Origin of the sequence: Nocardia suismassiliense, assembly GCF_900269665.1 — a bacterium.
GTDB lineage: Bacteria > Actinomycetota > Actinomycetes > Mycobacteriales > Mycobacteriaceae > Nocardia > Nocardia suismassiliense.
Map to the genome: position 1 here is coordinate 7,014,206 of NZ_LT985361.1, position 57,390 is coordinate 7,071,595.

Below are 57,390 nucleotides of genomic sequence, written 5' to 3' on the forward strand. Positions count from 1 at the left end.
GCCTGCCGTACTTCTGCGCGACATCGACCACCTGCTGGATGCGATGCACATGGCTGGCGAAGGAGGCGACGATCACGCGGTTGCGCGCCTTGCCGATCACCGTGTCGAGCACGCCACCGATCTCGCGTTCCGGCGTGACGAAGCCGGGAACCTCGGCATTGGTGGAGTCCACCAGGAACAGGTCGACACCTTCGTCGCCGAGCCGGGAGAAACCGGCCAGGTCGGTGAGGCGGCCGTCCAGCGGCAGCTGGTCGAGCTTGATGTCGCCGGTGTGCAGCACGACGCCGGCCGGCGTGCGGATGGCGACGGCGAGCGCGTCCGGGATCGAGTGGTTGACGGCGAAGTACTCGCAGTCGAACGGGCCGTGATTGGTGTGCTGGCCCTCGATGACCTCGATCAGCTTCGGCTGCTGGCGGTGCTCGCGGCACTTCGCCGCGACCAGCGCGAGGGTGAACTTGGAGCCGACGACCGGGATGTCCGAGCGCAGCCGCAGCAGGAACGGCACCGCGCCGATGTGATCCTCGTGGCCGTGCGTGAGCACCACGGCGACGACGTCGTTGATCCGGTGCTCGATCGGCCGGAAGTCGGGCAGGATCAGGTCGACGCCGGGCTGCTGGTCCTCGGGGAACAGCACGCCGCAGTCGACGATGAGCAGTTTGCCGCCGTACTCGAAAACGGTCATGTTGCGGCCGATTTCGCCGATGCCGCCGAGGGCGAAGACGCGCAGGCCGTTCTTGGCGAGCTTCGGCGGGGCGCCCAGGCGATCGTGGGCCAGGGCGGCGGCGCGCGGATCCGGTTGCGGCGCGGACTGTTCGGCGCGACCCCGGCCGGACTGCTGGCGGCCACGACCGGATTTCCGGGCCTGCTGGTTGTTCTGCGGCGCTTCGGCGCGGGCGGGTGACTTCTTCGCCGGTGCGGACTTCTTCGCCGCGTTCGACTTCCTCGGCTGCGAGGTCTGCGCGGCCCGGTCGGATTGCGCGGTCACTTCGGTCTGCACGACGACGACCTCCGACTGCACCGCGACGTCCGGCTGGGCAGCGGTCTCGGGCTGCGCACCAGCGCTGGACGGTGCTGCGGCGGCGGGTGGGGCCGCGGCTTCGGGCTGTGCCGAAGGCTTTTCGGTGCGCGCGGGCTGCTCGATCGGAGCAGGCGGCGGCGGACCCGCGGTGCGGGTCGCGGTACGGCGGGGCCGACGGGCCACTGGTTCTGTCATGCCTGCACCTCGCTGCGGCTAGGTTCCGGCCGGACCAGGGTCGCGGTGCCGAAGATTCGGTCGCCGCGCTTGCTCATGGGCACCTCGATGACGTTCGTTGCCGTCATGCGTGAGGCGCACGCGCTGGTGATTCGTTCGCTCCGCTGTGTGGTGATTCGCTTGCTCCGCTCTCTCATTCGAGCACCCCGGCTGCCCGTAGATCGGCAGCGAGGAACTCGAGTTGTTCAGGATTAGGCATCAACTGCGGCAACCGCGGCTCGCCCGCTTCGACGCCGAGCAAGCGCAGGCCGCCCTTGCTCATCGCGACACCGCCCAGCCGGAACATCGCGGCGTTCAGCGGGACGAGGCTCGCGTTGATCTCGCGGGCGCGCGCCACCTCGCCCGCGTTGTAGGCGGTGTGCAGTTCGCGCAGACGCTCGGGCACGAGATGGCCGATGACGCTGATGAATCCGGCCGCGCCGACCGACAGCCAGGGCAGGTTCAGGGTGTCGTCGCCGGAGTAGAAGGCCAGATCGGTGTTCGCGATCAGGTCGGCGCCGGCATTGATATCGCCCTTGGCGTCCTTCACCGCGACGATGCGCGGGTGCTCGGCGAGCCGGCGAATGGTCTCGGTGGCGATCGGCACCACCGAGCGCGGCGGAATGTCGTAGAGGGTGACCGGCAGGTCGGTGGCGTCGGCGACCGCGGTGAAGTGCGCGAGCAGGCCCTCCTGCGAGGGACGCGAGTAGTACGGCGTCACCACCAGCAGGCCGTGCGCACCCGCGCGCTGGGCGTTGCGGGCCAATTCGATGGAGTGGGCGGTGTCGTAGGTGCCCGCGCCCGCGATCACGGTGGCGCGGTCGCCGACGGCATCGACGACGGCGCGCAGCAGGTCTGCCTTTTCCTGCTCGGTGGTGGTCGGTGACTCGCCGGTGGTGCCGGAGATGGCGAGCAGATCGACGCCGCGGTCGACCAGACGGGCCGCAAGCGCTACTCCGGCATCGACGTTGAGCTTGCCGTCGGTACCGAAGGGGGTCACCATCGCGACGCCTACGGTGCCGGACGCACGCAGCTGGGCCTGATCGGCGGGGCCTCCGTGGTTAGACATGCTGCCGCCTCCGAGCCGCACGCGCGCAGCGCGCGCTTGGCGCCGATTCACCGTTCGTCATGGTCAGAAAGGCTACCCGGTCGAGGGAACGCCCTCGACACCGTCGCCACCGAACGGACCGGCCGGTTGTCCGGGTCGAGGCCTACCGCGTGGCGATGATGTCATTCCCGTCCTTGCGTGACATCAAATATGGCGTCATGCTGATGTCATGGATCTGAACAAGTACACCGCCCGCCTGCGCGAGGACCTGATCGCGGCCGCCGCCCTCGGCGACGAGAAGACCCAGGCCACCGCGGCGGCGTTGGCCGCGGCGACGGAGAGTTCGGCCCGGCTGGTGCTACTTGCCGCGCTGTCCGACCTGGCCGCCGAACTCAGCGCTGAACTGGGCGATCGCACCGTGCAGCTCTCCTTCGACGGCACCGAGGCCAAGGTCGACCTGCGCAAGAAACCGTCCACCGACGACCACCCCACCTTCGAGGAGATGACCGGCGACATCAGCCGGGTCACGCTGCGCCTGGTGGAACAGATGAAATCCAAGGCCGAGGAGGCCGCCGCGCAGAGCGGGCAGTCGCTGAACTCGTGGCTGTCCAGCGCTGTTTCGGGAGCTTTGCGTGATCAGATGCGTGGCTATGGGCCTAAACGGGACATCTGACGCAGAGGCGCACCGGATCGGCTAGGTCCTGTGTCGAAGTCGGCTCCCCGGAGGGGACTTCGGCGCAGGCCTAGAGGAGTGGGGCGAGGTTGCCGCGTGAGCCGATCACTACCTTGTCGAGTTCCAGCCAGTCGGCCATATCCCGGAGCGCTTCGGTGAGGGCGTGCGCGGTGGCGGGGGTGTCGTGGCCGGGTTCGGCGAAGGCGCCCGGGACGGAGAGGCGGCCTGCCGCGCGTTCGGCGCGCAGGTCGACCCGGCCGACCAGTTCGCCGTTCAGCAGGAACGGGAAGACGTAATAGCCGTGCACCCGTTTGGGTTCCGGGGTGTAGATCTCGATGCGGTAGTGGAAGTCGAAGAGGCGTTCGGTGCGGGCGCGGAAGAAGATCAGTGGGTCGAACGGGCACAGCAGGGCCGCACCTTCCACGCGGCGCGGGATGGGGGTGCCCGCACGCAGGTAAGCCGGCTTGTCCCAGCCTTCGACCTCGACCGGGAGCAGTTCGCCCGCGTCGACCAGGTCGGCGATGGCCGGTTCGGTTTGCTTGCGGTTCAGTCGGTAGTAGTCGCGCAGATCGGTTTCGGTGCCGATGCCGTGTGCGGTGGCCGCGCGGCGCACCAGTTCGCGCATCGCGTCTTCCTCGGAAACCTTGCGCGCCAAGATATCCGGTGGGATCACGCGTTCAGTGAGGTCGTAGTGCCTGGCGAAGCTGACGCGCTTGTCCACCGACAGGGCACCGGCGGCGAAGAGTTGTTCGCAGATCATCTTGGTGTCGCTGAGGTTCCACCAGGAACCTTTAGCGCGCGGCTTGTCCAGCTCGAGATGGCGCTCGACCTCACCGGCGGTGCAGGCCCCGACCTCGGTGATCACGTCCAGAATGTCTTTGCCCAGTGTGGGATTGCGCTCCACGACCTTGCGCATCCCCGACCACCGGCCGTGCTCGAACTGCGCCATCCGCCACCCCATCAGCGGCCAGTCTTCCACTGGAATCAGCGCGGCCTCGTGCGCCCAGTACTCGACCAGCCGGCGCGGCCGCCGCGCATTGTGGCTCCACGCCGCCTCGTCGAGCAGCGCCCGATCGTAGGCCCCGATCCGGCTGAACACCGGTGCGTAATGCGCGCGCACCACCGCCGACACCGAATCCAACTGCAACAGTTGCGTTTTCTCGACAACGCCCAGCACCGACCGCCGGGTAGCCCGCACCGGTTTCCGCGCCGCAAACCCCTGCGCCGCCAGCGCCACCCGCCGCGCCACCCCCGTACTAATCTTCCGCATGATGCGAACAATGCCACGCGGGTCCGACAATCTTCCGCCGACGGGACATGGTGCAGCGATCACTCGACATTCGCCGCCACCATGTCCCGTTCGGACCTAGGTGGAGACCTTGATGCTGCCTGCGGCGTCTATCTCGGTGCGGCGGTCCTGATGGGGGGCGTTGGCGAGCACGGTGGCGAGGATGCGGCGGCCCATGGGCAGGACTCGCACGGTGACCGAGCCTGCGTTGGCGGCGTCCAATTCCTTTGTCGCGGCTTCGATCACCTGTTGGCGGACCCAGCGGGGGACGCCGGCGAAGCCGCCGTCGTCGAGCAGGACCACCTCCACGCCGCGCGAGCGGGCGCCACGGGCGGCGCTGCTGAGCTCGTCGGTGACGAGTTGGGGTGCGCGTAGTCCGTCGCGTAGCTCGGCCTCCAGCAGCCTGCACTGTTCGCGCTCGGTGGCGGTGAGCTCGACACCGTCGGCGATGCGCTCCAGGATGGGCCTGGCCACCTTGTCGAGGCGGGCCAGCTGACGGTCGCGTTCGCCGTTCTCCGCGGCCATGGTGGCCTCGGCGGCGGCGCGCATCGTCGACTCCTCGCGCAGCAACCGCAACGACCGCTGGGTAGGACGCATGATCACCGCGAAGAGCGAGACACCGGCCACCGTGGAGATCGGCACGATCGAGCCGGCCACCACGCCACCGCGCAACCCGTTCACCACGCCGACGGTCGCGATCACCGCCGCGACACCGCCGACGCCGAGCCACGCCGCGCCCAACCGCCCGCGCAGCACGAGCACGGCGAGCACATAGGACGACGCGAACGCCGTCCACACCTGCTCCGACCACCCGTTCTCGACATCGAACGAGGTGAGCGCGGTCGCCACCGGCCCGGAGGCGGCCACGAAAATCGTTGCGGGCAGCGGCAGCGGATCGATCGGGACCACCAGCACCAGCACCCCGGCCGCAGCCAGCAACACCAGCGCGGCCACCGCGGCCAGCAGCGGCGTATCGCCGAAGTTGCGCACCATGTACAGCACGATCGTCGCCTGCAGGATGAGCAGGAACAGCCCGGCTGCCGGATCCCGCAGGCCGAGTAGATCGCGCAGCCCGAATTCGGTATCCGTATCAGCCATCGCTACCCCACACCAATGTCACCGTGGTGCCCTCGCCCGGCTGCGACTCCACGAAGCCCGCGCCGCCGGCCAGCTGACGCATCCGCCCGAGAATGCTCACCGAGATGCCGAGACGATCGGCGGGCACCTGACTCAAATCGAAACCCGCACCGTCGTCCCGGAATACGACCCGGATACCGCCCGCGCTGATCGTCACCGTGACGGTGCGCTGCACCTCGCGGCCCGGCACGGTGGCGTGCCGCAAACTGTTGCGCACCGCCTCGGTGAGCGCGGCGGCGATGGTGCCCGCGGCGTCCACCGGCAGCCGGAGGTCGTCGAAACCGGACCACCGCCGCGCGGTGAAACGGATCCCGGGATTCACCTCGTGCACGGCCGAACGCAGGAAGCCGGTGGCCGACTGCGCGTCGAGCCGATTCGGCTCCACCTCGCCGACCCGGCATTCATCGAGCTGTTCGAGCGTTCGTTCGGCTTGCCTGCGCAGCACCGGCGAGTCGGTGCCCGCCCGGGACGCGTCCAGCAGCGTGGACAGCACCGCATCGTGGATCAGCGCGGCGAAACGCGCCCGTTCGCGATCGCGGGCCGCGGCACCCGCCACGGCCGCCGCGCGCCTGCTCTCGATCGCCGACTCCCGGTCCACCCGGTCCGCGGCGGCCTTGGCGTAGATGGCGCACCACAGGAACAGCGCGCACAAGCCCGCCGCCCGAACGAAGTCGCCGGCCCAGGTCACCACCGGCGTCGCGTCCGGCACCACGAGCGACTTGGCGAACGCCGACAGCGCCGCACCGATCACCAGGTAGGCGACCGCGAACAGCGGCCGCCAGGCCAGCACGGCCGCGAGCACCCCGAGTGCGAGCACGCGATACAGCCATACCGAGGCGGTGGCCGGCGCCGGATCGGGATACGCGAACGGGATCACGATCATCGCCGCGAGGAAGCTCACCGCCGCCGCACCGGAAACCAGCTGGATGAGTTGCCTGCTCGACGCGATCGACACCGCGCCGAGCACCGGGAACAACCCGAAGGCCAGCACCACCATCAAGATCGTCCAGCCGCCCGCGATGAACCGGCTCTGGTCCGCGATCTCCGGCAGTTCCACCACCGCGACGATCACCCCGGCGATGCCGATCGCCAACCCGAAGCGGCGCAGAATTCGCTCGGACGCACCCTCGTACGCACTCCGTTTCGGCACCGGAGCCGCTCCCCTGCGCCAACGACTCGGCGCGATGCGGTCGAGTGTCACAGGAGCATTCGAGGTGTCCAGCATGCTGGACGCGATCACGATTGTGCCTCGCCGGCGCTCATGCGCGTGGATGCCGCTCGGGCACCGGCAGCCAGCCGTCCTCCACTGCCCGCTTGTACAGGTCGGTCTTGGTCGGCGCCGGACGTCCCGCGTCGGCGTACTTCTGACGGATGCGGCCGAGGTAGTCGTTGACCGTCTGTTCGGACAGGCCGGTCAAACGCGCGACCCGGGAGGCTTTCTCGCCGGACGCGTAGAGCGTGAGTACCTCTTCCTGACGCGGGCTCAGGCCCACGTCGGACAACTGCGGGTCGCCGTCGATGGCTGCGGCCCAGTCGGTGGTCACCACCTGCTCGCCGGACGCCGCGCGGCGCACGGCCGCGACCACGGTCTGCACGTCCTCGGACTTGCGCACCACACCGAGCACACCGGCCCGCGCGGCGGAGCGCACGAGGAACGCGTTGTCCGCGCCGGTGAAGATCAGCACCTCGATGCCACGGTCGCGCAGTGCGCGCACGTTGTCCTCGGGTGTCGACCCATCGGCCAAGCGCAGATCGAGGACGACCAGGTCCAGTTGCGGTAGGTCCTGAGCGGCGGCCAATAATTCCGGCACCGTGCCTGCGGTCAGCACCAGGTCGAGATCGGGTTCGGGCGCGAGCATTGCGGCCAGTCCGATCGCTACTGATTCGTGGTCTTCGACCACTCCGATCCGGCGCGGTGCGTTATTGCCCCCTTCGGCCAACGTCACCTGAAATCTCCATTCCCGAGCAAACTCGTCACATCCCCACCGCAACAACGTTCTGCCAGTATGCCGGGCCGAAGCACCGAATGGTCAGACACCAGAAATCGGGGCCGTTCCACATTCGACCTCGGCAGAGATTGTCACTGCCAGCTATTTCGGGGACAAAAACTGTCAGGTACCCATCACGTGTGCGGCAATGGTCGCGCCCAGCTCCCAACATCGTTGGATGTCGTCCTTGGTCGGCGCGCCGGACACGATAACCGGTGCGGCCGCCTGCTCCCAGCCGAGGCCGGTGGTAACGCGTTCGATGCCGCGTTCAGCGCCTTCGGTGCCCTCGTTTCCGTGCAGATAGCAGCCGAACGGCCGGCCGCGGGTGGAGTCGAGGCAGGGGTAGTAGAACGTGTCGAACGCATGCTTCAGCGCACCGGACATGTAGCCCAGATTCGCCGGGGTGCCGAGCAGAAAACCATTGGCTGCCAGTACATCCGACGCGGTGACGGACAGTGCCGCGCGGCGCACGACGGTCACGCCTTCGATCTCCGGATCGGTCGCGCCGGACACCACCGCCTCGAACATCGCCTGCATGTGCGGGGACGGCGTGTGATGGATGATCAGCAACTGCGCCACACCAGGATCTTAGTGCGCGCCACGCGGTTCGCCGGTGGGCGCCGGTCGGTGCGGCCGGTCCGGGGCGGGCTGCCAATCTTTGCGCGAATCGGCGCGTCCACTGGCGCGCGGATAGCGGTCGAAGTATTCGCAATCTCGCATGTCGGCTCGGCGGTCCGTTGCACGCCTGGCATGAAACATGCTCGGGTGAGAGAAATTTCACCTGTTCACCGGTCTTGACCCGGACAATTCGGTGAGCGGTATGCCGCGCGGGTTGCGTCGAATTCCACCGGATCCGCTGGGCCCAGCATCCGCTAATGAGCCGAACACACCGTCTCGCCGGTGGAATTTCGCGAAGCGCGAGCGGTCGTGCGCACTGGAACTGGGGAGCGGTGCGGGTCTACTGCGCTTGGTCGCGTTCGAGTTTTTCCAGCGCGACGGCGCGGCGCATGGTGGCGCGGGCTCGGGTGCGGTCACCTGCGTAGTCGTAGGCGCGGGCCAGGCGATAGGAGACGCGCCAATTGTCGGGGTCGGCTTCCCATTCGGTTTTGACCTGGGCGAACAGCGCGTCGGCAGCGTCGCGTTCGATCCGGCCGGACGGGCGGCGGGGCAGGTCGCTGGTGTCCAGTTCGCGGCCCTCCGCATGGATGCGACGGGCCAGATGCTGGTGGGCCAGGGCGGCGCGCACGGTGGCCACGACCACCCAGACGCCGACGAACGGCAGGATGAGCACGCCGATGCCGATGAGGATCGCGGCGATGTCACCGGAGCCGATGAGGCTGAACGAGATTCGGCCGAGCAGCAGGAAGTAGAAGCCGAGCACCAGGACGAGCGCCGCGAGCAGCGCGACAACCTTGACGACTTCTCTGTTCTGTCCGCCGTCGGCGGCGGAGTCCGCGGCGTTCACGCGTGCACCTGGCCCGCGTTCTCGTTCACAGGTCGAGGAAGGGGTCGAGGCCGACGGTCAGGCCGGGGCGGTTGGCGATCTCGCGGACGCCGAGCAGGACGCCGGGGGCGAACGACGACCGGTCGATGGAGTCGTGCCGGATGGTGAGCGTCTCGCCTTGCGTGCCGAACAGCACCTCCTGGTGGGCGACGAGGCCGGCCAGGCGCACCGAGTGCACCCGGACGCCCTCGACGTCGGCGCCGCGGGCGCCGTCCAGCTCGGTGCTGGTGGCGTCGGGGCTGCGGCCGACGCCTGCCTGCTCGCGGGCGGCGGCGATCAGGCCCGCGGTGCGGTAAGCGGTGCCGGACGGCGCGTCGGCTTTGTTCGGATGGTGCAGCTCGATGACCTCGACCGATTCGAAGAACCGGGCGGCTTGTTCGGCGAAGCGCATGGACAGCACCGCGCCGATCGCGAAGTTCGGTGCGATCAGCACGCCGGTGTCGGGGCGGCCGGCCAGCCAGCCGCGCACCTCGTCGAGGCGGGCGGCGTCGAAGCCCGTGGTGCCGACTACCGCGTGGATGCCGTGCTGCACCAGGAACTTCAGGTTCGCCATCACCACGTCCGGGTGCGTGAAGTCGACGACCACCTGTGTGTTCGCCGCGGTGAACGCGTCGAGCGAATCGTCCTTGTCGACGGCGGCGACCAGTTCCAGATCGGCCGCCGCTTCCACGGCCGCACAGATCGCCTGTCCGACTTTGCCGCGCGCTCCGAGCACTCCGACCCGTGTGGTCACCGCACCTCCTCTTTCCGCTTTCGTCGGTGTCAGCCTATCGACCGTGCCGGGGCGGCGGTCCGCTGACCTCTGTGATTCACATTGCTATATGCGCATGTTTGCGAAGGGGTGTACCTCTGCCCTACCGTCGCGGGCGTGACTTCGATTCATCAGCGGGCAGCGGACTTTCTACGGACGCACGACAGCAAGAAGCTTGGTGTCGGGCAGCATGATTGGCGGTACTACACCGGCGGCACGGGCGATCCGGTGCTGCTGCTCAGCGGCGGGGCTGGCATCGGTATCAGCTGGCTCGATGTGGCGAGCGCGCTGATTCCGCGGTTCCGGACCATCGCTCCCGACTATCCGTCGGGTGTCGGGTCCGTTGCCGAGCTGGTCGACGGTGTAGTCGCGGTGCTCGACGCGGAGGGGGTCGATCGGGCGCATGTGGTCGGGCAGTCGGCGGGTGGCATGTTCGCAGAACTCCTATCGCGTCGAGCGCCGGATCGGGTCCGGTCACTTACCTTGTCGAGTACCGGGTTGTACGGGCCGGAGGATGTGGACCGGCTGCGCATGCGGGTCGACACCACCGTGGCGACGCCGTGGCCCGAGACGCAGGCGGCGATTCGCACCGCGTTGCGCAGCACCTGGGCGGACTCCGAGGAGGCCGAGTTCTGGATCGAGCAGGTGGTGACGGCCACCGATGCGGCGGGTAGTGCGGGTGCCGCCAATTCCTATCGGCTGTTGCTCGAACTCGCCGAGGGTGTGGACGAGCTCATGCGCGGTCCCGCTTGGTCCGGGCCCACCTTGATCTTCCGAGCGGACGACGATCCGCTGATCACCAGCACCCACACCGGACGCTTACGCGACCTGCACCCCGGCTGTGAATTCCGCACCTTTACGGAGGGTGGCCATTCCCTGCTGATCAGTCGAACCGCGGACTACGTCGCCACGGTGACCGAATTCCTCAGCCGCACCTAGGGCCTGTCGCAAAGTCCGGCCGGATGCATCCGGTGGCTGGATCGTCGCCTGGCAAGGCGGAGGAGTTGCCGATACCGGGTTTGTATCGGCGACGACGACAACGCGGCCAGGCGGCGATCCAGCCACCGGAGGCGCCGGATGGGACTTTGCGACAGGCCCTAGCTATTCCCGCCACGGACACAGCACCTGCACGCCCGTGCCGCGGAAGTCCTTCTCGTTGCGCGTGACGACGGCGAGTCCGTGGGCTTCCGCGGTCGCCGCGATGAGCGCGTCCACGGCGTCGACCCGATGCCCGACCCCTTCGGCTCTGGCACGGATGCGGCCCCAGGCCTGCGCGACACCGAGGTCGATCGGCAGTAGTCGCGCGTCGAATCGGTCGGTGACCTGGTCGGACAGCCAGGTGGTCAAGCGCGCCTTGCGCCGCCCGTTCGACATCCGGTCGACGCCTCGGCGGATCTCCCCGATCGTGATGACGCTGAGGAACATTCGTTCCTCGTCGGCGTCGTGCAGCCATTCGATCAGGCCCGGATCCGGCCGGGGCTTGATCCATTCCGAGACGGCGTTCGTGTCCAGCAGGTAGCCCATGGGCTCGTCCTCGATGGCCCTCACAGGATCACATCGCGGTGCTGCGGATCCGTCCTGTCCCGGGTCACGACCAGCTCCGGGTCGCGTAGTGGCGAGTCGGCGAAGAACTCGGCAAGACTGCCCTGGCGCGCGTTCCGGCGCCGCCATTCGTCGATCGGTACGACAACGGCGACTTCACGTCCATGCTTGCTGATCACCTGCGGTCCCTCCCGTTCCACCGTGTCGATCAACTCGGACAACCTGGCCTTCGCGTCGGCGAGAGGCCATGCGACATCTGGTCGCTCCGACCGCTTTCGTGCCATCTGATCACCCGTTTCGACCACTTTGACTATTCTGGTCAGTTCAGCGTACCTATCGGGTCGCTGTGGCGCCAGACCTGGTGGGGGTGTCTTTTACAGCACCCCGGAACGGCGCTCTCGTCAGTCGAAAACGATGACCTGTCGCAGGGCATGACCCGCGGCGAGTTCGTCCATGGCGTGGTTGATTTCGTCGAGGCCGATGTGCGCGGACACCAGACGTTCGACGGGCAATCGACCTTCGCGCCACATCCGGACATAGGCCGGAATGTCCCGTGCGGTGACGGCCGAGCCCAGATAACTGCCGACAATCGAACGCCCCTGCGCGACAAGGCCCAGCGGTGAAATGCTGGCGCGCGCGTCCGGGGCGGGCAGACCCACGGTCACCGTGGTACCACCGGGAGCCGTTGCGGCGACAGCGGTTTCGAAGGCCCGGATGTTGCCCGCGGCCTCCACCACGATCTCCGCTTGCACACCCGACTCGGCCACCTCGGCCGGCGTGTATGCCGCAGTGGCACCCAATTCCTTTGCCAGGGCCAGCTTTTCCGGAACAGTGTCCACCGCGATGACCTCGTGACCGTCGGCCGCCAACGACACCGCGACCAGCACGGCCGCCATGCCGACCCCGCCGAGCCCGACCACCATGATCCGGTCCCCCGGCCCCGGTTTCGCCGAATTCAGCAGTGCGCCACCGCCGGTCAGCACCGCACAGCCGAGCACGGCCGCCACCTCGGGCGGCACGTCGTCGTCCACCGGCACGACCGACCTGCGGTCCACCACCGCGTGCGTCGCGAAGGCGGACACCCCGAGATGATGGTGCACCTCGGCACCGTCGCGGCTCAGCCGCCGTCCGCCGCCGAGCAGTTCGCCGGCGTTGTTGGCGACACTGCCGGGTACGCACGGCGTCCGGCCGTCGGTCGCGCAGCCCGCGCATTCGCCGCAGCGCGGCAGGAAGGTCATCACCACGCGCTGCCCGATCGCGAGATCGCTGCCGCCCGGACCGATCGCCTCGACCCGCCCCGCCGCCTCGTGGCCGAGCAGCATCGGCACCGGCCGCACTCGGTTACCGTCGACCACCGACAGGTCCGAATGGCACAGCCCGGCCGCCTCGATGCGCACCAGCAGCTCCCCGGCCGCCGGCTCGCCGAGCTCCAACTCACCCACACTGATCGGCGCCGACTCGGCGAACGGCACGGGCGCCGCGATCCGCTCCAGGATCGCCCCACGAATCTTCATTCCGCCGACGCTACCGTCCGCGCTGTCCCAGGCACAGAGTTCCGATCCGAAGCCCACCCTCGCGCGCGATCTGGCCGCCGCTGCCCGAATCAGCGGGCAATCGCCTGCGCAGCGTCCACGCGGACGGCGTCGACAGGGGTCGAGTTATCGCACCCGCTCGGCGACCCTGGTGGCTCGGTAGAGCAACCATTCCAAGGGTCCGCGGTGGAAGAAGCGGGACCAGCAGTACGCGAACATCATGATGATCGCACTCAATCCGAGCAACACCGGCAGCGAACCGGCGGGTAGCTCCTCGAAGCCGAGCGCGGCGATCGCGGCGACGTGGAATACATAGGCGGTCAACGACATGCTGCCGACCGCGATCAAGGGCGTGACCATCCGCAGGAACCGCCGGGACCCGTCACACGCGGCCAGGCAGGCGATGAGCACCGTGAGCGCGACGCCGGTGTTGCCGGCGATCGACAGGGTGGTTTCGCTGTGCGGCATGGCGCTCAACTGATAACGCCAGCCTGCCGGGTCCTCGGCCATGTCGGACCACCAGGGCGCGTGCATGATTCCTGGCGCCGGCGTATCGGACGCGAAATGCAGCGCCACCGCGGAACCGCCGTAGCCGAGCGTCGCCAAACCGAGACCGGTGGCCGCGAGCCGAACGCGAATCACCTTGTCGGCCAAGTCGAGTCGAGCGACAGCCATGCCGGCGATGACGAACGGCAGCCAACTGAGCGCCGGGTAGCCGCCGGTCAGCAACAACCCGACCACCCCGTCATTGCTGCTGCCCGGATCACCGCGCCCGCTCAACCAGGCGAGCGGATCGGACCGGGTGACAGCAGCGGTCCACCCGGAGTCCGTGGCCATCACCACTGCCACAATTTGTGGCAGCACCAGCGCGCTCACCGCCGCCAGCACCGCCAGCGTGCCCGCGCGCAACCGGGCCAGCGGCAGCGCCAACAGGAAGTACAGCCCGTAGTAGGCCAGGATCACCTCGACCTTGGTCCCCGAAGCGGTCAGCGCGGTACCGAGCACCAGCAGAATCACCGCCCGGATCAGTATCTTCACCCGCGCCTGCCGGCCCGCTCGCCCCGTCTTCGGCACCCGGCGCCCGGTGATCAGCAGAATCGAGAACCCCGCCAAGAACGCGAACAACGCCGAAGACCGCCCGTGCGTCACCTCCATGGCGAACCCGAGCACACCACCCTGCCCCGGCTCCGGACCCACATGCGCGGCATACATCCCGAGCACCGCCAACCCCCGCGCGAGGTCCACCCCCACGAGCCGCACGCCGGCCCGGACGTGGTCATTCACCAGCACCGTGCCCCCGACTCCCCCTGCGCCCACCGCCCCTTCGACCGGCGGGGTATCGCCGACCCGCAATGCGTCGCCTGCCCGCGCGGTAACGCCGGCCTGCGCTGCCTCGTCCGCCCGCGCGGCGTCGCCGAGCCACACTGCGCCTTCGGTCCCCACCGCGCCGTCAGCCCGCACGGTATCGACAGCCTTGGTGTCGCCGGCCCGCACCTGCGTCATCGACCCACGCTGCGCCACGAACGCCGCGCAGCAGCACCAGCCCACGCAGCGTGCCGAACCTGCACGGCTTCACAAGCCCCCGCGGGATCACCAACCCGCACTGCGCCACCAACCCGCACCACCTCGCCGGCCCGTGCAGCATCGCCCACCCCTGCGGACCGACCAACCCACACAGCAGACTCTGCCGCAAACACGTTGTGCCCCATCGCTTCAGCGTCGGCGGCAGCGCGCCCGTGCGGTATCCGGCGAGCGTCCGGACCAGCTCCCCTGGTCGGTGACTTGCCACCCGCCGACCGGCTGGACCGCCCCCGCCGATCGGCCACCCGAACCCCTCCCGGTCGGGTGTGCCGAGCACCCGGATCTAGGCTCACGGGCAGGCGGTGACGGAGGAGGTGTGGCGGGTGATTCGGGTGGTGGTCGTGGATGACGAGGCGCTGGTGCGGTCCGGTTTCGAGCTGATCCTGAATGCGGCCGCCGACATCGAGGTGGTGGCGACGGCGACCGGGTCGGCGGCGGTGGCGGCGGTCACGGCGGCGCGTCCGGATGTCGTGCTGCTCGATATCCGGATGCCCGACGTCGACGGGCTGACGGTGCTGCGTCAGTTGCGTGCCATGTCGAATCCGCCGGCGGTCGCGATGCTGACAACCTTCGATACCGACGACTACATTCTGTCCGCATTACGTTCCGGCGCAGCGGGTTTCGTCCTCAAAGACACCGAACCCGAGCAACTGGCGCAGCTGACCCGCACCCTCGCCGCAGGCGGCGTCGTGCTGTCCCCCAAGGTCTCGGCCGCGTTGTTGCGCAACGCCGAACCCGCCACCGCCGCCGATATCGACGCGGACGCGGCGCGCGTCGAACGGCTCACCGACCGGGAACGAGCGGTGCTCGTGCTGATCGCCGAGGGGCTGTCGAATGCCGAGATCGGTCAGCGGATCCACCTGAGCGTCGGCACGATCAAGGATCACGTCAGCGCGATCTTCACCAAGTTGCGGGTGAGCAGTCGCGTGCAGGCGGCGTTGCTCGCGCAACGAGCGGGATTGCTGTCGTGAACCGGCGTCCGCCATGGCTGATCGATCTCGCGCTGGTCGCGGTGGCGGTGGCCGACGTCCTCGCCGACGGCGAAGTCACCTCGCGCGTCGAGCTGGTCGCGGCCGCTATCGCCTGCGCGGCCTTGCTGCTGCGCCGCCGCCTTCCCCTGCTCGCCTTCGCGTTGACACTGCCCGCGAGCTTGCTGCTCGCCATTCTCGCCGCACCCGCTATCGCGCTGTACTCGCTGGCCGAACGCACGACCAACCGCGCGCTGCTGCTCGGGTCCGTGCTCGCCACCTCGATTGCCGTGTCCGCGCCGTGGCCGCCCGGTGAGCCCGTCGCCCAGCGGGACATCGTCACCGCCTTCGCTTACGCGCTGGCCTGGGCGGGTGCCCCCGTGCTGCTCGGCCAACTCGTGCGGACCCGCCGCGATCTGTCCGCCCGGTTGGTCGAGATCGAGGAGGCGCGTGACCACGAACGGCGACTGCACGCCCAAGCCGTGCTGGCCCGGGAACGCGCGCAGATCGGCCGCGAAATGCACGACGTGGTCGCCCATCAGGTCAGTTTGATCGCCGTGCGCGCGGGCGCACTCCAGGTCGCGGCCACCGACGCCGACGCGGCCGAGGCGGCGCGCACCATCCGCAGACTCAGCGTCGACACACTGGACGAATTGCGCCACATGGTCACCCTGCTGCGCGCCGCCGGCGGCCAGAGCACCGAGCTCACCCCCCAGCCGACGCTCGCCGATCTGCGAAAGTTACTCGACGCCAGCGGTATTCGGGTCGACCTGCGCGGCGACCTGCCCGACGAGCTCAGCGCACCGGGCCAGCGCACCGTCTATCGCACGGTGCAGGAGGCGCTCACCAACGTCCGCAAACACGCACCGGGCGCGACCGCCACCGTGGAACTCTGGCACGACGGTGACCACTTCGGCGTCACGGTCAGCAATACCGAGCCGACCCGGCCTGCGGTGTCCCTGCCCAGCTCCCGGCACGGATTGGTCGGCCTGGCCGAGCGGGCCGAACTTCTCGGTGGCGGTTTCGAGTCCGGTCCGACCGCCGACCGTGGCTATCGCGTCGCGCTGCGTCTGCCGCGCTGACCCGAAACATGGCCTCTGTCACTGGATACTGGCGACATCCATGGGATGTTTGCTAGCGTCTTCGACCGTGACGGTGCTCCCGTTGGCCGCCTTGTACCGAGCCCGGGGTCGGGACCGTCACCGCACAAGGAGAAAATTCCACTGTCAGTACAGTTCAATCACACCATTGTCGGTTGCCACGATAGTCGAGTGACCGCTGAATTCTGGGCAGACATTCTGGGCGCGGAACTCGGGGCCGAATGGGGCCCGTTCATTCCGCTCCCGCTGGATAATTCGGTCACTTTCGATTTCGCGAATGTGCCACCGCATGTCACCGAAATTCAGCCCCAGCATTACGCATTCCTGATCTCTGAGCCCGAATTCGACGCGGCCTACGCCAAGATCCAGCGCTACAAACTGGACCACTGGGCCGACCCGCGTCAGCAGGGCGTCAACGAGATCAACCACAATGACGGCGGCCGCGGCGTCTACTTCCTGGATCCCAACGGCCACTTCATGGAGTTGATCACCGTCCCGTACGGCGGCTGGCCCAGCTGAGAGATCTAGGGGCGGCGTCCAACCGGACGCCGGCCCTACTTCTTGATCAAGTGCGCGGATGAGGATCCCTACGCGCAACCGTCACTCGCCGGGCTGCTCCGGCGGCCACGGGTTGGGTTTGATATTGGCCGGTTTGCGGGTCGGGATGTCGTCCCAGTCGAAGTGCGTGCCGACCCAGGCCTTCGGACGGTCGAAGGTGACTTCGGTGGCGGCGAAGCGGGCGTCGACGAAGGAGATGTCACCGAAGAAGTCGCCCTCGGTGAAATCGACGGAGCGGCCGGCGAACGTAGTGCCCGCGAACGTGGTGGTGCCGTGGAATTCGGCTCCGCTGAAGTCCGTTTCGCGGGTACCCCGGTTGCGCATGCGGGCCGGAGTGCCGATGCGGGTGTCATCGAAGGCGACGGCGTTCGCCTCGAACTGGGCGCCTGCGAACGTGATTCGCGGACTGGTGATATCCGCGCCGGTAAAGGCCAGGTGCTGCCCGTCCAGGGTGGCGCGTTCGAACGAGGTCAGGTCGGCGTGGAACTTCGTGTCCTGGAACGAGGTTCGAGCGCCGGTGCAGCGGATGCCGTTGAACGTCGTGCGCGGGCCGGTGAAGACGGCGTTCTCGAAAGACACCGAACCATCGAACATCGCGCCGTCGAACGTAGTGCCGTAACCAGCTCTTTCGACCTTCTCGGGCCGGGCCGGGCCGAACCGCGCGTGCTCGAACAGCACGGGACCGCCTTCGAACACCGCGTCGCGGAAGGTGACGTGCGGACCGGCGAAGAACGCGTGCTCGAACGTGGTGCGGCCGATGAAGACCGCGCGGGCGAACGAGATGTTGCGTCCGCGGAAGACCGCGTACCGGAAGTCGCCGCGTTCGATGACCGCGTTGGTGAAGGTGAACTCGCAGTCCGACCAGGAGATCTCGGCCGAGCGCTGCAGATGCGCGGCGATCACCTGCACGATGGTGCGACGCACCTCCCGGTCGTTCTGCCGGAACTGGTAGACCCGCTCCACCTTCAGACCCGACTCGTCCACCGTTTCCGCCTGCGACACAAGATGATTCGCACCGGCCACCGGATCGTAGGGCAGACGGAGGTAACCGCAGAGCACGTCGACACACTGCTGACGCCTGCTCGGCGAACGGAACTCGTCGGCGACCCCGGCCATCGCGTAGACCCCGGCGATCCGCACTGCCACGTCGGCATCGCCGAGTTGCCGCGAGGCGGCGCCGAACAGGTCGGCGAAGCGTCCGCGTTCGAGGTCGCGCTGCCGCCGATAGGCCACCACGAGCGCGACGGCGCCACCGACTCCGGCCACCACCGCCAACGCGATCTTGGTCAGCTCCAACTGATTCGGCGTCTCGGCCTCCGCGCCCATCGCCAGCCAGAGCAGCCACCAGGTGAGCACCGCGATAACGAGGCCGCAGACCACCGCCGCCAGCACCGCAAGCAGTAACGCCTGGCGGTGCAGTCGGTCGCCCAACCGCCCCCATCGCATTAGCGCATGGTAGCCGCATTGCCGCCGGTCGACTACCGGACAAGATCGGCTATCCCTGCGCCCCAAACTCTTTCAAATGTCCTCTATCCATGCGGGGCACATCGTGAAGAGCCGCACTCGACCGAGGTCACCGGACAACGGCGCACTTGCGTCGGCCGGGTCAACTCGGACAACAGGTGCGAGCCGCGTCGCTGGACTGATCGGCCGGGCTTCTCGAGTAGTCTGCGCACATGTCCGCTTCCGATTCGCTGGATCCGATCGCCGAGGTCGAGACCGTACACGCGCTGCTGTCCACCTGGCTGGGGACCGACGCCGAGCCCGATGTCCTGGAGCGTTTCGCCGCGACCCAGCACGCCACGTTCTCCATGGTGACCATGGACGGCACCCGGCTGAGTAGCTCCGAACTGCTGTCGGGGCTGCGCCGCGCCCGCAATTCCGCACCTGGGCTCGATATCGAGATCTCCGAGGCGGAGGTGCTGCTCAACGAAGGAAACGTGACAGTGGTGCGCTTCATGGAGCGCCATCATCGCGACGGAAAGCACGCCGACCGCTGGTCGACCGTGGTGCTGACCACTGAGGGCAACCCGCCCCGCTACAGCTGGCGCGTATTGCAGGAAACCGCAGCTCCCACCGACTGACGCGCCTGGACTGTCACCCCCGTCCGGTAGACATGATGTGCGGCACCCGGCGTGCCTCGGACCACCCCTCGCACCGCGACTCGGAGGCTGTCCATGAGATGTGTTGTGTTCGGCGCGACCGGCTACATCGGCGGACGACTGGTCCCGGAACTCTTGGCGGCGGGTCATTCGGTGCGGCTGATGGTGCGCACACCCGGCAAACTCGACGAGGTCCCGTGGCGCGACGACGTGGAGATCGTCACCGGTGATGTCACCGATGCGGCGTCGGTCTCCGCCGCCCTGGAGAACCAGGAGATTCTGTACTACCTGGTGCATTCGCTGATCCAGCGCGACTTCGTCGACATCGATCGGCGGGCGGCGCGCATCGTGGCGAGCGCGGCCGCCACGGCCGGGCTGTCCAGGATCGTGTACCTCGGCGGCATCATTCCGCAGGGCGAGCAGCTGTCACCGCATCTGTCCTCGCGGGCCGAGGTCGGTGAAATCCTGCTCGGCTCGGGCGTGCCCACCGTCGAGTTCCGGGCCGCGGTGATCATCGGGTCCGGGTCGGCGAGCTTCGAAATGCTGCGGTATCTGTCCGAACGGCTGCCCGCGATGATCACGCCGCGCTGGGTGCACAACCGCATCCAGCCGATCGCGATCCGCGACGTGCTCTACTACCTGACCCACGCCGGCTCCCTCGGCCCGGAGGTGAACCGCTCCTTCGACATCGGCGGACCCGACGTCCTGACCTACCTCGACATGCTGCGCAGGTACGCGGTGATCGCCAAGCTGCCGCGTCGCGCGGTGGTGCCGGTGCCGGTGCTGACACCCTGGCTGTCGGCGCAGTGGGTCAACCTGGTCACTCCGGTGCCGCGCGCGATCGCCGTGCCGTTGATCGAGTCACTGGTGCACGAGGTCGTCTGCGGCGACCACGACATCGCCGACCACATCCCGGACCCGCCGGACGGCCTGACCGGTTTCGAGCGCGCGGTGGAACTCGCACTCGCCCGGATCCGCGACTTCGATGTGCCGACCCGCTGGTCCGACGCCGCCACCCCCGGCGCGCCGTCGGACCCGCTGCCCAGCGATCCGGACTGGTCCGGCGGCAGCCTGTATCAGGATGTGCGCGAACGCCACACCGACGCTGACCCGGCCACCGTCTGGCAGGTCATCGAATCCATCGGCGGTGAGCACGGGTGGTATTCATTCCCGCTGGCCTGGTCGGTGCGCGGGTGGATCGACCGGGTCGCGGGTGGTGCCGGGCTGCGGCGCGGGCGACGCGATCCGCACCGGTTGCGGGCGGGGGAAGCGCTGGACTGGTGGCGCGTCGAGCACATCGAACGACCGCGGCTGCTCCGGCTGCGCGCCGAGATGCGGGTGCCGGGCGATGCGTGGCTGGAGCTGTCGGCGGAGCCGGATGCCGGTGGCGGGACGATGTATCGGCAGCGCGCGATCTTCGAACCGCGCGGGTTGTCCGGGCATGCGTATTGGAAGGCGATCTCTCCGTTCCATCAGATCGTGTTCGGGGGGATGGTTCGCAATATCACCGGGGCTGCCGAAACTACGGAGCGGCAAGCTGGTTCGTGAATGCCGGTCGACAAGGGCGATCAAGCGCAGAGCCGGCGCACCCTGGTGGCCGACGTGGATGTCATCAGCGGTATCGCGGAACACGCTGCTTCCCAAGGTATTTCGTCGCAACCGAGATTGTCAGTGCGAGGGCCGACACCACGGCGGTCAGCACGGTGGTCGCGAACCAGAATCGGGTCCACGTCGGCGGCACCGGCGTGAGCAGTACCAGCAACGCCGGGTAGATCACCGCACCTCTGCGCAGGCGTCGCTCGCAGCGAATCTGTTGCCGCAGTGGAGTTGCGCCTGTCCATGCTCGCGGGCCCACCACGCCACGCCAGGTGTGCAGTGTCAAGAACCACATCGTGATCAGCAATCCCAAGCCGAGCAGCTGAATCCAGTCCGGGAGCTCGACGTCGGGCCCGCTGAGCGGCAACGCGACCCATGCGAAGGCAACGCCGCCTGCGGCCTCGATCAGGATGAGCCGCCGCACCGGCCCGATCGTCGTCTCGCGCAGCAACCTTGTCTCCGTATCGTTCATGTTACCGTCGATCGTAGACGCAATGAACGATATTGCGTAGTCGAAGGAGGATGGCATGCGGGTTCTGGCATTGGGCGGCGCGGGCGCGATGGGGTCGGTGGCGGTGCGCACTGCGGCAGGCCTACCCGGCGTGCGGGAGATCATCGTGGCCGACCGCGATGTGGTCGCGGCTCGAAAGGTCGTCGACAGGTTGTCCGGCTCGGGTGCTGAACTGCGGGCCTGCCGAGTCGACGTGACCGATCGCGCAGCGCTCTACGGCGCACTCGGCGAAGTCGATGTCGTGCTCAATACCGTTGGCCCGTATTACCGTTTCGGCCTGACGGTGCTGCGGGCGGCGATCGATACCGGGACGCACTACCTCGACATCTGCGACGACTGGGAACCCACGATGCAGATGCTCGAATACGACGGCGACGCGCGCGCCGCAGGCGTCTGCGCGATTGTCGGGATCGGCGCGAGTCCCGGAGTGAGCAATCTGCTGGCGGCCCGTGCCGCTCGCGAACTCGACCGGGTCGAGGACATCTACACCGCCTGGCCGGTGGATGTGCCCGGCGCAGGCACTTCGGACGGCCTCGAGCTCACGGGCCCGAACGGGTTACCGAGCGCGGCGGCCGTGCACTGGATGCAGCAGATCAGCGGGGCAATCACGGTGGTCCGCGCGGGACAGCTGGTGCAGGAACCGCCGTTGCGGCCGGTGCCGTTGACGCTGCCCGGTGGGCGGAGCGGCACGGCGTACACCGTCGGCCATCCCGAACCGGTCACTCTGCACTGGACTCTGCAACCGGCCGGACGCGTGGCGAATCTGATGGTCGTCACGCCGGGCACCGCAGCCTTCCTGGACGTGCTGCGTACCGATATCGACAAGGGCGCGCTCACCAACGAAACAGCGGCCGCCGAACTGGCCGCGCCCACCCTGTGGCGTGGCCTGCGCTCGATGGCACGGTCCTGGCGCTTCGCCGCACCGGGGAATCTGCCGCCGTTCTTCGCGGTCGCCACCGGCAGCAAAGACGGTGTGCCGCTGTCGATTGTGGCCCATGTGGGCGCCGCGTTGATCGACGACATGGCGGAAGCCACCGGAATTCCATTGGCGCTCGGGCTTTCTCAGCTGGTCGACGGTGTGGCGACACGTCCGGGGGTGCATCCGCCCGAGGCGATCCTCGACGCAGACCGGTTCTTCGACGACCTCGCCGGACATGCCTGCGACGTCGTCATCGAACAGGCACCGCTCGGCTCGGCCACAGTCGCTTCGAACGGGTGACGACCCATCGACGCCGCTTAGCCGAATACCGCACGGGCACCTGCACGTTCCTGCTTTCCGAGCCGCAAGCCCTGGTTCGTGAGTACGGTCGCGATCATGGCAAATGATGTGTTGGTACTGGGGGCCGGAGTCATCGGACTGACCACCGCGGTGTGCCTGGTGGAGGAGGGACATCGGGTTCGGGTGTGGGCGGAACTGCCGCCGGAGCGAACGACCTCGGCCGTGGCGAGCGGGCTCTGGGGTCCTGGGGCCACGGCACGGGATCTGGCGTGGAGCCGCGTCACTTTCACCGAGTTCTCCCTGCTGGCCGACGATCCGGCGTCCGGCCTGCATTTCGAACGGGGACTTCAGGTTTCGCGGTTCTGGTCCGAACCGCCCGCCTGGATCGGCGAGCTGGCCGACCTGGAAATGTGCGCCCCCGACGAACTGCCCGACGGCATGCTGATCGGCTTCCGGAGCACCGCGCCGCTGATCGATCTGCCGCGCTACCTGCGCTATCTGACCGGTCGGCTGGCGGCGCAGAACGTCACGATCGAGCAGCGGACGGTGCGCGATCTCACCGAGGCCGCGGCCGCGTCGCCCATCGTGGTGAACTGCACCGGCGTGGCAGCAGGCGTACTCGCCGGCGACGACGCCGTGCAACCGGTCCGCGGACAGCACGTGATCGTCCGCAACCCCGGCATCACCGACTTCTACGTCGAACTCGGTGCTCCCACCGAATGGGCCGGATTCTTTCCGCACGGTGACCGTTTGATCCTCGGCGGCGTGCGCCAACGCGGCGAGTGGAGCCTCGACCCGGACCCCGAGGTGGCCGACCAGATCCTGCGCCGCTGCATCGCGGTCGAACCCAAACTCGCCGACGCGGAAGTGATCGGCCACGAGGTCGGCCTCCGCCCCGGTCGCGCCGAAGCCAGGCTCGATGAGGAACGCATCGGTGCGTCCAGGATCGTGCACAACTACGGCCACGACGGATGGGGTGTCAGCCTCTCGTGGGGCAGCGCCCGCGAGGTCGCGAGGATGCTCGCCGATTGACCCAGCTGACAGGCCCGCAAGCCTCTCAGGAATGTAGAAAGCCCCGGTCAGCTGAGTAACCGGGGCTTCGACAAGAGCGGATGACGGGATTTGAACCCGCGACCCTCACCTTGGCAAGGTGATGCGCTACCACTGCGCTACATCCGCGTTCGCATCTCGAATACTCGGTGATGCGAGATGGAACTTTAGCCGATGCGCGGCGGAAAATGCCAATCCGCGATCATGCGGCCTGTTCGGCGGCCGCGGGGTTGCGGCGCAGGCCGAGTCCGGCGGCGGTCAGGCAGGCCAGCGACACGACCACGACGAACCAGGGGAACACCGCGCTCAGGCTCCAGGTGGTGGCGGCCCAGCCGGCCAGGATGGTCGGCAACGCCATGGCGGTGTAGGCGAGCAGGTAGTACGCCGACATGGTTTCGCCCCGCTTGTGTTGCGGCACAACCTCGGACAGGTGGCGCAGCGATCCGCCGAAGCCGAGTCCGAAGGTGGCGCCGAGCAAGACACCGGCCAGCAGCACCACGACCCAGTTGCCGGTGTGCAGTGCGGGCACGGTGAGCAGCAGCGCCACCGCCATGCCCGTGTCGCCGCCGATCGCCGCGCGGCGGGCCGGAATCTTGGTCGCGAACAGCTGCGAGGTGGCGCCGGCCAGTGCGGTCGACGCGACCACCGCGCCGCCGAAAACCAAGTTGTGGATGCCGGTTTCGGCCGAGGCGAGCGACGGGTACAGCGACAGCAGCACGCCGAGCACCGACCAGGCCGCCATCACGCCGAGCGCGGAGAACCAGAAGTCGCCGCGAATCTCCGGCGGCACAGAGGGTTTCGCGATCCGGATCCGGCCCGGGATGCGGCCGGTGTGTGGTTCCTCCAGCGCGATGACGCCGATGCCGATGAGCAGACAGATGACCGTGATGACCACGTACGGCAGGCGCAGCGGGTGCGGCGCGTACTGCGCGAGCAGGGCCGAGCCCAGAATCGCCACGGCCATACCGACATTGAACGCCACACCGGTGAGCTGACCGGATCGCGCGCCGTGTTTGGGCCGCAGATCCAGCAGGGCCGCCGCACCGGCGACCACCGTCGCGCCTACCGCGAAGCCGTGCAATGCGCGCGCCACCAACAGCATCGCGACGTTGTCAGCCAGCAGGAAGACCGCGAGTCCGGCGATCATCGTCACGAAAGCACCGAGCAGTACCGGCTTGCGGCCGACCACGTCGGAGATCTTGCCGGACACCAGCACCGCGCCCAGGGCCGCGAACGCGTAAACGGCGAAGACGAAGGTCGTCGTCAGCGGCGAGAAATGCCACTCCTGCTGGTACATGCCGTACAGCGGGGCCGGTACCCCGGAGACGCCGAGCGCCACCCCGCCCGCGGCCAGCACCAGGCCGTAGGCCCAGCGCTGTGAGGTCTGCTCGGCGGCGGCGGGCAGCACTGTCGCTGTCATCGAAACTCCGATCCGGTAGGTTTGATGATGATCGAACCGCGTACGACACTACAGCTGGTATGACGATCATCAAACCATGGAGTGAGGTAGATCATGACCGAAGCTAAGGAAGCGGCAGCCGAGGCCCCACCGGTGGCTGCGCTGTCCACCGTGCTCGGCGCGATACAGGACCCCATCCGCCTCGAAATGGTGCGGCGGCTCAGCAATGCCGGCACCGCGGTCCGCTGCAACGAGCTCTACGACGTGATCAACAAGTCGACCGCGACCCACCACTTCAAAATCCTGCGCGAGGCCGGGGTGATCGAACGGGTGATCGTCGACGGCCAGATCTGGCAACGGCTACGCGCTCGCGACCTGGAAACCGCCCTGCCCGGCGTGGTGTCCGCGGTCGTTGAAGCCGCCAATCGCGCAACTACGGACTGACTCCCGCTTCGAAGGGTCAGCCTTCGACCAATCTCCGCACAGCAGCAGGCAATTCGCGGGTCCGCTTGTACGGCCCCGCAACCGAGGCGGCGAACGGCCGTCCAAGCAGCGTGCTGGCGATAGCCGACACCTCGTCGGTGGTCACCGCGTCGATCCGCGCCAACGTCTCCGACACGCTCCGATGGTTGCCGTAACTGAGTTCACTGCGCCCGATGCGGTTCATCCGGGACGCGGAGTCCTCCAGCCCCAGCACGAGCCCACCACGCAGCGAACCCTTGGCCCGGGCACATTCAGCATCCGTAATGCCATTGGCAGCAACCTCTTCGAGCACCCCGCGCGCCAAAGTGGCGACCTTGCCGAGGTTCTCCGGCTGACAGCCGATGTACACCGAGAACGCACCGGTATCGGCGAAGGTGTCCACGCTGGAGTACACCGAGTACGCCAGCCCGCGTTCCTCCCGGATCCGCTGGAACAGCCGGGAACTCAGCCCGCCACCGACCACCGTGTTGAGCACCGAGAGCGGCCAGCGCCGCTCCCCCTCGTGCCGCCCGAAGGCGCGCACCCCGAACGCCAGGTGCGCCTGCTCGCTGTCGCGGTGGCTCCAGTGCAGTTCGGGATCGCTGGCCGGTCGAAACCGGCCCTCACGACGTTTGGCGGGCGTGGCCGCCGGGTCGAGCCGATTCTCGAACGCGCGGTGCACCAACTCCACCGTGTGCTCGTGTTCGACATTGCCCGCGACCGCGACGACCATCCGGTCCGGCCGATAGCGTCGCAGGTGGAAGCCGCGCAACTGCCCGGCGTGCATCGATTCGATGGATTCGATGGAACCGATCACCGGCCGCCCGATCGGATGGTCACCGAACAGCGCGGACAGGAACGCGTCGCCGACCAGGTCTTCCGGGTCGTCGTCGCGCATGGCGATCTCTTCGAGCACCACCTGCCGTTCCAGGTCGACGTCCTCGGCGCGGCACAGCCCGTTGAGCACCACGTCGGAGACCATGTCCACGGCCAGCGGCAGGTCCTCGTCGAGCACGTGCGCGTAGTAGCAGGTCTGCTCTTTCGCGGTGAACGCGTTGAGCTCGCCGCCGACGGCGTCCATCGCCTGCGCGATGTCCAGCGCCGTGCGCGTCGGTGTCGCCTTGAACAGCAGGTGTTCGAGAAAGTGGGCCGCACCGGCGACGGTGGGGCCTTCGTCGCGCGAGCCGACGCCCACCCAGACGCCGATCGAGGCCGAGCGCACGCCCGGCACATGTTCGGTCACCACGCGCAGCCCGCCGGGTAGCACGGTGCGCTGTACGCCGGGGTCGGTCATGTTGGCTCGCAGCTCCAGTGACGAACCCCCCTGCTCGCGTCGGAGCAGAGGGGCTGTCGTCTTCTTCGTCGTCACAAAGACAAGTACTACTCGGTCGCTGCCGCGCCCGCATCAACGGTGTCGGCTTCGGCCGGCTCTTCGGCGTTCTCCTCGACCGGGACCAGCGAAATCTTGCCGCGGTTGTCGATATCGGCGATCTCGACGCGCAGCTTGTCGCCGACGTTCACCACATCTTCGACCTTGGCGACGCGCTTGCCGTTGCCCAGCTTCGAGATGTGCACCAGGCCGTCGCGGCCGGGCAGCAGCGACACGAACGCGCCGAAGGCAGTGGTCTTGACGACCGTGCCCAGGAAGCGCTCGCCGACCTTCGGCAGCTGCGGGTTCGCGATGGCGTTGATCTGGTCGATCGCCGCCTGCGCCGCAGGGCCGCTGGTCGCACCGACGTAGACCGTGCCGTCATCCTCGATGGAGATGTTGGCGCCGGTCTCCTCGGTGATCTGGTTGATCACCTTGCCCTTGGGCCCGATCACCTCGCCGATCTTGTCGACCGGGATCTTGATCGCGGTGACGCGCGGGGCGTACTGGCTCATCTCGTCCGGGGTGTCGATGGCCTCGGCCATGACCTCCAGGATGGCGGTGCGCGCGTCGTGCGCCTGGCTCAGCGCACCGGCGAGCACCTGCGAGGGGATGCCGTCGAGTTTGGTGTCGAGCTGCAGCGCGGTGACGAAGTCACGGGTGCCCGCGACCTTGAAGTCCATGTCGCCGAAGGCATCCTCGGCGCCGAGGATGTCGGTCAGTGCGACGTAGCGCACCTCGTCCTCGCCCTTGTCGTTCTTGACCGTGTCCGACACCAGGCCCATGGCGATACCGGCGACCGGCGCCTTCAGCGGCACACCGGCGTTCAGCAGCGACAGGGTCGAGGCGCAGACCGAGCCCATCGAGGTGGAACCGTTGGAGGACAACGCCTCCGACACCTGACGGATGGCGTACGGGAACTCTTCCTGGCTCGGCAGCACCGGCATCAGGGCCCGCTCCGCGAGCGCGCCGTGGCCGATCTCGCGACGCTTCGGCGAGCCGACGCGACCGGTCTCACCGGTCGAGTACGGCGGGAAGTTGTAGTGGTGCATGTAGCGCTTGCTGGTTTCCGGGCCGAGCGAGTCGACCTGCTGGGCCATCTTCACCATGTCGAGGGTGGTGACGCCGAGGATCTGCGTCTCGCCACGCTCGAACAGCGCCGAACCGTGCGCCCGCGGCACCACGGCGACCTCGGCCGACAGCGCGCGGATGTCCGCGAGACCGCGGCCATCGATGCGGAAGCCGTCGGTCAGGATGCGCTGGCGCACCAGCTTCTTGGTGACCGAGCGGAACGCGGCACCCAGCTCCTTCTCGCGACCGGCGAAGTCGTCGCCGAGGCGAGACAGCACGTCGAGCTTGATCTCGTCGATCTTCGCTTCGCGCTCCTGCTTGTCGGCGATCGACAGCGCCTCGCTCAGCTCACGCTTGGCGGTGCCCTCGACGGCCTCGTAGACGTCGGTCTCGTACGGCGGGAACAGCGGGAACTCGCCGGTCGGCTTGGCGGCCAGCTCGGCGAGGTCGGCCTGCGCCTTGCAGAGGCGGGCGATGAACGGCTTGGCGGCCTCGAGGCCTTCGGCCACCACGGCCTCGGTCGGCGCCTGCGCGCCACCCTCGATCAGCGCGATGACCTTGTCGGTGGCCTCGGCCTCGACCATCATGATCGCGACGTCACCGGACTCGACCACACGACCCGCGACGACCATGTCGAACACGGCGCCCTCGAGCTGCTCCACGGTCGGGAACGCGACCCACTGGCCGTCGATCAGCGCGACGCGCACGCCGCCGACCGGGCCGGAGAACGGCAGACCGGCGATCTGGGTGGACGCGGACGCGGCGTTGATCGCCACCACGTCGTACAGGTCGTTGGGGTCCAGGCTCATGATCGTGACGACGACCTGGATCTCGTTACGCAGGCCGTCGACGAACGACGGGCGCAGCGGGCGGTCGATCAGGCGGCAGGTCAGGATCGCGTCGGTGGACGGACGGCCCTCACGACGGAAGAACGAGCCCGGGATGCGGCCCGCGGCGTACATGCGCTCTTCGACGTCGACCGTCAGCGGGAAGAAGTCGAACTGGTCTTTCGGGTGCTTGCCCGCGGCGGTGGCGGACAGCAGCATGGTCTCGTCGTCCAGGTAGGCGACGACCGAGCCAGCGGCCTGACGGGCCAGCCGGCCGGTCTCGAAGCGGATGGTGCGGGTGCCGTAGCTGCCGTTGTCGATCAGCGCGACGGACTCGAACACACCGGGCTCGACCTCTACGGCCGAGGACTTGCGTTCAGTTGTTTCGGACATTCTCTTCTCTCAACCTCTCGTCTTCGCCGGATCGAGCGCCCAACGGCGCGATCCGGCTCTTCGTCAGCCATACCTGGTACGGACGCGCGGCAACCATCCTGGCCGCGGCGCGCACACCCGGCCGAATCCCCTTGGATCACGGCGACGCGGAGGCGGTCATCGATCGAAGCCCGCCGGCGGTATATCCCCTGCCGGGAGGCCACTACCGAAGACCGACGCCACGCAGGCGGGTGCATACGGCTGTGCAATGTTGTCGTGTATCGGACCGCCGATGACAAAGCGGTCGCCCACATACACGAATAGCCAACGGGGAGATTGTACGTCTCCCCGCTGGCCGGGTCTCCGGCTACCTCGGGTAGCCGGCGTGTGGAGCGATCAGCGGCGCAGGCCGAGACGCTCGATCAGCGAACGGTAGCGCTGGATGTCGTTGGCGGCCAGGTACTTCGAGAGCCGACGACGACGACCGATCAGCGCGAGCAGACCGTGCCGGGTGTGGTGATCGTGCTTGTGCACCTTCAGGTGCTCGGTGAGATCGGAGATCCGCTTGGACAGCAGCGCGATCTGGGCCTCCGGCGAGCCGGTGTCCTTCTCGTGCAGGCCGTATTCCTTGAGAATCGCCGACTTCTGTTCAGTGGTCAGAGCCATGAGGCATCCACTCCCTATTTCAGTCCCGCGCTCGAATGTCCGGTTACCCGGGATGGGTGCCACCGCGGACCGCAGCAAACCCGAGGATCTACCTTACCGGATCGGGTTCGCTGGGCCGAAATCGGCTAGGTGATCGCCGGTCACGGAGGCAGGGCCGGTCGGATTCGCACCGGCTACGGGGCCTGCGTTGCTCAACCGCGGCGCCCAGCGGCTCGGCCTGGCCGGCGCGCGACGGTCGCAGCGACTGAGCGATCGCCGACCCGAGGGCTGGGCCGGTCGGATTCAGTAGGCCGGAATCGGTTACCGATCGTCCACGGCGGCGAGGATCTTGCGGGCCTTCTCCACGTCACGCTGCATATGTTCGATGAGCTCGTCCACCGAGTTGAACTTGCGCTGACCCCGCACATGGTCGACGAAGTCGACCGCGACGTGCTGGCCGTACAGGTCGGCCTCGCCGTCGAGCACGTAGGCCTCGACGGTGCGGGCGCGGCCGGAGAAGGTGGGGTTGGTGCCGACCGAGATGGCGGCCATCGCCCGCTCACCCGGGGTGACGGTGCCGATGGTCGGGCCGGGGCCGAGCACGGTGAACCAGCCCGCGTACACGCCGTCGGCCGGGATCGCGGCGTGCATCGGCGGCGCGACATTCGCGGTCGGGAAGCCGAGCTGGCGGCCGCGGCCGTCACCGTGCACCACCACCCCCTCGACCCGATGCGGACGGCCGAGCGCCTCGGCCGCGGCGGCCATGTCGCCCGCGTCGACGCAGGCGCGAATGTAGGTGGAGGAGAAGGTGACCGCGTGCTCGCCGAGCAGCTTGACGCCGTCGACCTCGAAGCCCCAGCGACCACCGAGCTCACGCATGGTCTCGATGGTGCCCGCGGCTTTCTTGCCGAAGGTGAAGTTGTCGCCGACCACGACCTCCGCCACATGCAGCCGCTCGACCAGCAGGTCGTGCACGTAGCGCGCCGGGGTCAACTTCATGAACGTTTGCGTGAAAGGCATCACGCAGAACACGTCGATGCCCAGTTCCTCGGCCAACTCCGCCCGGCGGGTCAGCGTGGTGAGCTGCGCCGGGTGCGAGCCGGGGCGCACCACTTCCATCGGGTGCGGATCGAACGTCATCAGCACCGCCGGGACCCCGCGCGCCGCCGCCGATTTCACAGCTCGGCTGATCAGCTGTGCGTGACCGCGGTGCACACCGTCGAACACACCGATCGTGAGCACACACCGACCCCAGTCCGCGGGCACGTCGTCCAGACCTCGCCATCGTTGCACAGTCGGCAGCTTATATCGCGCAGCTGAACGGGGTTCGACCGAAGCCCGAGTGCTTGCACTAGGCCCTGTGTCGAAGTCCGGCCGGATGCATCCGGGGGCTGGGTCGTCGCCTGGCAAGGCGGAGGAGTTGCCGATACGGGTTTGTATCGGCGGCGACGACAACGCGGCCAGGCGGCGATCCAGACCCCGGAGGCGCCGGATCGGATTTCGATGCAGGGCCTAGGTCACGCGGCGCTTCCCGTGGTGTGTACGCGTGGTGAATCCGGAGTTTCCCCGTGCGGCGAGCTGTGTCAATCGGCGGGCATGTGCTTAAGCTCGGGTATGTGCCCGGTAAACGAGACATCGCCACCCGCCGTGAGCTAACCGACGCTGCCGCGCCGACCCCGGCCACCGGCGGCACCGCGACGATCGCGCCGGTGCTCTCCTCGGTCGCCCAGGACTATCTCAAGGTGATCTGGACCGCACAGGAGTGGTCCCAGGAGAAGGTGTCGACCAAGCTGCTCGCCGAGCGCATCGGGGTGTCCGCGTCCACCGTCTCCGAGGCTGTGCGCAAGCTCGCCGACCAAGGGCTGGTCGAGCACGCCCGCTACGGTTCGATCACCCTCACCGAGGGCGGGCGCCGGGCCGCGATCGCCATGGTGCGCAGGCATCGGCTGATCGAGACGTTCCTGGTCAACGAGCTCGGCTACGGCTGGGACGAGGTGCACGACGAAGCCGAGGTGCTCGAGCACGCCGTCTCCGAACTGCTCATGGCCCGCATAGACGCCAAACTCGGCTACCCCGACCGTGATCCGCACGGCGACCCCATCCCCTCCGTCGACGGCGCCGTCCCCACCCCACCGGCCCGCCAGCTCAGCGACTTCCGCGCGGGCGAATCCGGCCGAGTAGCCCGCATCTCCGACTCGGACCCCGACATGCTCCGCTATTTCGACTCCGTCGGCATCGCACTGGACACCGCCATCACCGTGCTGGAACGCCGAGACTTCGCCGGCACCATGGCAATCCAGATCGGCACCACCGAAACCCCCACCGACCTCGGCAGTCCCGCAGCCGAAGCCATCTGGCTCACGACCTAGTAGCCCGACGGGGGACGAGGACACGGTCACTCACACGTTCGCGCCGTCATGTCCCGTCAGCTCACCACTTAGTCACCCAACGGAACACGAGGGCGCAGCTACTCGCACGTTCGCGCCGCCACGTCCCGTCGGCACACCACTTAAGCGCCCGACGGGACACGAGGGCGCGGTTCACTCACACGTTCGCGCCGCCATGTCCGCAGGCTCACCGCCTAGTCACCCAACAGGACACGAGCGAGCGGTTGCTCACACCTTCACGCCGCCATCTCCCGCCGGCCCACCACTTAGTCGCCCAACGGGACACCAGGCCGCGGTCACTCACACGTCCGCGCGGCCACGTCCCGCTGGCTCACCACTTAGTCCGCTGACGGGACACGAGGGCACGGCTACTCACAAGTCCGCGCCGCCATCTCCCGCCGGCTCACCACTCAGTCGCCCAACGGGACACGGGCGCGGCTACTCATACTTCCCCGCCGTCACGTCCCGTTCGACTGACGGCACACGAGGGCGCAGAAACTCGCACGTTCGCGCCGCCATCTCCCGCCGGCTCACCACTCAGTCGCCCAACGGGACACGAGGGCACGGTCACTCACACTTTCCCGCCGCCATCTCCCACAGGCTCACCGCCTAGTCATCTGACGGGACGCGAGGGCAGCGCTACTCGCACCTTCACGCCGCCATGTCCCACTAGCTCACCACTTAGTCGCCCAACGGGAGACGAGGGCAGCGCCACTCGCACCTTCGCGCCGACATGTCCCGCTGGCTCACCGCCTAGGCGCCTGACGGGACACGAGGGCGCGGTTACCCGCACTTTCGCGCCGCCATGTCCCGCAGGCTCACCGCTCAGCCGCCTGACGGGACACGAGGGCGGGCTACTCGTACTTTCGCGCCGCCATGACCCGTTCGATGGGGTGGTCAGCAGTTGAAGTACTTCTGTAGGCGGGTGGGGACGCCGTCGGCGGAAGCTTTTGTCCAGCAGATGTTGTGGGGGAAGTAGGCGTAGGTGGCCCAGCCTTCGGGGGTGCGGCGGACGATGCGCTGGGTGTCGCCGGGGGCGTCCCAGGCGATGATCGCCCAGGTGCCGTCGCATTCGGTGACGGTGGCGTTGTGGCTGCCGAGTTCGCCGATGTCGTCAAGGTCGTGCACGATCGTTTGCGCGGCGCAGGGGGCGGGCAGGTCGGGTTCCTGGAAGCGCAGTTCGCCTGCGGCGAGCTCGCCGTCGCGGACGAGGAAGAGGCTGTGCATGCCCTCGGGGACCGGGGTCGTGCCGGGCGGTGGGGTGCCCATGCCGAAGTGGTAGCAGCCGATCGGGACCGAGAAGGTGGCGGCGCCGTTGCCGTCTGTGGCGGCGTCTCGGCGGAGTACTTCGGTGCTGCCCAGCGGGATGTCGCGCTTCGCCGGGTCGCAAGGCTGAATCAAGCTGAGATTGACCGGCACGTTCGGGACCGGCGTGCCCGAGAGGGGTCGCGTCCGGATCCCCACGGTGCCGGTGCCCTGCTGTGGATTGCCGGGTGGCGGCGGCACGATTTGAGTGGGTGCGGCGGTGGGTACGTTCGGCGCCGACGTCGGAGTCGGCACGGTCGTCGACCGATCGCGCGACGGTGTCGACGCCTCGTCACCATTCCCACCGCAAGCCGCCGCCAGCACCGCCACCGCGATGACCGCTAACCCCTGCTGCACCATTCTGCGGACAACCATCGCCCTCACCTCCCGATCAGGCCATCAGATACTCGACCTATCGCCGTAACCCACGCCATGGTTACCCCAGGTAAATCCCCATACCCCGGAATGGACTCGAAATCGTTCCCGCTCGCGTCGAGTGGCACATGGTGGAGAGCCGTTCTCGCACTTTGCCGCAGCCATGTGCCACTCGCCGCCACGAGTGCGGGTGGCCAGCTGTGAGGTCGCGCGGCGCCCGCGCCCCTGGACTCGATCCGGCGAATCAGGCCGACAACAACGTTGAGTCCACAGTCCGCCTGGCGGCGTCGGGCGCCGTCGATGTGGGCCGCTGGCCTGTGGTGAGTTGCTTTGAGCAAACGTGGAATTCGCGCAACGGCCGAAGCTTCGAGAGGGCGCACGACCGGCCAGGCGCCACGAGCGGGGCTCCAGTCCAGTCCGGCCGAGAGTAGCGAAGCTATCCGGTTCGATCAGGCGCTGGTGGGGGCGGACAACGTTGCGGGAGTGCGCTTTTCGTCGGCAGTGGCCAGCCACCAAAAGACTGGCGGCAGGACTACTTCGATGACAGTAAGGACGATCTGGAACCAGTGCGGCCAGCCGTAGACGGCCACGGAGACGGCGCGGCCGACGGCGCCGAGCAGGAAGATGCCTGCCAGCCAGCGGGTCACGGTCGAGGGGATCGGGGATTCGCGGGCTGCCCAGATCCAGGCCGCGCCGTAGCCGACAAAGATCGCGCCGAAGAAGCGGCTCTGACTGTCGGCGGTGGCGCCCAGATCGCCCATGTCGGGGACGGCGTCGTTGCCGAGTGCGATGTGCAGGAAGCCGATCGCCACGCAGGCGACTCCCATCACCATGGATAGCCATTTGAGTGTTGCAGCCATGTGTTTCTCCCCGGAGGTGTGCGAATACCGCTGGTGCGCAGTGTGTTCCGCCAACCACCCACTAGTAGATGGTTGTCTACTAAGAGACCCTACGACGGTTAGTAGACAAACGTCAACTAAGCTTTTCCGGATGAGTACTCGCCGCCGCCTCTCCCCCGACGAGCGCCGCAAGGTGCTGCTCGAAGCCGGTGCGCGGTTGTTCGCCGAACGCGCCTACGACGCGGTGCTGATGGAGGACGTCGCCGCGGCCGCCGGAGTATCCCGCGCACTGCTCTACCGCCACTTCCCCAGCAAGCGGGACCTTTTCGCGGGCGTCTACGAAGAGGCGGCCGATCAGCTGCTGGTCGCGACAACGTTCGACACTGAAAGGCCCCTCGCCGAGCAACTCGCCGCGGGGCTCGACACGCACTTCGACTACTTCGAAGCCAATGCCCACAGCGTGCTCGCGGCCAATCGTGTACTCGCCGGCGATCCCACGATTCAGGCGATCATCGCGGGCGAACTCGGCGAACTACGTCACCGACTCCTGGACGTCATGGGGGTCGTAGGCACCACCCGCACTCAGGTGTCCTCAATCCTGATGAGCTGGCTGACCTTCGTCCGCATACTCACCGTCGAATGGCTGGAGAACAAGCACTTCTCCCGCGCGGAGCTGCTCGACATCAGCGTCGGCGCACTCCTCGGTGCCCTGCGCCCGATCCTGGGGGACGATGCGGAGAACCCGGCCTGAGCCCCCACTTTTCGTTCACGAAGCCCCGAATTCGACTGGATCACGAGAGAAGTGTCCGCTCAGACCGGGAGCCGCGACTACCGGCAACCCCGCGGTCTGCGGCCTAAAGGTTGGACGGGCGGACGACCATGACGGAGGCCGCGCGCTTGCCGCTCTCCTGGAGGAGAGCGATCGCGCGACCCTCCTGATCGATGGCGGCGTAGACGCCGGGCAGGCCGATGGGGTCCAGCCAGCGGCCGTTGCGGAGGTCGTTGGCTTGGGTTTCGTCGATCTCCCGGTGTGGGAAGGCGGTTCGGACCGCTTCGTCCATGTCGAGGCTGAGCAGGGAGGCCTCGGATTCGGCGGCGGTGGCCAATTCGTCGAGGGTGCGGGCGTGTTCGAGGGTGAACGGGCCGACTCTGGTGCGGCGCAACGCCGTCAGGTGGCCGCCGACGCCGAGCGCGGCGCCGAGGTCCCGGGCGAGGGCGCGCACGTAGGTGCCGGAGGAGCATTCGACGAGCACGTCCAGGTCGACGAACGCGCCGTCCTGGATGTCGCGGCGAGCGAGAAGGTCGAAGCGCGACACGGTGACCGGGCGGGCGGCCAACTGCACGTCTTCGCCTGCGCGGTGCCGGGCGTAGGCGCGTTCGCCGTCCACTTTGATCGCGCTGACGGTGGCGGGCACCTGTTCGATGTCGCCGGTGAGTTTCGCTGTGTGCGCGGCGATGTCGGTGTCGGCGAGGTGCAACGCCGGGGTGGTCGACAGCACCTCACCCTCGGCGTCGTCGGTGGTGGTGGCCTGACCGAGGCGGATGGTCGCGGTGTACGCCTTGGTGGTCAGCGTGAGCAGGCCGAGCAGTTTGGTGGCGCGTTCCACGCCGAGCACCAGGACACCGGTCGCCATCGGGTCCAGGGTGCCCGCGTGGCCGATCTTCTTGGTACGCAGCAGCTTCCGGCACTTCGCGACGACGTCGTGGCTGGTCCAGCCGCCATCCTTGTCGACGATCAGCAGTCCGCCGAGACCGTTCATCAGTCGAGCACGATCGCGGTGAGGATGAACCCGTCGGTGATCAGCCAGCGGCCGTCGAACGAAAGCAACGGCACCCCACCGTCGTTCGTCTGCCCGGGCACCAGCAGCTTGCTGTGGAAGGTACCCCGACCGGAAGTGCCTGAGCTGTCCTGGATCTCGAAGGTGATGTGCGCTTCCTCGAAGCCGAGCCAGCGTGCGGTCAGCGGCCACCACGCCTTGAAAGTCGCTTCTTTCGCGCAGAACAGCAGCCGGTCCAGGTGCAGCGCGGAACCGGTGGACCGCAACCACTCCCGCTCCGGCGGCAGACTCACCGAATCCAGCACGCCCTCGGGCAGCGCCGCATGCGGCTCGGCATCGATCCCGATCGAACGGAAACGCATCTTGTGCGCCAACGCGGCGGCCCGATACCCGTCGCAATGGGTGAGACTGCCGACGACGCCACGCGGCCACACCGGCGCGCCCCGCTCACCCTTGCCGATCGCCACCTGCGGCTCACCGAGCTCCGCCAGCGCCAACCGCGCGCAATACCTGGCCCCGATGAAGTCCCGCCGCCGCTTCTCCACCGCCTTCGCGATGAGATGCTCCTCGGCCGGATGCGCCTTCAGGTCCTCCGGATACTCCAGCAGCTCAGCCGACGCCACACCGGCGGGCAAAATGTTCTCGATCAGTTCCGCCACCCCGAAACTTCAGGCCAGACTCGCGAGCCACTTCCGTATGGCTGGCGCCCGGCGGTCAACGGATGGGCGAGTTTGCCCGTACCCGACGAGTTACCCATGTACACACCAAATCAGTAGTCGCGTTGGGAATCAAATTGCTGGCGCGGCATCAGACGCCGCGGCGGCGTTGTGCTTTGGCGCGCATTTCCGCGGCTGCGGCTTCCATTTCGGGGGTGACCTTGAAGTGTCCGCCCCAGTCGTTCAGGGAGCCGGGCGGGTACTCCGGGGCCGGGAGGATTTGGCGAAGTAGGCGTTCTGGGAGGCCGCGGCGTTGCCATTCGCGGGGGTAGCCGAGGGACACCTCCTCGAAGCGGACGCCGTCGTAATGCGAGGTGCGCGGGATGTGCAGGTGGCCGTAGACCGAGCAGACCACGTTGTAGCGGGTGTGCCAGTCGGCGGTCAGTTCAGTGCCGCACCAGAGCGCGAACTCGGGATAGAACAGCACGTCGGTGGGCTGACGAACCATCGGGAAGTGGTTGATCAGGACCAGCGGCGTGCCCTCGGGCAGCGCGTCCAGCTTGCGTTTGGTGAACTGCACGCGGGCGTGGCACCACGCGTCGCGCGTCAGGTACGGGTCCGGGGAGAGCAGGTATTCGTCGGTGGCCACCACATTGCGGTCTCGCGCAATGGCGAGCCCTTCGGCCTTTGTGGTGGCGCCTTCCGGCAGGAACGAGTAGTCGTACAGCAGGAACAGCGGCGCCAGCGTCACCGGCCCGCCGTACTGCTCCGCGCCCGCACCCTCCCACACCGGGAACGGGTCCTCCGGGGTCAGCACGTCGAGGTCGCGGCAGATCGAGACGAGGTAGTCGTAGCGGGCGACGCCGGTCATCTGCACCGGATCCTTCGCCGTCGTCCACAGCTCGTGGTTGCCGGGCACCCAGATAACCTTGGCGAACCGGCCACGCAGCAACTCCAGTGCCCACCGGAAATCGTCGGTCTTCTCCCCCACGTCCCCGGCCACGATCAGCCAGTCCTCCGGTGAGTCGGCGTGGATCTGCTCGACTACCGGCCGATTCCCCTGGTGTCCGACATGAATGTCGCTCACCGCCATCAACTTGGGTATCACCACACCTACCTTGGCACACTCCCACCACCCCGCGCCCGTCACCCCGCGCTCTCCCTGTCACGCGCCACAAGGCGAGCACTCCTCGAGACCCGCCCGAGATCAAGGTATGGCCGGGACCATGATCGACGGAACACTGTGGCGGCAAAGCGCAAGGGGGCCGCCGGCATGTCCCGTTCGTCATGAGTGGTGCCCTGCTACCGGTGCGGGCTGTGATTGCCGCGCTGGCTGTGATTGCGGCGCTGGCTGTGATTGTGTCGCCGGGTGCTCGCGGTGCTTTTGGTGGGCGCTGTTATCGAGATCGAGGCGCTGGTTGCCGCAGGCGCGGTTGCGCTGGCGGCGTCGGCGCGGTCCAGGTCGCGGCAGCCCGCCTATACCTGTTGCCGGGGGATTTCAGCGCCGATCTGCGCCCACCGTCCGGACCAGGCTCGCCAGGAAACCGCGACCAGCCGCAGCATCATGAAAGCGACCAGCCCGGACCAGATTCCGGCGATACCCCAGTCGAAGACCAGGGAAAGCCAGATGGCGGGGAGGAAGCCGAGGATGGCGGCGGCGAGGGTGCTGGTGCGCAGGTAGGCCGCGTCGCCCGCGCCGAGCAGGACGCCGTCGAGGGCGAAGACGATGCCTGCCACGGGGATGATGCAGACGAAGAACCACCAGGCGACATGGGTGCGGTTCAGGACGTCGGGATCGTCGGTGAACAGTTTCGGGATAAGCATGGCACCCGCGGCGAAGCACGCGGCCAGGGCGAGGGCGAAGATCTCCGACCACCGGGTGACCCGGGCGGCCAGTCCGCGGGCACCACGCGCGTCACCGGCACCGAGGGCCGCGCCGACCAGGGTTTGGGCGGCGATGGCGAGCGAATCCAGCGTCAGGGCAAGGAAGTTCCACAGCTGTAGGACCAACTGGTGGGCGGCGACAGAGGCCGCACCGAAGCGCGCCGCGACGGCGGCGGCGGAGACGAAGCACGCTTGGAAGGCGAGACTGCGGGCGATCAGGTCACGACCGAGCACCAGCTGCGCGCGCATCACCGACCAGTGCGGCACGAGGGAAACACGCTCCCTGACAAGGGCATTCAGAAACAGCCCGGCCATCACCAGCTGACCGGCAACATTCGCGACGGCGGACCCGGGCAACTCCCACCGCGGCGCCCCGAACCATCCGTGCACCAGCACCGGACACAACACCGCCGAAACACCCAGCCCGGCAACAACATAGACGAGCGGCCGCCGAGTCTCCCGCCCCCCGCCCAACCCCCCGTTCCCCGCCATGGAGATCAAAATCAGCGGCACCCCGAACAGCGCGACCCGCACCCAAACCAACGCCTCGTCCGCGATGTCCCCACCACCGGAGATCGCATTGATCAGCGGTACCGCGAAAACCTGGACCAGCAGCAGAATCAGCGCACCGGCTACGATCGCCAACCACGTCGCCTGCACCCCCTCGGCCACCGCACCCCGCTCATCCCCCGCACCGTGCCGACGCGCCGCCCGCGCCGTCGTCCCGTACGACAGGAACGTCAACTGCGAACTCACCTGCGCCAGAATCAATCCCCCGACCGCGAGCCCGGCCAACGCCAGCGCCCCGAGCCGTCCGACCACAGCGAGATCGAACAGCAGATACAGCGGCTCGGCCACCAACACCCCCAGCGTCGGCAGCGCAAGCCCGAGAATGCGTCGCGGCCCCACCCCGGCCGCCGAATCCGACGCTGTAGCAACACGAGAAACGTCCCCGGCTCCCCCGGAAACATCCGACGCCGTGCCAACGAGCGCAGGATCCTCGGTTCCGCCGGAGACCTCCGCACCGCCCGAGCTCATCGAACCCACGAAACCTCCCCGTCGCCGCCTACGATCCTGCCCACGCGAGACTCTGCCACGAGCCACCGACAAACAGCCGCGGCAGCCTCACCCGAGCGCAGCCAGCAACCCGGCAACCAGATCGTCCGGATTCCCATAAGCCGTGTACCCAGCGGCAAATCGATGGCCACCCCCACCGAGCGCGGTCGCTATCTCCGCAACATCCACCCCGTCGTCCGCCCCGGGCCGACTGTCCCTGGCCCGCAACGACACCGTCCACCGATCGGCGACGCTACTGGACTGCTTGAACACCGCGGCGATCCCCGCCTCCGAGGTGGTGCGCACGATGTCGATGACACTCTCCGCCTCCTCGGAACTCACCCCGGCGATGTCCTCACGCCGCACGACCGCATAAACCAGCCCGATGCCGCCGTGCACCCCAGGCTCGAGCTGCGCGGTACTCAGTACCCGGGACAGCATGGTCAACCACCCGAACGGATGCGTGTCCAGCAAGGCCCTGGCGATCTCGGCACTATCGATACCGGTGGCGAGCAGCCGCTCGGCCAACTCGTGCGTACCGGGACGAACCCACCGAAACGAGCCGGTATCGGTGACCAGCCCGGCGTAAAGGCAGTGCGCCACTTCGGCATCGATCGGCACACCCCACGCGTCGAGCAGCCGCACAATCAAACTGGTCGTCGATTCCGCGCCCGCATCGATCACATTGATCGATCCGAACCGGGTATTGGACCGATGATGGTCGAGCACCAAAGTCTTTGCGGCCCCGGACATTCGATCGGCCAGCGCACCGAGCCGCCCGGCACTGCCGCAGTCGACCGCGACCAGCAGATCGACCTCGGCAGGCACGTCGCCGGGCGCCACCAGGTGGTGCACCCCGGGCAGCGACCGCATCGACTCCGGCAGTTCGGCCGGTTCGGCGAACGACACCCATACCGGTATCCCGCGCCGATGCAGGACCAGCGCCAGCGCGAGACCGCTGCCGACGGTGTCGGCGTCCGGTTGCACATGGCAGAGGATGGTGACCGAGCGGGCGGCGTTCAACGCCTCGACGGCAGATTCGAGGTCGACCGCGTCCCGCATCGTCGTCATCGTCTACCGCATGTCACTCTGCGTCGTCGCGTTCGACCTTGTACGGGTCGGCGTCGCCGGCGTGCCTGGCGTTGGCCGCCACTTTCGCCACCTCTTCGTCCGCGGCCTTGGCCCTGGCCAGCAGTTCTTCCATGTCCTTCGCGACCTCGGGCACTTTGTCGAGCACGAACGCCAGGGTCGGCGTGAACTTCACGCCGGTGCCCGCGCCCACCTTCGAGCGCAGCACCCCCTTGGCTTTTTCCAGGCCCGCCGCGGCGCCCTGGTAGTCCGGTTCGGTGTCCAAGGTTTCGCCGAGGACCGTGTAGTACACCGTCGCCTCACGCAGATCGCCGGTGACCTTGGCATCGGTAATGGTCACGAAACCCAGCCGCGGATCCTTGATCTCATATTCGATCGCGGTCGCCACGATCGAGGAAATCCGCTTGGCGAGTCGGCGTGCCCTGGCTTGATCCACCATGGCTGAACCTTCCTCACTCTGTCTATTGTCGGTGGAACCAACGGTCCACCGTTATCAGTCTTCGGGCCCGAAGATCCTGCGGCGTACTGCCAGCAACTGTAACTCCGGACGTGCCGCGACATGCCGCTCACAACGGTCGAGTACCTCGGTCAGGTGATCCATACCGGAACTGACCAGGGCAACCCCCAGCAATGATCGGCGGTAGCGGTCTTGCTCCCCGCCCTCGGCGGCACTCACGCCGAAGCGCTGCAACTCGGCCAGGATCGGCCGGATCACGGAACGCTTCTCTTTCAGTGAATGCACGTCACCGAGCAGAAGATCGAACTCGAGTGCCCCCAGGAACACCTGCACACCTCTTTGTGTCGAAAAGGCACGAGCTCCGAGCAGCTCGCCGCGCACGTCACGCCGAGCGGGTAGCCCGGCGTGACGTGCGGTCGAGAACTCAGTCGCGCGGCTTCTCGCGCAGCTCGTAGGCCTGGATGATGTCGCCTTCCTTGATGTCGTTGTAGGTCAACGTCAAACCGCATTCGAAGCCCTCACGGACCTCGGTGACGTCGTCCTTTTCCCGCTTCAAGGAGGAGATCGTGACCGTTTCGGCGATCACGACGTTGTCCCGGAGCAAGCGCGCCTTGGCGTTGCGCTTGACCGAACCCTCGAGCACCATACAGCCGGCGATGTTGCCGACCTTCGACGAACGGAAGATCGCGCGGATCTCGGCGCGGCCCAGGTCGACCTCTTCGTAGATCGGCTTGAGCATGCCCTTGAGGGCCTTCTCGATCTCGTCGATGGCCTGGTAGATCACCGAGTAGTACCGGATGTCCACGCCTTCGCGGTTCGCCAGCTCGGTCGCCTTGCCCTCGGCCCGGACGTTGAACCCGATGATGATCGCGTTCGACGCCGACGCCAGGTTGACGTTGGTCTCGGTGACACCACCGACACCGCGGTCGATGACCCGCAGGCGAACCTCGTCGTCGATCTGGATACCGAGCAGCGCCTCTTCGAGGGCCTCGACGGTACCGGAGTTGTCGCCCTTGAGGATCAGGTTGAGCTCCGAAGTCTCCTTCAGTGCGGCATCCAGATCTTCCAGGCTGATCCGCTTGCGGCTGCGTGCGGCCAGCGCGTTGCGCTTGCGCGCATTGCGGCGGTCGGCGATCTGGCGAGCGATCCGGTCCTCGTCGACCACGAGCAGGTTGTCACCGGCGCCCGGCACCGACGTGAAGCCGATGACCTGGACCGGCCGCGACGGCAGCGCCGCGGTGACATCCTCGCCGTGCTCGTCGACCATGCGACGGACGCGACCGTAGGCGTCGCCCGCCACGATCGAGTCGCCGACGTGCAGCGTGCCGCGCTGGATGAGCACGGTCGCCACCGGGCCACGGCCGCGGTCGAGGTGCGCCTCGATGGCGACACCCTGCGCGTCCATGTCCGGGTTGGCCCGCAGGTCCAGTGCCGCGTCCGCGGTCAGCAGCACCGCTTCGAGCAGCGCGTCGATGTTGGTGCCCTGCTTGGCGGAGATGTCGACGAACATGGTGTCGCCACCGTATTCCTCGGCAACCAGGTTGTATTCGGTCAGCTGCTGCCGGATCTTGTCCGGGTTCGCGCCTTCCTTGTCAATCTTGTTGACCGCCACCACGATCGGCACGTCGGCCGCCTGCGCGTGGTTGATCGCCTCCACCGTCTGCGGCATGACACCGTCGTCGGCGGCGACCACCAGGATCGCGATATCGGTGGCCTTCGCACCACGGGCACGCATGGCGGTGAACGCCTCGTGACCCGGGGTGTCGATGAAGGTGATGAGGCGGTCGTTCTCGCCCAGATGGGTCAGCACCTGGTAGGCGCCGATGTGCTGGGTGATGCCACCGGCCTCGCCCTCACGGACGTTGGCCTTACGGATCGTGTCGAGCAGTCGAGTCTTACCGTGGTCGACGTGACCCATGACGGTCACCACCGGCGGACGCTGTTCGAGATCGTCTTCGCCGCCCGCGTCTTCGCCGTAGGTCAGGTCGAACGACTCCAGCAGCTCGCGGTCCTCGTCCTCCGGGCTGACCACGTGCACGACGTAGTTCATCTCGCTGCCGAGCAGCTCGAGGGTCTCGTCGTTCACCGACTGGGTCGCGGTGACCATTTCGCCGAGGTTGAACAAGGCTTGGACCAAAGCAGCGGGGTTCGCGTCGATCTTCTCCGCGAAGTCCGAGAGCGAGGCGCCACGGGCGAGCCGGATGATCTCGCCGTTGCCGCGAGGCAGGCGAACGCCGCCGATGGCGGGCGCTTGCATGCTCTCGTACTCGGCGCGCTTCGCCCGCTTCGACTTACGGCCACGACGCGGCGCGCCACCGGGACGACCGAACGCACCGGCCGCACCGCCACGACCACCGGGACCACCCGGACGACCGCCACCGCCGCCACCGGGACGACCACGGAAACCACCGGGAGCGCCACCGGCACCGGGCGCACCCGTGCCGGCGCCTGCGCCACCACCGGGAGCGCCGCCGCCGCGGTAGCCACCGCCACCGCCGCCGCCACCGGGACGACCTGCGCCGCCACCGCCGCCGGGACGACCACCGGGACCACCCGGACGACCGCCGCCGGGACCACCGGCACCGCCCGGACGTGCCGCACGAGACGGCATCGCACCGGGGTTAGGACGAGGAGGCATCGAGCCGGGGCTCGGACGCGGGCCACCGGGACGGGGACCACCCTGGCCGGGAGCCGGACGGGCGCCGCCCTGCGCCGGTGTGCCGGGCCGCGGGCTGCCCTGGGCCGGACCGGGACGGGGACCGCCCTGAGCCGGACCCGGACGCGGGCCACCCTGGCCGGGAGCCGGACGCGGCGCGGGCCGCTCGGGAGCCGACGAATACGGATTGTTGCCGACGCGCGGGGTCTTCGGACCCGGACGCGGACCCGAGCCACCGGGGCGCGGGGCACCCTGTGCCGGAGCACCGGGACGTTGCTGCTGCTGACCCGGGCGCGCCGCGTTCGGCGTCGGGCGCGGCCCGGCCGGTGCGGGCGCCGAGCTCGCGGTTGCCTCGGTGGACGCCGCGGCGGCGGGTGCCGCCGGTGCGGATTCCTGAGCGGCGGCGGGCTTGGCCGCCGGGGGCGTCGGACGGGCCGCGGGTCCCGGCTTCACGGCCGGTCCCTCGCTGGTCCGCGGGGCGCTGGCCTCACGGACGGTTTCCTGAGCCGCTGCGGCCGGGGCGGGCGCGGGAGCCGGCGGACGGGGACCCGGACGCGGGCCGCCTCCTGCGGGCTTCGCGGCCGGACGGGCCGAAGAGGACGACGGGCCGGGGCGTGATCCCGACTTGTTGCCGTTCGCGGGGGCTGATTTCGTTGCGAACGACTCACGCAGCCGACGTGCGACGGGAGCTTCCACCGTCGAGGACGCCGACTTCACAAACTCGCCCTGCTCCTTGAGCGTTGCGAGTAGTTCCTTGCTTGTGACACCGAGCTCTTTAGCCAACTCGTGCACGCGGGCCTTGCCTGCCACTGCTCTCCTCACTGAGAGGTCGAGCAGGTGCTCCCGTTGTTCAGGGACGGGGCCCGCACGACCTCGGGTTATCTCCGATGGACGTTCATCGTTGGTGCTTCACGGTGTGCTCATGAGTGCTCGTGCCTGTTCTCGAGGTACTGCTCCAGGGCTGAGATATCCAGATTTCCGGACACTCTTAGTGCTCTGCCGAATGCTCGGCGCCGTTCTGCCGCGGTCAGACAAGCCGAGACGGGGTGCAACCAGGCACCCCGTCCGGGAAGTCTGCGCCGCGGATCAGGAACAATCGCGACGGAGTGGGCACCGTTTCCGGTATCCGATTCCCGTGCCACGATCCGCAACAGATCGGCGGCCAACTCGCGCTTCCGGCATCCGATACAGGTCCGAATCGGTTGCGCGTGCTGAACCTGTGTCCACTCTACCGCCGACCCGGTCGGATCAACGAACCGCTCCCCCGCGGAAGTTACCAACATGTCATCCCGACGGTTCGATTCCCGACCCGTCCCGTCCAACGGACGGTGCGCCGCGTCGGTTCCGGTCAACTGCGGTGGGCCTCGGTCCGCACCGAGCCGCCGCCCATGTCAGGGGCGGCGTCGCTGCGGATATCGATGCGCCAGCCGGTCAGCCGGGCGGCCAGGCGGGCGTTCTGCCCCTCCTTGCCGATGGCCAGCGAGAGCTGGAAATCGGGCACCACGACTCGCGCGGCGCGCGCCTCCGGATCGACAATGGTGACCGACACCACTTTCGACGGCGAGAGCGCATTGCCGACGAAGGTCGCCGGATCCTCGGCGTAATCGATGATGTCGATCTTCTCGCCGGCCAGCTCGCTCATCACGTTGCGCACACGCTGCCCCATCGGCCCGATGCAGGCGCCCTTGGCGTTCACGCCGGACACGGTGCTGCGCACCGCGATCTTGGAGCGGTGCCCGGCCTCGCGCGCCACCGCGACGATTTCGACGGAGCCATCGGCGATTTCGGGGACCTCGAGCGCGAACAGCCGCCGCACCAGATTCGGATGCGTGCGCGACAGGGTGATCTGCGGGCCGCGCGGACCGCGCGAGACACCGACGACGTAACACTTGATCCGGTCGCCGTGCTCGTAGGTCTCCCCCGGCACCTGCTCGGCGGGCGGGATCAGGCCCTCCGCGCCGTGCAATTCACTGCCGATGCGCACCACGATGGTGCCGCGGGCGTTGGCTCTCGCGTCGCGCTGCACCACGCCGCCGACGATGTCACCCTCGTGCGTGGAGAACTCGCCGAAGGACTTCTCGTTCTCGGCGTCCCGCAGCCGCTGCAGCACCACCTGACGCGCGGTGGTCGCCGCGATCCGGCCGAAACCCTCTGGGGTGTCGTCCCATTCGGAGACCATGTTGCCGTCGGCGTCCAGTTCGCGCGCCATCACCCGGACCGTTCCGGTCTTCTGGTTGATGTCGATGCGCGCGTTGGGCTGATGGCCCTCGGTGTGCCGGTAAGCGGTGAGCAGCGCCGACTCGATCGCGGAGATCACGGTCTCGATCGAGATCCCCTTGTCGGCGACGATCGCACGCAGGGCTTCGATTTCGATGTTCATTCCACGATCCCTTCGGTCGGCGAATCGGACGCTGGTACTGATTCGGGTAGTAATGGTGTTGATCCTCGAACATCCGCGGCGTCGACCGCCGGCACATCATCTTCTTGACCAGGGACCGGGCGACCGGGGACCACGCCGCCGGCCAGCTCCAATTCCCTGGCGCCCGGCTTGGCGAACTCGACCTGCACCACCGCCTCGGCGATGTCGGCCACCGGAATCCGCACCCGGTGCGGCTTGTGTTTGCCGCCGAGTACCAGGGCCACTGTATCGCCGCTGAGCTCGCCGACCCTGGCCTCGAATTTCGCCGAGCCACCCGGCTCGGGGGCCTGCGCGGCCTCGCGCAGGTGGACGCGCACCTTGCGCCCGCGCGCGCGACGCCAGTGCCGGTCCGCGGTGAGCGGACGGTCCACGCCCGGTGTGGTGACTTCCAACAGGTACGGGGTTTCCCCGAAATCGCCTGCCTCGTCCAGCAACTCCGAGAGTTCGGTGCTGAGAGCGGCGATGGTGTCCAGATCGGAAGGGCCGTCGCTGTCGACGATCACCTTCAGTCGAGCCTGCGCGTCCGCATGCTTGCCGGTCGTCGAAATATCGACGCCCTCGAGGTCGAATCCTCGGCGTTCGACGAGTCCAGCTATCAGCTGGCTCAGCCTTTCCTCGGTCGGCATCGGCATATGGGGCGGCTCCTGGTTCAGTTGTGACGGCGGTCGGAATTTCTTCTACCGAGGGTCTAGCGTAACGCGCCCAGAGAGTGTAAAGGACCATCGGGCAGGCACTACGCACGCCACGACGCGGGTGCGCGACGGCGGCAGCGCAGCGTAACCCCGATGCCTGGTCCGGTGGCCCCTCGCGAATCTGGCACGATGGTGCCGTGCCTATCCGCCTTCCCGCGCAGCCGAGCGCTGCGCGCACTTCCGGCATCCCGTCCGACCGGCACGATTCCCGGTTCACCATGGGTCGCCGCAGCATGTTACGGCTCGCCGGTGGCGGCACGGCCGGCGTGCTCGCGCTCGGCGCGGCCGCGGGCTGCGGCACCGAGGACAAGGTGTACGAACCGGATCCGCTTGCCGCCCAAGAGGTTCTGGCCCGCGCCGATGCAGCCGCGGCGACCGCGGCCATCGCGCTGGCGCCGCAGCGGCACGCTGCGCTGACCGCGATCGCGGCCGAAAGGATCGAGCACGCAGCCGCTTTGAAGGCCGAGATCGATCGGGTCATCGGCGTCTACGGCGACGGCACCAAGCCGGTCCACCGCACCCGAACGAACGGTCCCGGGCAGCCTGCGGACCCGGCCGCGGTGGGCTCCGGTACGGCCGTGCCGCCGACCACGCCGCCGACGGTGGACGCGCTACGCGCTCAGCTCACCAAGTCACGGCAGTCGGCCGCCGAACTGGCGCGCACCCAGTCGGGGTACCGGGCCGGGCTGCTCGCCTCGATCAGCGCGGCTTGCGCGGCGCAGGCGGGGGTGTTGCTCGCATGACCGAAGCCGAACGCCGAGCTCTGCTCGACGCGCTGAACGCCGAATACGGCGCGGTGTACGCCTACGGCGTGATCGCCGCGTACGCCTCCGCCGAACGCGGCCGACTGGTCGCCGAGACCACCGCTGCCCACCGTGCGCGACGGGACAGCACCATCGACGCCCTGAAGGCGGGCGGTGCCACCGTGCCACCGCCGAGCGCCGCCTATACGGTTCCGTTCGCCGTCAACGACCCGATTCCGGCCGCCCGGCTGGCGGCGACGGTCGAAACCGACACCGCCGTCGCCTGGCGCTCGGTGGTCGAGCGCGCCGACTCCGAGCCCGTGCGCCGCATAGGCATTGATGCGCTCACCGAATGCGCTGTGCGCCTTGCCACTTGGCAGGCGATCCTGGGTACCAACCCGCCGACGGTGGCCTTCCCCGGCAAAGTCTGACGCGGCAAAAGGCCGGTCCCGCAGTGTTTCGCGGGCCCGGCCTTTACCGAATCGTCAGCTTACGGGCGCATCTCGTACGCACCGTCGTACGAGGCCACCTCGGCCCAGACGCGGTCGAAGCGGGCCCGATCGGCGACCGGCGGACGCAAAGCCGAAGCGGCCCAGCCCTGTTGGTCGGGGGTGGCGGACGGCTTGCCGTAGAGCGTGGTGGCGTAGGTGTTGAAGTCGCGGATCTGGAAGTCGAAGATCTGGTCGAGCAGATCGCGATCCAGGCCCGTGATGGCCGCCTGCTCCAGGATCAGCTGGCCGTAGACCACCAGGGAGAACAGGTGGCCGATGGTCAGCATGAAGTCCAGGTCCTTCTGCTGGTCGCCGCTCGGCGCCGCGGTGGTCAGCAGCGTGCGCAGCGCCTGGGCCTGCTCGAAGAAACGGCCGACGTTGGGGATGTCCGCGTGCTTGGCATAGGCGGGCGTCCAGTCGGCGAACTGCACCTTGCCCGCGCCGCGAGCCGGGCCCTGATGCCAGAAGAACTCGTCGTCGGCGGCGTCCTGGCGGGTGCTGATCTCCGGGTATTCCTTCGGGTTGAACAGGTAGTTCGGCATGAACTTCAGGATCTGCCCGACGTTCACGTGCACGGTGCCCTCGAGCCGGGGCAGCGTATTGATCAGCCGCGCCACCTCGGCGAAGTAAGTGTTCTTCTCGAATCCCTTGGCCGCCAGCACATCCAGCAGCAGCGTCATCACGGTCTCGCCCTCGGAGGTCACCTTGGACTTCGTCATCGGGTTGAACAGCAGGTAGCGCCGGTCCTCCAGGCTCGCGCTGCGGAAGTAGTCGACGGCGCGGTCGCTGAACAGCTTCATCGCCACGATGCGGGCGTAGGCGTCCACGAAATTCGTTCGCACATGCGGGAACTCGGTGACCGGGTTGCCGTAGAGGATGCGGTTGTTGGCGTGCGTGATCGCCTCGTAGAAGGAGTGCTCGACCATGCCGATGCCGCCGTGGCAGAGGTTGAACTTGCCCACGTTGACCGTGTTCAGCGCCGCCGAGAACGCCTCGGGTCCGGTGTGCAGGATGTCCTGCGCACGCACCGGGTAGTTCTCCAGACGGAAGGTGCTGACATACATCTGCTGGTGCACGACATTGCCGAGCAGCCGGTAGTTCTCGTGCCGACTGTCCGCGGCGAACCACACGTAGCCGTCCGCGCCTTCGACGTCCTCGCGACGCGAGAACACCGAAACCATGCTCGCCACATTGCCGTTGCCGATGTAGTACTTCTCACCGTTGGCGCGGAACAGGATGCCCGCCTCGGCGTCGTCGCTGCCCGGCGCGCTCGGGGTCAGCACCAGGTCGGTGTTGTAGATGTCGGCGCCGTGCTCGCGCTCGGACAGCCCGAACGCCATCACCTGGCCCTCGGCCAGGTCGGCGGCCGCCCGCTTCTTGGCTTCCTCGTTGTCGCTCTGCCAGATCGGGCCGAGTCCGAGGATGGTCACCTGCTCGGCGTACCAGTACGCCAAACCGTAGAAGCCGAAGATCTCCGACAGCGCCGCGTTGCGCGCCGCATCCCAGCGCCGGTTCTCGTCGCCGTCGGCGTAGGCGGCCGGCGTCAGGAAGGTCGCGAACAGCTTCTCCTTCGCGACGAAGTCCAGGAACTCCGCCGTCCACACCGCGTCCGCGTCGTCGGCGAGCAGCTGGCGCTTACCCCGCCCCTCGAACCACTCGATCGTCGCCCGCAGCAGCCGCCGGGTCTCGGCATCGAACTGCTTCGGGTCGTAAGTGGCCGGGTTGAACAACAACGGATCGGTGCTCGTCATGCCGTTAACTTACCAGCGGGTAACAGCACGCCGGAGCAGGTCTGCCCAACGTCACACCGCAAATCCCGCCTACGCTCCCGTAGGTCGCCGCCGCAACGCGCCGCGAGCCGTCCGGCACCGCGGCGGCAAAGCAAAAAGCGCGGCCCCGATGGGTATCCATCGGGGCCGCGCTGGTCGAGGTGGTGGGTCAGCCGCGGACCCTGGCGACTACCGCAGCGACGGCGGAGTCGGCGGGGAGGTCTTCGGCTTCGCCGGTGAAGCGGTCGCGGAGTTCGACCTTGCCTTCGGCCCAGCCGCGGCCGACGACGAGGACCAACGGCATGCCGAGCAGTTCGGCGTCCTTGAACTTGACGCCGGGAGAAGCGGTGCGGTCGTCGAAGAGGACATCGAGGCCCTGGGCGTTGAGGCCGGCCACGACTTCTTCGGCGCCGGCGCGGGCCGCCTCGTCCTTGTTCGCGATGACGACGTGCACGTCGTAGGGCGCGATCTCGGCGGGCCAGCGCAGGCCCTTCTCGTCGTGCTGCTGCTCGGCGATCACCGCGACCATGCGCGAGACGCCGACGCCGTAGGAGCCCATGGTCAGGCGCACCGGCTTGCCGTTCTCGCCGAGCACGTCGACGTCGAAGGCGTTGGTGTACTTCTGGCCGAGCTGGAAGATGTGGCCGATCTCGATGCCGCGCGACGCGACCAGCGGGCCGCGGCCGTCGGGCGACGGATCGCCGTCGCGGACCTCGGCGGCCTCGATGGTGCCGTCCGGGGTGAAGTCCCGGCCTGCGACGAGGCCGACGACGTGCTTGCCCGGCGCGTCCGCACCGGTGATCCAGGCGGTGCCGGTCACCACGCGGGGATCGACCAGGTAACGAACACCGTTGGCCTGCAACGCCTTCGGCCCGATGTACCCCTTCACCAGGAACGGGTTGGCGGTGAAGTCGGCCTCGGTGAGCAACTCGACCTCGGCGGGCTCGACCGACGCACCTAGGCGCTTGTCGTCGACCTCGCGGTCGCCGGGGATGCCGACGCCGACGATCTCGGACTTGCCGTCCGGGTGGCGCAGCTTCACCATGATGTTCTTCAGGGTGTCGGCCGCGGTCACCGGGCGACCGAACTGCTCGGCGATCCCGGCGCCGTTGGCCCAGTCGACGAGCGTCGCGATAGTGGGGGTATCCGGGGTGTCGTGCACGACCGCCGCGGGCTGTCCCTCGATCGGCAGCGGCTCGGGCGCGGGCGTGATCACAGCCTCCACGTTCGCCGCGTAGCCGGATTCGACGCAGCGCACATACGTGTCCTCGCCGACCGGGCTGTCGGCCAGGAACTCCTCGGACGCACTGCCGCCCATCGCGCCGGAGGTGGCCGCCACGATGACGTACTTCACCTGCAACCGGTCGAAGATCCGCTGGTACGTCTCGCGATGCGCGTCGTAGCTCGCCTTCAGGCCGTCCTCGTTCAGGTCGAACGAGTACGAGTCCTTCATGATGAACTCGCGCCCGCGCAGGATGCCGGCACGCGGCCGTTCTTCGTCGCGGTACTTGTTCTGGATCTGGTACAGGGTGACCGGCAGGTCCTTGTACGAGTTGTATTCGCCCTTCACGGTGAGCGCGAACAGTTCCTCGTGCGTCGGGCCGAGCAGGTAGTCCGCGCCCTTGCGGTCTTGCAGACGGAACAGGCTGTCGCCGTACTCGGTCCACCGGTTGGTGGTCTCGTACGGGTCGCGCGGCAGCAGCGCGGGCAGCGAGATCTCCTGGGCGCCCATCGCGTCCATCTCCTCGCGCACCACGTTCTCGACCCGGCGCAGCACTCGCAGGCCCAGCGGCAGCCAGGAGTAGACGCCCGGCGCGATGCGCCGCACGTATCCGGCGCGGACGAGCAGTTTGTGGCTGGGCACCTCGGCGTCGGCGGGATCGTCGCGCAGGGTACGCAGGAAAAGGCGAGAGAGGCGGGTGATCACGGATGCACAGGGTAGTCGCTGGCGCGACGCTGCTCGCAACGCATTACCGTAATCGCTCGTGCTGGTGCTGCTGCCTCCCTCCGAAACCAAGTCCGACGGTGGTACCGACGTGCCCCTCGACCTGGCCGCGCTGTCGATGCCGCAGCTCACAGCGGTGCGCGAGCGGCTCGTCGACGCGGTGACGAAGCTGGCCACCGACCCGGACGCTTCGCGCACCGTGCTCGGTCTCGGCAAGGGGGCTGACAGCGAGATCGCCCGCAATGCGGCATTGCGCACCTCCCCCACCCGTCCCGCGCTGGAGCGCTACACCGGCGTGCTCTACGACGCGCTCGACGCCCGCTCGTTCAGCAAACCGCAGCGGGCCAAGGCGTACGCGCGGCTCGGCATCGGCTCCGCACTGTTCGGCGCGGTACGCGCGAGCGACCCGATCCCCGCCTACCGGCTCTCCGGCGGCTCGAAACTGCCCGGCCTGCCGACCCTTTCCGCGGTGTGGCGCGATTCTCTCGCCGACGCCCTGCTCGCCGAGGCCAACGGTGACCTGGTCGTCGACCTGCGCTCCGGCACCTACCAGCAGCTCGGCCGCGTCCCGGGCGCCGTCACCGCCAACGTGCTCACCGAGCATCCCGACGGCAGCCGCACCGTGGTGAGCCACTTCAACAAGCATCACAAGGGCCTGCTCGCCCGCGCCCTCGTGCTGACCCGCGCCGAACCCACCGACGTGCGCGGTCTCGCCCGGGTGGCGAGCAAAGCGGGGCTGCGCACCGAAATCGCCTCGCCGACAGAGCTTCTGATCATCACCTGAGAAGCCCTGCGCTGCTCAGCCCGTCGTTGTCAACGCGACCAGCTCGCGGTCGAGATTGTCCCGCGCGGCAGCCTCGAATCGTGCTCGCGCCGTAGGTGTTCGGAACAACCGCGGCTGCCCGGCGAGCCCCTGGAGCACCGCAGCGCGCCCGGCCCGGAACAGCTCGTCGGGCACGTGCCGGTACTCCGCCCGCACCGCCGCCGTGTACGCGGCATACCCCTGTTCGTCGGCCGCCAGCACCGCCAGGTCCGCGTCGCAGAGCACGCCACCGTTCCGGTCGTCGTCGGCCGGATCGTGGGTCGCGGTGAGCCGCACCAACCTGGCCACCTCGCGGACGAGTTCCGCTGCCGCACCGAGGGATTCGAGACCTTTCTCGGCCAGCGCCGCACTCTGTTCTTCATTGTCCGAACGATCGACCGCGTAGATCGCGTCGTGAAAGAACGCCGCGTACCGGACCGCGTCGGCATCGTCGGCATCATCGGCCAGCTCATCGATGACCCCGAGCATCGCGGCCAGGTGATCAACGGTGTGATACCGCCGATGAGCTTCCTGATAACGGCCGATCAGCGCGACCCCCACCGCCTCGGCCTCCGGTCCCGCCAGCTCTACCCACCGCGCGAGCAGGTCCGTCTCCGTCGATGTCCCCATCCGCACAGTCTGACCAACCCGGCAGCTGCGGACAATGCCGGACCCTGTGGTTTACGGCACGTCACCGAACGCCCGGGAAAATCAGATGCGCCGACCCGCAACGTATCCGTACCGTGGCACAGGAGCTCGGGGTTTCCGAAACGGGAGGATTCGGTTACCCCGGGCCGAATGTCGGTGCACCGCGCGGGATTGCGCGGCGGGGAGGTAGAGATGACGAAGCTGAATCAGATCATTGCGGTCGAGAAGGGCATCAAGAGCGGCGCGCTGCGCGAGCTGGCCGAGGCGCACGGGTCACTGCAGAAGGCACCGCTGCTGGCCGGCATCGCGCGCACCTATCAGCCGAAAGACGAAGAGGGCGAGCAGATCCCGTCCGAGTCTACCCGGGTGCAGGTGAAGTCCGAGGAGGTGCTGCGCCAGACCGCGGCCACCCTGACCCGCCTGTTCGACGTCACCGCGACCAAGGACTGGGCGAACACCGAGGCCAAGGCCGATGTGACGGTCGAGGGTGAGGTGCTGCTGCGCGACGTGCCGGTCTCCTACCTGCTCTTCCTGGAGAAGCAGCTGGCCGAGCTGCACACCTTCGTGCGCAAGCTGCCGGTGCTCGACGCCGCCGAGGTGTGGTCGTTCGACGACTCCTCCGACACCTGGCGCACCGACCCGGTGCGCACCATGCGCACCAAGAAGGTGCCGCGTAACCACGTGAAGGCCGAGGCGACCGAGAAGCACCCGGCCCAGGTGGAGGTGTACTACGAGGACATCACCGTCGGCTACTGGACGATGGTGCGCTTCTCCGGCGCCCTCCCGGCCCGCCGGGTCAACGAACTGGCCGTGCGGGTCGAAAAGCTCCAGCGGGCAGTGCAGTTCGCCCGCGAGGCGGCCAACGGGACCGAGGTCACCGATCGCAAGACCGGTGACGCGATCTTCGGCTACCTCTTCCGCTGAACCCGCTCGGGGCCGCTGCGGCCCCGAGCCCACAGACTCCCCCGCCGCGTGCGGGGGAAGCGCAAGGAGCGCAAACTCAATCTGAAGCTAAAGCTGAATTACACGGCGTCAGTGGGGGTTCGAGTCCCCTCCCGGGCATCCAGGTCCGGGTAGCCCAACTGGTAGAGGCAACCGTGCTCAATCTCAGACTCTCGCTCCAGCACGAGTATTCGCTGCCGAACACCGCGAGACGAGGAAAGGACACGTACGCGACGAGGTGCCGGTTCAACTCCGGCCTTCCGCGCCCATGCGGAGGTGGTCCAACCGTAGGACACGTCGTGAATCTCAGTCTCATCCGATCCCAATACCGCGGTGTGCGAATTTGGGCGGCATTGAATGGAACCCGGGAGCAGGCTACGCTCCCGGGTTCCCCAATATCCGGCATCTGCTCCTCACCCGGCCGGCCGGCGTTTCGCCAGCTCGACCACGTTGTCCGGCGCTACCTCGGGTACCGGCACGTCGAGCGACTCCCGTCGATCGATGGCGTACTGCAACGCCAGCGCGCCGAATACCACTGCCGCGCCCAGGATCTGGTGCAGGTAGAGCACGTCACCGCGCACCCCGATGCCGAGCGCCACCGCCACCAGCGGCATCAGATAGAAGGCCAGCCCGGCCTGCAACGGCCCCACCGCGCCGATCAACCAGTAGTTGAGCAGAAACGCCACCGCCGTCCCGACACCCATCGCGATCAGCGAACCAACCACCGCGGCACTGGGATTCATCGGCTCCACCAACTGCGGCGCGGTGACCACCAGCATCAGCACACCCGCGACGATCGCCTGACTCGCCGCCAGCGCAACCTTCGAGTAGCCGAGCGTACTGATCAGATGCTTCGCGTACGCATAGGCGATGGCGTAACAGAGGGCACCGCCCAGGCACGCGAGCTGCCCGGTCAACGACGAGCGCGACTCCTCGCCCCACGGCGCCATCAGCACGATGATCCCACCGAACCCCAGCACCGAGGCGACCACCTCGCCGCGACTCCCCTGCTGCCGCAACAGGAGCCAAACCACCGGCAGGGACGCCAAGGGTGTCACGCTGTTGTAGATGCCCGCCATGCTGACCGACACGTTCTGCTGACCCCACGCGAACAGCATCCACGGCAGCGCCTGCCCCAGAATCCCCATCAACAGCAGCCGCGCCCAGATACTCCAGCCGCGCGGCAGGTGCCGCCGCATCGCCACACACACCCCGAGCAGGATGGCCCCACCCAGCCACAGTCGTGCCGCCACGATCTGTGCCGGGTTCGAGCCACCCAACGCCACATCGACCAACAGGAAGTTGGAACCCCAGATAGCCGCCAGTGCGATCAGTGCAAGGCGGCTAGCGGCGAGCACGTCATCGCCCTTCCCGTCGCCACTGGATAGTTGTCGGTGAATATCCGCAGCCCGCCGTCGGCGTACCAGGTCATGATCTGACTATCCAGCCGGGCGCGCAGCTCGATGATGTCGACGACCGCCTTGGCGCATTCGTTGAGTTCCTCGTTGCCGACGAAGGAGAATTCGGCGAGCAGATCGAGGGTGACGGCCTCGTGCTCCTCGTCCTCGTTCACGCCGGAGTGCGCGGCGATCGGCTTGGAGAATTCCTCCGACAGATCGTGTTCCCGGCAACGCGCGAGGAACAGTTCGAGGAAGTCCGGTTCCGGCTCCTCCATCGGGAACAGCGTGCTGATGATGCCGAGCGGGAACTGGTAGGCGTGCACGCCCATGGTCGCCATGATGGCCATGGTCGCGGGCAGCGGCTGCATCCGCAGCAGCTGATCGCGGGTGATGCCCACCGCTTTCAACGACCGTTCCAGCATGCGGTCGTGGTTGCGTTCGGCTTGATAGAAGGCCATGAACTGTTGCCAGACCTCGATGCCGATATCGTCGCGCGCCAGCAGCGGGGCGAGCGCGCGCGGGCACAAATGCGTGACATGCCAGTATTCGATGGCATAGCCGATGATCTGTTCTCTGGACAGCTTCCCGGAAACCAGCGCGTCGCTGAACGGGCTGTTGATGGTTGCCCGTGCCGCATCGGCCGCCCGCTTCAGATGCGCGTAAGCACCGACACCGGTGGTGCCGGTGGACGGATCGACCACGTCGGAGTCGGCCAGCATGCCCTGTTCGTCGAGCGCTTCGAGGACCGCGTCGAACTCTTCCCGGCTGCCGGGGAATTCGGCGGCCAGATCGTCGGCCGACCGGGCGCCGGACGCCAAGGCCAGGAAGAACTTTCGCGATTCGTCGGCGCGACCTTCCAGATATTCGAGCTCGATCCAATGCTTGTCGTCCAGGTAGGACAGACGGATGCCATCGGCGGTCTCGGTGCGCTCGACCTCGCGGCGCAAGGTCGGCCGCCGCAGCATTTCATGACCGGCCATTTTCGACTCCTGCGGTGGTAGTGACGGGTGACGAGCCGATCGTGCGCACCAGCGGCCGACCGGGATCGCCGTAATATTCGAGAATTCCGTTGAAGAACTCGGCATAGGACTCGACGAACAGGTGCGCCTTGCCGATCAGGCGGGCTTCGGTGCCGACCGGAAGGGGCGGCAGCGCCGCGAAGAACTCCCGGCTCACACTGCCGTGATCGTGGCCGGCGTTCACCTTCGCGTGCTGACGCAGCGGTTCCACGAAGTGCGTGGCGATGCCCGCGGCGGCAGCGGCGCGCAGGAACGAGTCGTAATACGCCCCTTCGCTTTCGGCCTTCTCCAGGCGTCCTTCCAGGATGCCGATGGTGGCGATGAAGAACAGCGGATCGGTGCGCGCCCACCAGGACAGCAATTTGATCAAGGCCGAGGTGGTGGACAACGGCCGCGCCGACACCAGGTCCTGGCGACTGATCCCCAAGCCCTCGAAGGCGCGCACCACGATGTCGTCGTGGCGGTGCCCCTCGTGATAGAAGTCGTTGGCCATGGGGCGGATCGCGTCACTGCT

Annotated in this window: 55 protein-coding genes and 1 tRNA gene (2 of these 56 only partly in view); 16 read left to right on the plus strand and 40 right to left on the minus strand. The window is 68.0% G+C overall.

Annotated features, from left to right (window positions below; genetic code table 11):
- Positions 1–1,213: the 5' portion of a ribonuclease J gene (locus tag DBO33_RS31235; RefSeq protein WP_107658251.1), read on the minus strand. It extends 908 nt beyond the left edge of the window; the window shows 1,213 of its 2,121 coding nt (coding positions 1–1,213); the start codon lies at positions 1,211–1,213; its stop codon lies off the left edge, out of view.
- Between the two features lie 172 nt (positions 1,214–1,385).
- Entirely contained in the window at positions 1,386–2,300 is a 915-nt protein-coding gene (dapA, locus tag DBO33_RS31240; RefSeq protein WP_107660745.1) for a 4-hydroxy-tetrahydrodipicolinate synthase, read from the minus strand.
- Between the two features lie 208 nt (positions 2,301–2,508).
- On the opposite strand from dapA, the gene DBO33_RS31245 reads away from it, so the two are divergent.
- The gene (locus tag DBO33_RS31245) at positions 2,509–2,952 is read left to right on the plus strand and encodes a hypothetical protein (RefSeq protein ID WP_107658252.1); all 444 of its coding nucleotides are present in this window, start codon (positions 2,509–2,511) and stop codon (positions 2,950–2,952) included.
- Positions 2,953–3,022: 70 nt separating this feature from the next.
- Here the strand turns inward: DBO33_RS31245 and DBO33_RS31250 are convergent, their stop codons facing one another.
- The 7 genes from DBO33_RS31250 to dapB form a co-directional block, all read right to left on the minus strand.
- On the minus strand, positions 3,023–4,222 hold the full coding sequence (locus DBO33_RS31250; RefSeq protein WP_107658253.1) for a winged helix-turn-helix domain-containing protein: 1,200 nt from the start codon (positions 4,220–4,222) through the stop codon (positions 3,023–3,025).
- 96 nt (positions 4,223–4,318) lie between these two features.
- Positions 4,319–5,338, minus strand: a complete 1,020-nt coding sequence (locus DBO33_RS31255) for a hypothetical protein (protein ID WP_107658254.1) — start codon at positions 5,336–5,338, stop codon at positions 4,319–4,321.
- The gene (locus DBO33_RS31260; protein WP_234391136.1) at positions 5,331–6,527 is read right to left on the minus strand and encodes a sensor histidine kinase; all 1,197 of its coding nucleotides are present in this window, start codon (positions 6,525–6,527) and stop codon (positions 5,331–5,333) included. The genes DBO33_RS31255 and DBO33_RS31260 overlap by 8 nt, the downstream gene beginning before the upstream one ends.
- Positions 6,528–6,636: 109 nt before the next feature.
- Entirely contained in the window at positions 6,637–7,323 is a 687-nt protein-coding gene (locus DBO33_RS31265) for a response regulator transcription factor (protein ID WP_107658256.1), read from the minus strand.
- A 165-nt stretch (positions 7,324–7,488) separates the two neighbouring features.
- Positions 7,489–7,944 carry a flavodoxin family protein gene (locus tag DBO33_RS31270; RefSeq protein ID WP_194834844.1) on the minus strand — a complete coding sequence of 152 codons (456 nt, stop codon included), beginning with the start codon at positions 7,942–7,944 and terminating at the stop codon, positions 7,489–7,491.
- Between the two features lie 379 nt (positions 7,945–8,323).
- A complete protein-coding gene (locus DBO33_RS31275; RefSeq protein WP_107658257.1) occupies positions 8,324–8,830 on the minus strand; it encodes a hypothetical protein in 507 nt (168 codons plus the stop codon).
- A 25-nt stretch (positions 8,831–8,855) separates the two neighbouring features.
- Positions 8,856–9,602 carry a 4-hydroxy-tetrahydrodipicolinate reductase gene (gene dapB, locus DBO33_RS31280; protein WP_107658258.1) on the minus strand — a complete coding sequence of 249 codons (747 nt, stop codon included), beginning with the start codon at positions 9,600–9,602 and terminating at the stop codon, positions 8,856–8,858.
- A 135-nt stretch (positions 9,603–9,737) separates the two neighbouring features.
- On the opposite strand from dapB, the gene DBO33_RS31285 reads away from it, so the two are divergent.
- A complete protein-coding gene (locus tag DBO33_RS31285; RefSeq protein WP_159080626.1) occupies positions 9,738–10,559 on the plus strand; it encodes an alpha/beta fold hydrolase in 822 nt (273 codons plus the stop codon).
- Positions 10,560–10,721: 162 nt separating this feature from the next.
- Here DBO33_RS31285 and DBO33_RS31290 read toward each other — a convergent pair whose 3' ends face one another.
- The 4 genes from DBO33_RS31290 to DBO33_RS31305 all read right to left on the minus strand — a co-directional run bounded on the left by DBO33_RS31290 (position 10,722) and on the right by DBO33_RS31305 (position 14,197).
- On the minus strand, positions 10,722–11,168 hold the full coding sequence (locus tag DBO33_RS31290) for a type II toxin-antitoxin system VapC family toxin (protein ID WP_234391137.1): 447 nt from the start codon (positions 11,166–11,168) through the stop codon (positions 10,722–10,724).
- Positions 11,165–11,446: a type II toxin-antitoxin system Phd/YefM family antitoxin gene (locus DBO33_RS31295; protein WP_107658261.1), complete on the minus strand. Its 282-nt coding sequence runs from the start codon at positions 11,444–11,446 to the stop codon at positions 11,165–11,167. The genes DBO33_RS31290 and DBO33_RS31295 overlap by 4 nt, the downstream gene beginning before the upstream one ends.
- 117 nt (positions 11,447–11,563) lie before the next feature.
- A complete protein-coding gene (locus tag DBO33_RS31300; RefSeq protein WP_107660747.1) occupies positions 11,564–12,676 on the minus strand; it encodes an alcohol dehydrogenase catalytic domain-containing protein in 1,113 nt (370 codons plus the stop codon).
- 144 nt (positions 12,677–12,820) lie between these two features.
- A complete protein-coding gene (locus tag DBO33_RS31305; RefSeq protein WP_107658262.1) occupies positions 12,821–14,197 on the minus strand; it encodes a DUF418 domain-containing protein in 1,377 nt (458 codons plus the stop codon).
- A 380-nt stretch (positions 14,198–14,577) separates the two neighbouring features.
- Between DBO33_RS31305 and DBO33_RS31310 the strand changes: the two genes are divergently transcribed.
- From DBO33_RS31310 to DBO33_RS31320, 3 genes are all read left to right on the plus strand, one after another.
- Positions 14,578–15,246 (plus strand): response regulator, encoded by a 669-nt coding sequence (locus DBO33_RS31310; RefSeq protein WP_107658263.1) that lies wholly within the window; start codon positions 14,578–14,580, stop codon positions 15,244–15,246.
- On the plus strand, positions 15,243–16,325 hold the full coding sequence (locus DBO33_RS31315) for a sensor histidine kinase (RefSeq protein WP_107658264.1): 1,083 nt from the start codon (positions 15,243–15,245) through the stop codon (positions 16,323–16,325). Before DBO33_RS31310 ends, DBO33_RS31315 begins: the two co-directional genes overlap by 4 nt.
- A 141-nt stretch (positions 16,326–16,466) precedes the next feature.
- Positions 16,467–16,862 carry a VOC family protein gene (locus tag DBO33_RS31320; RefSeq protein ID WP_107660748.1) on the plus strand — a complete coding sequence of 132 codons (396 nt, stop codon included), beginning with the start codon at positions 16,467–16,469 and terminating at the stop codon, positions 16,860–16,862.
- Between the two features lie 81 nt (positions 16,863–16,943).
- On the opposite strand, the gene DBO33_RS31325 is transcribed toward DBO33_RS31320, so the two are convergent.
- Positions 16,944–18,347: a pentapeptide repeat-containing protein gene (locus DBO33_RS31325; RefSeq protein WP_234391138.1), complete on the minus strand. Its 1,404-nt coding sequence runs from the start codon at positions 18,345–18,347 to the stop codon at positions 16,944–16,946.
- Between the two features lie 230 nt (positions 18,348–18,577).
- Here DBO33_RS31325 and DBO33_RS31330 point away from each other — a divergent pair, with 230 nt between their 5' ends.
- On the plus strand, positions 18,578–18,985 hold the full coding sequence (locus DBO33_RS31330; RefSeq protein WP_107658265.1) for a hypothetical protein: 408 nt from the start codon (positions 18,578–18,580) through the stop codon (positions 18,983–18,985).
- 93 nt (positions 18,986–19,078) lie between these two features.
- A complete protein-coding gene (locus DBO33_RS31335; protein ID WP_107658266.1) occupies positions 19,079–20,551 on the plus strand; it encodes an SDR family oxidoreductase in 1,473 nt (490 codons plus the stop codon).
- A 64-nt stretch (positions 20,552–20,615) separates the two neighbouring features.
- Here the strand turns inward: DBO33_RS31335 and DBO33_RS31340 are convergent, their stop codons facing one another.
- Positions 20,616–21,071, minus strand: a complete 456-nt coding sequence (locus DBO33_RS31340) for a hypothetical protein (RefSeq protein WP_159080627.1) — start codon at positions 21,069–21,071, stop codon at positions 20,616–20,618.
- A 55-nt stretch (positions 21,072–21,126) separates the two neighbouring features.
- Between DBO33_RS31340 and DBO33_RS31345 the strand changes: the two genes are divergently transcribed.
- On the plus strand, positions 21,127–22,329 hold the full coding sequence (locus DBO33_RS31345) for a saccharopine dehydrogenase family protein (protein ID WP_107658268.1): 1,203 nt from the start codon (positions 21,127–21,129) through the stop codon (positions 22,327–22,329).
- 96 nt (positions 22,330–22,425) lie between these two features.
- The gene (locus DBO33_RS31350) at positions 22,426–23,361 is read left to right on the plus strand and encodes an FAD-dependent oxidoreductase (protein WP_107658269.1); all 936 of its coding nucleotides are present in this window, start codon (positions 22,426–22,428) and stop codon (positions 23,359–23,361) included.
- A gap of 75 nt (positions 23,362–23,436) precedes the next feature.
- Here the strand turns inward: DBO33_RS31350 and DBO33_RS31355 are convergent.
- Together DBO33_RS31355 and DBO33_RS31360 are read right to left on the minus strand one after the other, a co-directional pair.
- Positions 23,437–23,508, minus strand: a tRNA-Gly gene (locus DBO33_RS31355).
- Positions 23,509–23,581: 73 nt separating this feature from the next.
- The gene (locus DBO33_RS31360; RefSeq protein ID WP_107658270.1) at positions 23,582–24,799 is read right to left on the minus strand and encodes an MFS transporter; all 1,218 of its coding nucleotides are present in this window, start codon (positions 24,797–24,799) and stop codon (positions 23,582–23,584) included.
- Positions 24,800–24,892: 93 nt separating this feature from the next.
- On the opposite strand from DBO33_RS31360, the gene DBO33_RS31365 reads away from it, so the two are divergent.
- Complete coding sequence (locus tag DBO33_RS31365) at positions 24,893–25,222, plus strand: ArsR/SmtB family transcription factor (protein ID WP_107658271.1); 330 nt, start codon at positions 24,893–24,895, stop codon at positions 25,220–25,222.
- A 16-nt stretch (positions 25,223–25,238) separates the two neighbouring features.
- Here DBO33_RS31365 and DBO33_RS31370 read toward each other — a convergent pair whose 3' ends face one another.
- The 4 genes from DBO33_RS31370 to DBO33_RS31385 all read right to left on the minus strand — a co-directional run bounded on the left by DBO33_RS31370 (position 25,239) and on the right by DBO33_RS31385 (position 30,817).
- Complete coding sequence (locus DBO33_RS31370; protein WP_234391139.1) at positions 25,239–26,534, minus strand: M16 family metallopeptidase; 1,296 nt, start codon at positions 26,532–26,534, stop codon at positions 25,239–25,241.
- Positions 26,535–26,620: 86 nt separating this feature from the next.
- Positions 26,621–28,900: a polyribonucleotide nucleotidyltransferase gene (locus tag DBO33_RS31375; RefSeq protein WP_107658272.1), complete on the minus strand. Its 2,280-nt coding sequence runs from the start codon at positions 28,898–28,900 to the stop codon at positions 26,621–26,623.
- Positions 28,901–29,275: 375 nt separating this feature from the next.
- Positions 29,276–29,545, minus strand: coding sequence for a 30S ribosomal protein S15 (gene rpsO / locus DBO33_RS31380; protein ID WP_014986888.1), 270 nt, complete (start codon positions 29,543–29,545; stop codon positions 29,276–29,278).
- A gap of 300 nt (positions 29,546–29,845) precedes the next feature.
- Positions 29,846–30,817: a bifunctional riboflavin kinase/FAD synthetase gene (locus tag DBO33_RS31385; protein WP_107658273.1), complete on the minus strand. Its 972-nt coding sequence runs from the start codon at positions 30,815–30,817 to the stop codon at positions 29,846–29,848.
- A gap of 407 nt (positions 30,818–31,224) precedes the next feature.
- Here DBO33_RS31385 and DBO33_RS31390 point away from each other — a divergent pair, with 407 nt between their 5' ends.
- Positions 31,225–31,893 carry a metal-dependent transcriptional regulator gene (locus tag DBO33_RS31390; protein WP_107660751.1) on the plus strand — a complete coding sequence of 223 codons (669 nt, stop codon included), beginning with the start codon at positions 31,225–31,227 and terminating at the stop codon, positions 31,891–31,893.
- A 915-nt stretch (positions 31,894–32,808) separates the two neighbouring features.
- Here the strand turns inward: DBO33_RS31390 and DBO33_RS31395 are convergent.
- Both DBO33_RS31395 and DBO33_RS31400 read right to left on the minus strand, forming a co-directional pair.
- Positions 32,809–33,591: a hypothetical protein gene (locus DBO33_RS31395; RefSeq protein ID WP_234391140.1), complete on the minus strand. Its 783-nt coding sequence runs from the start codon at positions 33,589–33,591 to the stop codon at positions 32,809–32,811.
- Positions 33,592–34,040: 449 nt separating this feature from the next.
- Complete coding sequence (locus DBO33_RS31400; protein WP_107658274.1) at positions 34,041–34,451, minus strand: DUF4345 domain-containing protein; 411 nt, start codon at positions 34,449–34,451, stop codon at positions 34,041–34,043.
- 130 nt (positions 34,452–34,581) lie between these two features.
- Between DBO33_RS31400 and DBO33_RS31405 the strand changes: the two genes are divergently transcribed.
- Entirely contained in the window at positions 34,582–35,181 is a 600-nt protein-coding gene (locus tag DBO33_RS31405; protein WP_107658275.1) for a TetR/AcrR family transcriptional regulator, read from the plus strand.
- Positions 35,182–35,284: 103 nt separating this feature from the next.
- On the opposite strand, the gene truB is transcribed toward DBO33_RS31405, so the two are convergent.
- The 11 genes from truB to rimP all read right to left on the minus strand — a co-directional run bounded on the left by truB (position 35,285) and on the right by rimP (position 47,057).
- Positions 35,285–36,190 carry a tRNA pseudouridine(55) synthase TruB gene (gene truB, locus DBO33_RS31410; RefSeq protein WP_107658276.1) on the minus strand — a complete coding sequence of 302 codons (906 nt, stop codon included), beginning with the start codon at positions 36,188–36,190 and terminating at the stop codon, positions 35,285–35,287.
- Complete coding sequence (gene npt / locus DBO33_RS31415) at positions 36,190–36,858, minus strand: 4'-phosphopantetheinyl transferase Npt (RefSeq protein WP_107660753.1); 669 nt, start codon at positions 36,856–36,858, stop codon at positions 36,190–36,192. The genes truB and npt overlap by 1 nt, the downstream gene beginning before the upstream one ends.
- Positions 36,859–37,015: 157 nt before the next feature.
- Positions 37,016–37,972, minus strand: coding sequence for a metallophosphoesterase family protein (locus DBO33_RS31420; protein ID WP_107660754.1), 957 nt, complete (start codon positions 37,970–37,972; stop codon positions 37,016–37,018).
- Between the two features lie 368 nt (positions 37,973–38,340).
- Complete coding sequence (locus DBO33_RS31425) at positions 38,341–39,786, minus strand: MATE family efflux transporter (protein ID WP_107658277.1); 1,446 nt, start codon at positions 39,784–39,786, stop codon at positions 38,341–38,343.
- An 87-nt stretch (positions 39,787–39,873) separates the two neighbouring features.
- Complete coding sequence (locus DBO33_RS31430; RefSeq protein ID WP_107658278.1) at positions 39,874–40,875, minus strand: DHH family phosphoesterase; 1,002 nt, start codon at positions 40,873–40,875, stop codon at positions 39,874–39,876.
- A gap of 13 nt (positions 40,876–40,888) precedes the next feature.
- Positions 40,889–41,332 (minus strand): 30S ribosome-binding factor RbfA, encoded by a 444-nt coding sequence (rbfA, locus tag DBO33_RS31435; RefSeq protein ID WP_107658279.1) that lies wholly within the window; start codon positions 41,330–41,332, stop codon positions 40,889–40,891.
- A gap of 54 nt (positions 41,333–41,386) precedes the next feature.
- Positions 41,387–41,677, minus strand: a complete 291-nt coding sequence (locus tag DBO33_RS31440; protein WP_107660755.1) for a DUF503 domain-containing protein — start codon at positions 41,675–41,677, stop codon at positions 41,387–41,389.
- A gap of 97 nt (positions 41,678–41,774) precedes the next feature.
- On the minus strand, positions 41,775–44,816 hold the full coding sequence (gene infB, locus DBO33_RS31445) for a translation initiation factor IF-2 (RefSeq protein WP_107658280.1): 3,042 nt from the start codon (positions 44,814–44,816) through the stop codon (positions 41,775–41,777).
- 110 nt (positions 44,817–44,926) lie between these two features.
- On the minus strand, positions 44,927–45,286 hold the full coding sequence (locus DBO33_RS31450) for a YlxR family protein (protein WP_228541408.1): 360 nt from the start codon (positions 45,284–45,286) through the stop codon (positions 44,927–44,929).
- Between the two features lie 68 nt (positions 45,287–45,354).
- A complete protein-coding gene (gene nusA, locus DBO33_RS31455) occupies positions 45,355–46,386 on the minus strand; it encodes a transcription termination factor NusA (protein WP_107658281.1) in 1,032 nt (343 codons plus the stop codon).
- Positions 46,383–47,057 (minus strand): ribosome maturation factor RimP, encoded by a 675-nt coding sequence (gene rimP / locus DBO33_RS31460; protein WP_107658282.1) that lies wholly within the window; start codon positions 47,055–47,057, stop codon positions 46,383–46,385. Before rimP ends, nusA begins: the two co-directional genes overlap by 4 nt.
- A 197-nt stretch (positions 47,058–47,254) precedes the next feature.
- On the opposite strand from rimP, the gene DBO33_RS31465 reads away from it, so the two are divergent.
- Both DBO33_RS31465 and DBO33_RS31470 read left to right on the plus strand, forming a co-directional pair.
- The gene (locus DBO33_RS31465) at positions 47,255–47,860 is read left to right on the plus strand and encodes a hypothetical protein (protein ID WP_234391141.1); all 606 of its coding nucleotides are present in this window, start codon (positions 47,255–47,257) and stop codon (positions 47,858–47,860) included.
- Positions 47,857–48,291: a ferritin-like domain-containing protein gene (locus DBO33_RS31470; RefSeq protein ID WP_107658283.1), complete on the plus strand. Its 435-nt coding sequence runs from the start codon at positions 47,857–47,859 to the stop codon at positions 48,289–48,291. Before DBO33_RS31465 ends, DBO33_RS31470 begins: the two co-directional genes overlap by 4 nt.
- Positions 48,292–48,350: 59 nt before the next feature.
- On the opposite strand, the gene DBO33_RS31475 is transcribed toward DBO33_RS31470, so the two are convergent.
- Both DBO33_RS31475 and DBO33_RS31480 read right to left on the minus strand, forming a co-directional pair.
- Positions 48,351–50,102 (minus strand): acyl-CoA dehydrogenase family protein, encoded by a 1,752-nt coding sequence (locus tag DBO33_RS31475; RefSeq protein ID WP_107658284.1) that lies wholly within the window; start codon positions 50,100–50,102, stop codon positions 48,351–48,353.
- A 187-nt stretch (positions 50,103–50,289) separates the two neighbouring features.
- Positions 50,290–52,047, minus strand: a complete 1,758-nt coding sequence (locus DBO33_RS31480) for a proline--tRNA ligase (protein ID WP_107658285.1) — start codon at positions 52,045–52,047, stop codon at positions 50,290–50,292.
- Positions 52,048–52,105: 58 nt separating this feature from the next.
- Here DBO33_RS31480 and yaaA point away from each other — a divergent pair, with 58 nt between their 5' ends.
- Positions 52,106–52,849, plus strand: a complete 744-nt coding sequence (gene yaaA, locus DBO33_RS31485; RefSeq protein ID WP_107658286.1) for a peroxide stress protein YaaA — start codon at positions 52,106–52,108, stop codon at positions 52,847–52,849.
- 15 nt (positions 52,850–52,864) lie between these two features.
- Here the strand turns inward: yaaA and DBO33_RS31490 are convergent, their stop codons facing one another.
- Positions 52,865–53,497, minus strand: a complete 633-nt coding sequence (locus tag DBO33_RS31490; RefSeq protein ID WP_107658287.1) for an HD domain-containing protein — start codon at positions 53,495–53,497, stop codon at positions 52,865–52,867.
- Between the two features lie 210 nt (positions 53,498–53,707).
- Here DBO33_RS31490 and DBO33_RS31495 point away from each other — a divergent pair, with 210 nt between their 5' ends.
- Entirely contained in the window at positions 53,708–54,439 is a 732-nt protein-coding gene (locus DBO33_RS31495) for a DUF7873 family protein (RefSeq protein ID WP_107660758.1), read from the plus strand.
- Positions 54,440–54,870: 431 nt separating this feature from the next.
- Here the strand turns inward: DBO33_RS31495 and DBO33_RS31500 are convergent, their stop codons facing one another.
- The 3 genes in view from DBO33_RS31500 to DBO33_RS43165 are tightly spaced (each overlapping or abutting the next) and all read right to left on the minus strand, a layout consistent with a single transcriptional unit that may run on beyond the window.
- On the minus strand, positions 54,871–55,815 hold the full coding sequence (locus DBO33_RS31500; protein WP_107658288.1) for a DMT family transporter: 945 nt from the start codon (positions 55,813–55,815) through the stop codon (positions 54,871–54,873).
- Positions 55,788–56,837 (minus strand): iron-containing redox enzyme family protein, encoded by a 1,050-nt coding sequence (locus tag DBO33_RS31505; RefSeq protein WP_159080628.1) that lies wholly within the window; start codon positions 56,835–56,837, stop codon positions 55,788–55,790. Before DBO33_RS31505 ends, DBO33_RS31500 begins: the two co-directional genes overlap by 28 nt.
- On the minus strand, positions 56,824–57,390 hold the 3' portion of the coding sequence (locus DBO33_RS43165) for a hypothetical protein (RefSeq protein WP_159080629.1). The gene runs 483 nt beyond the window's last position; the window shows 567 of its 1,050 coding nt (coding positions 484–1,050); the start codon falls outside the window, past its right edge; it ends in the stop codon at positions 56,824–56,826. Before DBO33_RS43165 ends, DBO33_RS31505 begins: the two co-directional genes overlap by 14 nt.

Bases quoted from the DNA above. Each gene is read 5' to 3' on its own strand.
- nusA (WP_107658281.1), bottom strand. From the start codon at position 46,386: ATGAACATCGAAATCGAAGCCCTGCGTGCGATCGTCGCCGACAAGGGG.
- DBO33_RS31375 (WP_107658272.1), bottom strand. From the start codon at position 28,900: ATGTCCGAAACAACTGAACGCAAGTCCTCGGCCGTAGAGGTCGAGCCC.
- DBO33_RS31400 (WP_107658274.1), bottom strand. From the start codon at position 34,451: ATGGCTGCAACACTCAAATGGCTATCCATGGTGATGGGAGTCGCCTGC.
- DBO33_RS31405 (WP_107658275.1), top strand. From the start codon at position 34,582: ATGAGTACTCGCCGCCGCCTCTCCCCCGACGAGCGCCGCAAGGTGCTG.
- DBO33_RS31255 (WP_107658254.1), bottom strand. From the start codon at position 5,338: ATGGCTGATACGGATACCGAATTCGGGCTGCGCGATCTACTCGGCCTG.
- DBO33_RS31425 (WP_107658277.1), bottom strand. From the start codon at position 39,786: ATGAGCTCGGGCGGTGCGGAGGTCTCCGGCGGAACCGAGGATCCTGCG.
- DBO33_RS31470 (WP_107658283.1), top strand. From the start codon at position 47,857: ATGACCGAAGCCGAACGCCGAGCTCTGCTCGACGCGCTGAACGCCGAA.
- DBO33_RS31505 (WP_159080628.1), bottom strand. From the start codon at position 56,837: ATGGCCGGTCATGAAATGCTGCGGCGGCCGACCTTGCGCCGCGAGGTC.
- DBO33_RS31305 (WP_107658262.1), bottom strand. From the start codon at position 14,197: ATGACGCAGGTGCGGGCCGGCGACACCAAGGCTGTCGATACCGTGCGG.
- DBO33_RS31475 (WP_107658284.1), bottom strand. From the start codon at position 50,102: ATGACGAGCACCGATCCGTTGTTGTTCAACCCGGCCACTTACGACCCG.
- DBO33_RS31295 (WP_107658261.1), bottom strand. From the start codon at position 11,446: ATGGCACGAAAGCGGTCGGAGCGACCAGATGTCGCATGGCCTCTCGCC.
- DBO33_RS31335 (WP_107658266.1), top strand. From the start codon at position 19,079: ATGAGATGTGTTGTGTTCGGCGCGACCGGCTACATCGGCGGACGACTG.
- DBO33_RS31250 (WP_107658253.1), bottom strand. From the start codon at position 4,222: ATGCGGAAGATTAGTACGGGGGTGGCGCGGCGGGTGGCGCTGGCGGCG.
- DBO33_RS31430 (WP_107658278.1), bottom strand. From the start codon at position 40,875: ATGACGACGATGCGGGACGCGGTCGACCTCGAATCTGCCGTCGAGGCG.
- DBO33_RS31350 (WP_107658269.1), top strand. From the start codon at position 22,426: ATGGCAAATGATGTGTTGGTACTGGGGGCCGGAGTCATCGGACTGACC.
- DBO33_RS31325 (WP_234391138.1), bottom strand. From the start codon at position 18,347: ATGCGATGGGGGCGGTTGGGCGACCGACTGCACCGCCAGGCGTTACTG.
- rbfA (WP_107658279.1), bottom strand. From the start codon at position 41,332: ATGGTGGATCAAGCCAGGGCACGCCGACTCGCCAAGCGGATTTCCTCG.
- rimP (WP_107658282.1), bottom strand. From the start codon at position 47,057: ATGCCGATGCCGACCGAGGAAAGGCTGAGCCAGCTGATAGCTGGACTC.
- dapA (WP_107660745.1), bottom strand. From the start codon at position 2,300: ATGTCTAACCACGGAGGCCCCGCCGATCAGGCCCAGCTGCGTGCGTCC.
- DBO33_RS31340 (WP_159080627.1), bottom strand. From the start codon at position 21,071: ATGAACGATACGGAGACAAGGTTGCTGCGCGAGACGACGATCGGGCCG.
- DBO33_RS31495 (WP_107660758.1), top strand. From the start codon at position 53,708: ATGACGAAGCTGAATCAGATCATTGCGGTCGAGAAGGGCATCAAGAGC.
- DBO33_RS31245 (WP_107658252.1), top strand. From the start codon at position 2,509: ATGGATCTGAACAAGTACACCGCCCGCCTGCGCGAGGACCTGATCGCG.
- DBO33_RS31395 (WP_234391140.1), bottom strand. From the start codon at position 33,591: ATGGTTGTCCGCAGAATGGTGCAGCAGGGGTTAGCGGTCATCGCGGTG.
- truB (WP_107658276.1), bottom strand. From the start codon at position 36,190: ATGAACGGTCTCGGCGGACTGCTGATCGTCGACAAGGATGGCGGCTGG.
- DBO33_RS31360 (WP_107658270.1), bottom strand. From the start codon at position 24,799: ATGACAGCGACAGTGCTGCCCGCCGCCGCCGAGCAGACCTCACAGCGC.
- DBO33_RS31490 (WP_107658287.1), bottom strand. From the start codon at position 53,497: ATGGGGACATCGACGGAGACGGACCTGCTCGCGCGGTGGGTAGAGCTG.
- DBO33_RS31330 (WP_107658265.1), top strand. From the start codon at position 18,578: ATGTCCGCTTCCGATTCGCTGGATCCGATCGCCGAGGTCGAGACCGTA.
- rpsO (WP_014986888.1), bottom strand. From the start codon at position 29,545: ATGGCTCTGACCACTGAACAGAAGTCGGCGATTCTCAAGGAATACGGC.
- DBO33_RS31300 (WP_107660747.1), bottom strand. From the start codon at position 12,676: ATGAAGATTCGTGGGGCGATCCTGGAGCGGATCGCGGCGCCCGTGCCG.
- DBO33_RS31370 (WP_234391139.1), bottom strand. From the start codon at position 26,534: ATGACCGACCCCGGCGTACAGCGCACCGTGCTACCCGGCGGGCTGCGC.
- DBO33_RS31345 (WP_107658268.1), top strand. From the start codon at position 21,127: ATGCGGGTTCTGGCATTGGGCGGCGCGGGCGCGATGGGGTCGGTGGCG.
- DBO33_RS31365 (WP_107658271.1), top strand. From the start codon at position 24,893: ATGACCGAAGCTAAGGAAGCGGCAGCCGAGGCCCCACCGGTGGCTGCG.